The 55,585-nt window shown below is 63.5% G+C and carries 54 protein-coding genes and 3 pseudogenes (1 of these 57 cut by a window edge); 16 read left to right on the top strand and 41 right to left on the bottom strand.

The annotated features are described in order from the left end of the window. Positions 1-413, top strand: partial view of an oxidoreductase gene (locus AC1DR6_RS20900; RefSeq protein WP_476831192.1) — the 3' portion only. It extends 454 nt beyond the left edge of the window; 413 of the gene's 867 nt are visible here — the last part of the coding sequence; the start codon falls outside the window, past its left edge; it ends in the stop codon at positions 411-413. Positions 414-585: 172 nt separating this feature from the next. Here the strand turns inward: AC1DR6_RS20900 and AC1DR6_RS20895 are convergent, their stop codons facing one another. The 7 genes from AC1DR6_RS20895 to AC1DR6_RS20865 all read right to left on the bottom strand — a co-directional run bounded on the left by AC1DR6_RS20895 (position 586) and on the right by AC1DR6_RS20865 (position 7,784). After that, the gene (locus tag AC1DR6_RS20895; protein WP_476831191.1) at positions 586-1,455 is read right to left on the bottom strand and encodes a polysaccharide deacetylase family protein; all 870 of its coding nucleotides are present in this window, start codon (positions 1,453-1,455) and stop codon (positions 586-588) included. A 10-nt stretch (positions 1,456-1,465) separates the two neighbouring features. Beyond that, on the bottom strand, positions 1,466-2,995 hold the full coding sequence (locus AC1DR6_RS20890) for an amidohydrolase family protein (protein WP_476831190.1): 1,530 nt from the start codon (positions 2,993-2,995) through the stop codon (positions 1,466-1,468). Continuing rightward, positions 2,992-3,750, bottom strand: a complete 759-nt coding sequence (locus AC1DR6_RS20885) for a maleate cis-trans isomerase family protein (RefSeq protein WP_476831189.1) — start codon at positions 3,748-3,750, stop codon at positions 2,992-2,994. Before AC1DR6_RS20885 ends, AC1DR6_RS20890 begins: the two co-directional genes overlap by 4 nt. Continuing rightward, positions 3,750-4,862 carry an ABC transporter ATP-binding protein gene (locus tag AC1DR6_RS20880; RefSeq protein WP_476831188.1) on the bottom strand — a complete coding sequence of 371 codons (1,113 nt, stop codon included), beginning with the start codon at positions 4,860-4,862 and terminating at the stop codon, positions 3,750-3,752. The genes AC1DR6_RS20885 and AC1DR6_RS20880 overlap by 1 nt, the downstream gene beginning before the upstream one ends. Positions 4,863-4,867: 5 nt before the next feature. Beyond that, positions 4,868-5,950, bottom strand: coding sequence for an extracellular solute-binding protein (locus tag AC1DR6_RS20875; RefSeq protein ID WP_476831187.1), 1,083 nt, complete (start codon positions 5,948-5,950; stop codon positions 4,868-4,870). Between the two features lie 92 nt (positions 5,951-6,042). After that, entirely contained in the window at positions 6,043-6,846 is an 804-nt protein-coding gene (locus AC1DR6_RS20870; RefSeq protein WP_476831186.1) for an ABC transporter permease, read from the bottom strand. Then, complete coding sequence (locus AC1DR6_RS20865; RefSeq protein ID WP_476831185.1) at positions 6,846-7,784, bottom strand: ABC transporter permease; 939 nt, start codon at positions 7,782-7,784, stop codon at positions 6,846-6,848. Before AC1DR6_RS20865 ends, AC1DR6_RS20870 begins: the two co-directional genes overlap by 1 nt. 212 nt (positions 7,785-7,996) lie before the next feature. Here AC1DR6_RS20865 and AC1DR6_RS20860 point away from each other — a divergent pair, with 212 nt between their 5' ends. After that, the gene (locus AC1DR6_RS20860) at positions 7,997-8,710 is read left to right on the top strand and encodes a GntR family transcriptional regulator (RefSeq protein ID WP_476831184.1); all 714 of its coding nucleotides are present in this window, start codon (positions 7,997-7,999) and stop codon (positions 8,708-8,710) included. Between the two features lie 128 nt (positions 8,711-8,838). Here AC1DR6_RS20860 and AC1DR6_RS20855 read toward each other — a convergent pair whose 3' ends face one another. Further along, positions 8,839-9,480 carry a LysR substrate-binding domain-containing protein gene (locus AC1DR6_RS20855; RefSeq protein ID WP_476831183.1) on the bottom strand — a complete coding sequence of 214 codons (642 nt, stop codon included), beginning with the start codon at positions 9,478-9,480 and terminating at the stop codon, positions 8,839-8,841. Between the two features lie 136 nt (positions 9,481-9,616). On the opposite strand from AC1DR6_RS20855, the gene AC1DR6_RS20850 reads away from it, so the two are divergent. Then, positions 9,617-9,844: a DUF6894 family protein gene (locus tag AC1DR6_RS20850; protein WP_476831182.1), complete on the top strand. Its 228-nt coding sequence runs from the start codon at positions 9,617-9,619 to the stop codon at positions 9,842-9,844. 349 nt (positions 9,845-10,193) lie between these two features. Here the strand turns inward: AC1DR6_RS20850 and AC1DR6_RS20845 are convergent, their stop codons facing one another. Further along, complete coding sequence (locus tag AC1DR6_RS20845) at positions 10,194-11,723, bottom strand: HWE histidine kinase domain-containing protein (protein ID WP_476831181.1); 1,530 nt, start codon at positions 11,721-11,723, stop codon at positions 10,194-10,196. A 504-nt stretch (positions 11,724-12,227) separates the two neighbouring features. On the opposite strand from AC1DR6_RS20845, the gene ligD reads away from it, so the two are divergent. After that, positions 12,228-13,271 carry a non-homologous end-joining DNA ligase gene (gene ligD / locus AC1DR6_RS20840; RefSeq protein WP_476831235.1) on the top strand — a complete coding sequence of 348 codons (1,044 nt, stop codon included), beginning with the start codon at positions 12,228-12,230 and terminating at the stop codon, positions 13,269-13,271. A 243-nt stretch (positions 13,272-13,514) separates the two neighbouring features. On the opposite strand, the gene AC1DR6_RS20835 is transcribed toward ligD, so the two are convergent. The 11 genes from AC1DR6_RS20835 to AC1DR6_RS20785 all read right to left on the bottom strand — a co-directional run bounded on the left by AC1DR6_RS20835 (position 13,515) and on the right by AC1DR6_RS20785 (position 26,323). After that, positions 13,515-14,120 (bottom strand): glutathione S-transferase family protein, encoded by a 606-nt coding sequence (locus tag AC1DR6_RS20835; protein ID WP_476831234.1) that lies wholly within the window; start codon positions 14,118-14,120, stop codon positions 13,515-13,517. 124 nt (positions 14,121-14,244) lie between these two features. Continuing rightward, positions 14,245-14,877, bottom strand: a complete 633-nt coding sequence (locus AC1DR6_RS20830; RefSeq protein ID WP_476831233.1) for a dihydrofolate reductase family protein — start codon at positions 14,875-14,877, stop codon at positions 14,245-14,247. 67 nt (positions 14,878-14,944) lie between these two features. Beyond that, positions 14,945-15,448 (bottom strand): SRPBCC family protein, encoded by a 504-nt coding sequence (locus tag AC1DR6_RS20825; RefSeq protein ID WP_476831180.1) that lies wholly within the window; start codon positions 15,446-15,448, stop codon positions 14,945-14,947. Further along, positions 15,441-15,785 (bottom strand): ArsR/SmtB family transcription factor, encoded by a 345-nt coding sequence (locus AC1DR6_RS20820; protein ID WP_476831179.1) that lies wholly within the window; start codon positions 15,783-15,785, stop codon positions 15,441-15,443. The genes AC1DR6_RS20825 and AC1DR6_RS20820 overlap by 8 nt, the downstream gene beginning before the upstream one ends. Before the next feature lie 69 nt (positions 15,786-15,854). After that, the gene (locus AC1DR6_RS20815; protein ID WP_476831178.1) at positions 15,855-16,577 is read right to left on the bottom strand and encodes a fumarylacetoacetate hydrolase family protein; all 723 of its coding nucleotides are present in this window, start codon (positions 16,575-16,577) and stop codon (positions 15,855-15,857) included. After that, complete coding sequence (locus AC1DR6_RS20810) at positions 16,492-16,989, bottom strand: hypothetical protein (protein WP_476831177.1); 498 nt, start codon at positions 16,987-16,989, stop codon at positions 16,492-16,494. The genes AC1DR6_RS20815 and AC1DR6_RS20810 overlap by 86 nt, the downstream gene beginning before the upstream one ends. Positions 16,990-17,040: 51 nt before the next feature. After that, positions 17,041-17,556, bottom strand: coding sequence for a hypothetical protein (locus AC1DR6_RS20805; protein WP_476831176.1), 516 nt, complete (start codon positions 17,554-17,556; stop codon positions 17,041-17,043). A gap of 29 nt (positions 17,557-17,585) precedes the next feature. Then, positions 17,586-19,931, bottom strand: coding sequence for a hypothetical protein (locus AC1DR6_RS20800; protein WP_476831175.1), 2,346 nt, complete (start codon positions 19,929-19,931; stop codon positions 17,586-17,588). Between the two features lie 388 nt (positions 19,932-20,319). Next, positions 20,320-21,633: an NHLP bacteriocin system secretion protein gene (locus tag AC1DR6_RS20795; protein WP_476831174.1), complete on the bottom strand. Its 1,314-nt coding sequence runs from the start codon at positions 21,631-21,633 to the stop codon at positions 20,320-20,322. 11 nt (positions 21,634-21,644) lie between these two features. Then, complete coding sequence (locus AC1DR6_RS20790) at positions 21,645-24,194, bottom strand: ATP-binding cassette domain-containing protein (protein WP_476831173.1); 2,550 nt, start codon at positions 24,192-24,194, stop codon at positions 21,645-21,647. Further along, a complete protein-coding gene (locus tag AC1DR6_RS20785; RefSeq protein ID WP_476831172.1) occupies positions 24,191-26,323 on the bottom strand; it encodes a cysteine peptidase family C39 domain-containing protein in 2,133 nt (710 codons plus the stop codon). The genes AC1DR6_RS20790 and AC1DR6_RS20785 overlap by 4 nt, the downstream gene beginning before the upstream one ends. 445 nt (positions 26,324-26,768) lie before the next feature. Here AC1DR6_RS20785 and AC1DR6_RS20780 point away from each other — a divergent pair, with 445 nt between their 5' ends. After that, positions 26,769-27,389, top strand: a complete 621-nt coding sequence (locus AC1DR6_RS20780) for a hypothetical protein (RefSeq protein WP_476831171.1) — start codon at positions 26,769-26,771, stop codon at positions 27,387-27,389. Between the two features lie 17 nt (positions 27,390-27,406). On the opposite strand, the gene AC1DR6_RS20775 is transcribed toward AC1DR6_RS20780, so the two are convergent. The 8 genes and pseudogenes from AC1DR6_RS20775 to AC1DR6_RS20740 all read right to left on the bottom strand — a co-directional run bounded on the left by AC1DR6_RS20775 (position 27,407) and on the right by AC1DR6_RS20740 (position 32,836). Continuing rightward, positions 27,407-27,859 (bottom strand): Ros/MucR family transcriptional regulator, encoded by a 453-nt coding sequence (locus AC1DR6_RS20775; protein WP_476831170.1) that lies wholly within the window; start codon positions 27,857-27,859, stop codon positions 27,407-27,409. A 284-nt stretch (positions 27,860-28,143) separates the two neighbouring features. Beyond that, on the bottom strand, positions 28,144-28,770 hold the full coding sequence (locus AC1DR6_RS20770) for an aldehyde dehydrogenase family protein (RefSeq protein ID WP_476831169.1): 627 nt from the start codon (positions 28,768-28,770) through the stop codon (positions 28,144-28,146). 49 nt (positions 28,771-28,819) lie between these two features. Beyond that, a pseudogene (locus AC1DR6_RS20765) lies at positions 28,820-29,458 on the bottom strand (lyase family protein); the annotation flags it as partial. A 315-nt stretch (positions 29,459-29,773) separates the two neighbouring features. Beyond that, entirely contained in the window at positions 29,774-30,724 is a 951-nt protein-coding gene (locus AC1DR6_RS20760) for an SDR family oxidoreductase (RefSeq protein ID WP_476831168.1), read from the bottom strand. After that, the gene (locus AC1DR6_RS20755) at positions 30,721-31,284 is read right to left on the bottom strand and encodes a TetR/AcrR family transcriptional regulator (protein ID WP_476831167.1); all 564 of its coding nucleotides are present in this window, start codon (positions 31,282-31,284) and stop codon (positions 30,721-30,723) included. The genes AC1DR6_RS20760 and AC1DR6_RS20755 overlap by 4 nt, the downstream gene beginning before the upstream one ends. Before the next feature lie 67 nt (positions 31,285-31,351). Further along, the gene (locus AC1DR6_RS20750; RefSeq protein ID WP_476831166.1) at positions 31,352-31,759 is read right to left on the bottom strand and encodes a CopD family protein; all 408 of its coding nucleotides are present in this window, start codon (positions 31,757-31,759) and stop codon (positions 31,352-31,354) included. Beyond that, a complete protein-coding gene (locus AC1DR6_RS20745; RefSeq protein ID WP_476831165.1) occupies positions 31,759-32,106 on the bottom strand; it encodes a DUF3817 domain-containing protein in 348 nt (115 codons plus the stop codon). The genes AC1DR6_RS20750 and AC1DR6_RS20745 overlap by 1 nt, the downstream gene beginning before the upstream one ends. Before the next feature lie 115 nt (positions 32,107-32,221). Further along, entirely contained in the window at positions 32,222-32,836 is a 615-nt protein-coding gene (locus AC1DR6_RS20740; protein WP_476831164.1) for a TetR/AcrR family transcriptional regulator, read from the bottom strand. 187 nt (positions 32,837-33,023) lie between these two features. Here AC1DR6_RS20740 and AC1DR6_RS20735 point away from each other — a divergent pair, with 187 nt between their 5' ends. Next, complete coding sequence (locus tag AC1DR6_RS20735) at positions 33,024-33,158, top strand: hypothetical protein (protein WP_476831163.1); 135 nt, start codon at positions 33,024-33,026, stop codon at positions 33,156-33,158. Positions 33,159-33,233: 75 nt separating this feature from the next. On the opposite strand, the gene AC1DR6_RS20730 is transcribed toward AC1DR6_RS20735, so the two are convergent. From AC1DR6_RS20730 to AC1DR6_RS20705, 6 genes and pseudogenes are all read right to left on the bottom strand, one after another. Then, a complete protein-coding gene (locus AC1DR6_RS20730; protein WP_476831232.1) occupies positions 33,234-33,692 on the bottom strand; it encodes a TOBE domain-containing protein in 459 nt (152 codons plus the stop codon). Between the two features lie 195 nt (positions 33,693-33,887). Then, positions 33,888-34,303: pseudogene (locus AC1DR6_RS20725) on the bottom strand (ABC transporter ATP-binding protein); the annotation flags it as partial. Between the two features lie 22 nt (positions 34,304-34,325). Continuing rightward, complete coding sequence (locus tag AC1DR6_RS20720; RefSeq protein WP_476831162.1) at positions 34,326-35,120, bottom strand: ABC transporter permease; 795 nt, start codon at positions 35,118-35,120, stop codon at positions 34,326-34,328. Next, the gene (locus AC1DR6_RS20715) at positions 35,120-35,974 is read right to left on the bottom strand and encodes an ABC transporter permease (protein WP_476831161.1); all 855 of its coding nucleotides are present in this window, start codon (positions 35,972-35,974) and stop codon (positions 35,120-35,122) included. Before AC1DR6_RS20715 ends, AC1DR6_RS20720 begins: the two co-directional genes overlap by 1 nt. A 105-nt stretch (positions 35,975-36,079) precedes the next feature. Beyond that, positions 36,080-37,129: an ABC transporter substrate-binding protein gene (locus tag AC1DR6_RS20710; protein ID WP_476831160.1), complete on the bottom strand. Its 1,050-nt coding sequence runs from the start codon at positions 37,127-37,129 to the stop codon at positions 36,080-36,082. A gap of 244 nt (positions 37,130-37,373) precedes the next feature. Continuing rightward, the gene (locus AC1DR6_RS20705) at positions 37,374-37,877 is read right to left on the bottom strand and encodes an Lrp/AsnC family transcriptional regulator (protein WP_476831159.1); all 504 of its coding nucleotides are present in this window, start codon (positions 37,875-37,877) and stop codon (positions 37,374-37,376) included. A gap of 187 nt (positions 37,878-38,064) precedes the next feature. Between AC1DR6_RS20705 and AC1DR6_RS20700 the strand changes: the two genes are divergently transcribed. Genes AC1DR6_RS20700 through AC1DR6_RS20690 form a run of 3 tightly spaced genes read left to right on the top strand, consistent with a single transcriptional unit; the run spans position 38,065 to position 41,476 of the window. Further along, on the top strand, positions 38,065-39,207 hold the full coding sequence (locus AC1DR6_RS20700) for a M14 family metallopeptidase (protein ID WP_476831158.1): 1,143 nt from the start codon (positions 38,065-38,067) through the stop codon (positions 39,205-39,207). A 5-nt stretch (positions 39,208-39,212) separates the two neighbouring features. After that, positions 39,213-40,421 carry an aminotransferase-like domain-containing protein gene (locus AC1DR6_RS20695; protein ID WP_476831157.1) on the top strand — a complete coding sequence of 403 codons (1,209 nt, stop codon included), beginning with the start codon at positions 39,213-39,215 and terminating at the stop codon, positions 40,419-40,421. 5 nt (positions 40,422-40,426) lie between these two features. After that, complete coding sequence (locus AC1DR6_RS20690) at positions 40,427-41,476, top strand: threonine aldolase family protein (RefSeq protein WP_476831156.1); 1,050 nt, start codon at positions 40,427-40,429, stop codon at positions 41,474-41,476. Positions 41,477-41,499: 23 nt separating this feature from the next. Here the strand turns inward: AC1DR6_RS20690 and AC1DR6_RS20685 are convergent, their stop codons facing one another. The 5 genes from AC1DR6_RS20685 to AC1DR6_RS20665 are packed head-to-tail and all read right to left on the bottom strand — an operon-like array spanning position 41,500 to position 46,404. Continuing rightward, positions 41,500-42,555 carry a threonine aldolase family protein gene (locus AC1DR6_RS20685; protein ID WP_476831155.1) on the bottom strand — a complete coding sequence of 352 codons (1,056 nt, stop codon included), beginning with the start codon at positions 42,553-42,555 and terminating at the stop codon, positions 41,500-41,502. Continuing rightward, positions 42,552-43,343, bottom strand: coding sequence for a 4-hydroxy-tetrahydrodipicolinate reductase (gene dapB / locus AC1DR6_RS20680; RefSeq protein WP_476831154.1), 792 nt, complete (start codon positions 43,341-43,343; stop codon positions 42,552-42,554). Before dapB ends, AC1DR6_RS20685 begins: the two co-directional genes overlap by 4 nt. A 7-nt stretch (positions 43,344-43,350) precedes the next feature. Next, positions 43,351-44,670, bottom strand: a complete 1,320-nt coding sequence (locus AC1DR6_RS20675; protein WP_476831153.1) for an NAD(P)/FAD-dependent oxidoreductase — start codon at positions 44,668-44,670, stop codon at positions 43,351-43,353. Beyond that, entirely contained in the window at positions 44,667-45,590 is a 924-nt protein-coding gene (locus AC1DR6_RS20670) for a 2-hydroxyacid dehydrogenase (protein ID WP_476831152.1), read from the bottom strand. The genes AC1DR6_RS20675 and AC1DR6_RS20670 overlap by 4 nt, the downstream gene beginning before the upstream one ends. 43 nt (positions 45,591-45,633) lie before the next feature. Next, positions 45,634-46,404 (bottom strand): SDR family NAD(P)-dependent oxidoreductase, encoded by a 771-nt coding sequence (locus AC1DR6_RS20665; RefSeq protein WP_476831151.1) that lies wholly within the window; start codon positions 46,402-46,404, stop codon positions 45,634-45,636. A gap of 612 nt (positions 46,405-47,016) precedes the next feature. Here AC1DR6_RS20665 and AC1DR6_RS20660 point away from each other — a divergent pair. Continuing rightward, positions 47,017-48,558: an ABC transporter substrate-binding protein gene (locus AC1DR6_RS20660; RefSeq protein ID WP_476831150.1), complete on the top strand. Its 1,542-nt coding sequence runs from the start codon at positions 47,017-47,019 to the stop codon at positions 48,556-48,558. On the opposite strand, the gene AC1DR6_RS20655 is transcribed toward AC1DR6_RS20660, so the two are convergent. After that, positions 48,548-49,462 carry a LysR substrate-binding domain-containing protein gene (locus AC1DR6_RS20655; protein WP_476831149.1) on the bottom strand — a complete coding sequence of 305 codons (915 nt, stop codon included), beginning with the start codon at positions 49,460-49,462 and terminating at the stop codon, positions 48,548-48,550. The two genes, AC1DR6_RS20660 and AC1DR6_RS20655, sit on opposite strands and share 11 nt — an antisense overlap. A gap of 100 nt (positions 49,463-49,562) precedes the next feature. Between AC1DR6_RS20655 and AC1DR6_RS20650 the strand changes: the two genes are divergently transcribed. From AC1DR6_RS20650 to AC1DR6_RS20640, 3 genes are read left to right on the top strand one after another with little or no spacing between them, the layout of a single operon-like run. Continuing rightward, positions 49,563-50,501 carry an ABC transporter permease gene (locus AC1DR6_RS20650; RefSeq protein ID WP_476831148.1) on the top strand — a complete coding sequence of 313 codons (939 nt, stop codon included), beginning with the start codon at positions 49,563-49,565 and terminating at the stop codon, positions 50,499-50,501. 2 nt (positions 50,502-50,503) lie between these two features. Next, the gene (locus tag AC1DR6_RS20645; protein WP_476831147.1) at positions 50,504-51,364 is read left to right on the top strand and encodes an ABC transporter permease; all 861 of its coding nucleotides are present in this window, start codon (positions 50,504-50,506) and stop codon (positions 51,362-51,364) included. Positions 51,365-51,402: 38 nt separating this feature from the next. Continuing rightward, positions 51,403-52,464 carry a hypothetical protein gene (locus AC1DR6_RS20640; protein ID WP_476831146.1) on the top strand — a complete coding sequence of 354 codons (1,062 nt, stop codon included), beginning with the start codon at positions 51,403-51,405 and terminating at the stop codon, positions 52,462-52,464. A gap of 177 nt (positions 52,465-52,641) precedes the next feature. Here the strand turns inward: AC1DR6_RS20640 and AC1DR6_RS20635 are convergent. Beyond that, positions 52,642-53,855, bottom strand: a pseudogene (locus AC1DR6_RS20635) (MFS transporter). A gap of 103 nt (positions 53,856-53,958) precedes the next feature. Here AC1DR6_RS20635 and AC1DR6_RS20630 point away from each other — a divergent pair. From AC1DR6_RS20630 to AC1DR6_RS20620, 3 genes are all read left to right on the top strand, one after another. Then, entirely contained in the window at positions 53,959-54,774 is an 816-nt protein-coding gene (locus AC1DR6_RS20630) for an AraC family transcriptional regulator (protein ID WP_476831145.1), read from the top strand. Between the two features lie 162 nt (positions 54,775-54,936). Further along, a complete protein-coding gene (locus tag AC1DR6_RS20625) occupies positions 54,937-55,383 on the top strand; it encodes a LysR family transcriptional regulator (RefSeq protein WP_476831144.1) in 447 nt (148 codons plus the stop codon). A 26-nt stretch (positions 55,384-55,409) separates the two neighbouring features. After that, on the top strand, positions 55,410-55,585 hold a 176-nt coding region (locus tag AC1DR6_RS20620; RefSeq protein ID WP_476831231.1), incomplete at its 3' end, for a transposase.

The raw sequence follows: 55,585 nt of genomic DNA, 5'->3' as shown, positions 1-55,585 counted from the left end.
AGGATCAAGGACTGCTTCGACATGTCGGCATCAGCAATGCGACGCGGACGCAGATCGCCGAGGCACGTGGTGTGGTCGAGATCGCCTGCGTCCAGAACCAGTACAATCTCGCCCATCGGCATGACGACCACCTGATCGACGATCTAGCGCGTGATGGCATCGCCTATGTACCGTTCTTTCCGCTTGGCGGCTTCTCGCCGCTGCAGTCGACCACGTTGTCGGACGTTGCCGCCGGATTGGGCATGTCTCCCCTGCAGACCGCGTTGGCCTGGCTCATGCGCCGTTCGCCCAACATCCTGTTGATCCCCGGCACATCGTCGCGCGCTCACCTGCGCGAGAACCTCGCTGCAGCCGACGTCGATCTCGACGACGCGGCACTGGCACGTCTGGATTCGATCGGACCTGCTGCCTGAAGCAAACTGGCGCCGCCCGCCGCGGGGCCAGTTCCGCAGAGCCGATATTCGATTTTTGGCCCCGGCGCGCTTCGAAAGCTAAGTCTGCTTCCCGGCGAAGAGCCAAAGTCAGGTTGTGGCGCTCAGCTCCGGTCATTCTCGTGGGAAGATGGTACCTACGGCCGACCGGAGATCAGCCCTTAGTCCCGATCCATGACGCGATGTCTCCGGGGCGGGCCAGCCAGATCTCGTCGCGGCGGGCCGTGATATGCTCCAATGCGCGGGTCAGGGCGCGCAGGCGGAAAGGCTGGCCAGATATGAACGAGTGGACCACCACGCTCATGACCAGAGGCTGGTCGCGTGCGGCTTCCAGCATCTCGTCGAACTCGTCTATGATCATCTCGGCGAATTCCCGTGCCGTGGCCTGCCGGCCGATGATGGTTGAGCTGTCGTTGAGCTCCAGCGCATAGGGCATCGCCATCAGCCTGCCGCTCTCAGTGTTGAGCCAGACCGGCTGATCGTCGAGCCTGAAATCGGCGACATAGCTGAACCCTTGAGCTGCCAACAGATCGAGCGTGACGGGGCTGTGCGCCAGCCATGGGCTCGACCAGCCTGCGGGCGGCTGGCCTTCCTCGCTCGCGATGCGCTCATGGACGGCGCGGATGTAGGCCGCCTCCTCCTGCGGGTTCATCGTCGCGAGGCTGTCCGAGTTACTGATGCCATGGGCGACGAATTCGGCCCCGACTTCTCGCGCTGCCACGATGACAGCCGGTGCGTGATCATAGATGGCGGTGTTCAAGAGGACCGCCGGCCTGATGCCGAAGCTGTTGAGGCGATCGAACAGGCGAAACGCGCCGACGCGGTTGCCATAATCGCGCCAGGAGGTGTTGACGAGATCGGGCTTTGAGGCGCCGGGCAGCAAATCCTCGGTCAGCCCCTCGCCGAAGGCATATTCCTCGACGCCGACAGCGACATAGACGGCAAGACCGGCGCCATTGGGCCAGCGATAGGTCGGCCGCTCTTTAATCGCGGAATAACCGTAGCGTCCATGGCTGGGCAGCATCTCAGATGTCCTAATGGCGGCGTTCGGCATCGCCGAGCCAGCGGTTCATGCCGATGTCGCGGGCGCATGCCTTGGCATACATGGCGCGGTAATGCGGCAGCCAGCGCTCGGCTGCCTGCGCGGCCAGTTCAAGCGCGGGCTTGCGCCGCGAGAACAGCGCGCGGGCTTCAGCGCGCAGGGCCACCTCGTCCATGGTCGCAAGCCGGCCTTCCTCATAGACGATCGCGCCCTCGACCATGGTCAGACGAACCGAGCTGCCGTTCTCGCAATAGACGAGCTGCCGGCGCAGATCGTTCAGCGGCGTGAAAGGCAGCGTGTCGAGATCGAGCATGACGAGATCGGCCAGCCGGCCGGGCGCAAGGGCGCCGAGCTCGTCCTGCAGCCCCATCGCACGCGCCCCGCCGGCAAACAGGCAATCAAGGACTTCGCCCGCATTCGGCCAGCTCTCATAGGCGGGACCGGAGATGTTGTGAATCAGCCCCGCCATCTTGGCGACGGCCCACATATTGACGGCGTCGTCGGCGATGGCCTCGTCGGTGCCCAGACAGATCGGGATGCCGCGATCGCGGATCCGACGGAACGGCATCACGCCGCTGCCGAGCCTGAGATTACTGATCGGGTTATGCGCGATGACCGCTCCGGCCTCGGCGATCAGGTCGAGATCGGCGTCGTCGACCCAGATCGCGTGGATGATGTTGAGCCGCTCTGAGAGAATGCCGAGATCGGCGGCATGGCCGACCAGCGAACGGCCATGCAGACGCGGCTGTTCCTGGCTCAGCACGCGCTGGAGCTTGGTCTCCAGCATATGGGCATAGAACGGCAGGTCGTGCTTTCGGCTCAGATCGGCGAGCGCCTGCGCATAGTCGGGCGAGACCCGTTGCGGCGCCGAGCAGGACACCGCCGCACGCAGGCGCCCGCCCTCTGCGCCATGCCAGCGCGAGATCAGATGGCCGTACATCGCCAGCAGATGGGCGGTGGCGAAGGCGCGCGGCTTTTCCAGCTCGGCGCACAAATCGCCCGGCAGCAGCTCGGCCAGAAAAGGCAGCTTTTCGATCTCGGGCAGGTTGGGCTCGTCGAGCGCGACGGTGGCGCGGATGCCGCTATCGGCATAGGCCTGCATCACGGCGTCGATGATCTCCGTCGTCGGTTCCGGCACGAAGAAGGCGTCGTCCTGCACGGCGGTGACGCCCGTCTTCAGCATCTCGGCGCAGGCGAGCTGGGTACGAACATAAGCCTCGCGTGGCGTCGGCCGCAGCGCTTCAAGTGCGGGGCTCTCATACAGCATGAAGATTTCGAGCGGCAGGCTGTCGAGGCGGCCCTTCATGTGGTTCACGGGCGAGTGGAAATGCGCGTTGATCAGGCCAGGCAGGAGCAGCTTGCCGCGACCGTCGATCACCCGCGTCGCGGCCGTCGCGAGAGTGGCCGCCTCGGGCCCGATCGCGGTGACACGGTTGGCTTCGACGAGCAGATCGGTGGCAGGCGTCATGCCGCTCGCAGCATCGAGGTCGAGCACATGCACATCGCGAAACAATGTAATCATCGCGGCGCGCTCCGGATATCGAACAGCCGGCCCCAGCGGCGGCCACGGCCGTTCAGCACACCGGTCAGTAAAAGCGCGTGCCAGACAGCCAGCGTCGTCGAGTCCAGAATCGGGATGCCCAACTCGCGCTCGAGCCCGTCGACAACGTAGGCGGCCGGCATATTGGTGCACCAGGTCAGGATCGCATCGGGCCTCGCCGGGGCGACCTGACGGATTAGGCCGGCGATGGCGTTGTCTTGCATGGCGGCGAAATCGAGATTGTCGGCGATACCGGCATGGGCTTCGGCCACGACATCGAGCCCCTCCGCGCGGAAGCGGCCGAGCAGCTTGTCCTGATAGGTCGAACCATAGGGCGACACGACGGCGATGCGCTGCACCTGAAAATCGGTCAGGGCGGCTTGCAGTGCGATGGTCGACGTCGTCGCGGGGATGCCGGTCTCGTCAGTGATCCTGCGACAGAGCGCATCGTCCACCGGGAAGCCGAGATTTGCGCCTTTGCTGCCGTTCCAGACGATGATGTCCGGCTTGGCGTGGGCCAGCAGCCGTGCTGCACCCATCATGCCGTCCCAGTCATAGTCATCGGGATAGAGGTCCTTAATGCCGAAAACGGGCGTGCGCGAGAAATGCCCCGACACATCCGGAAATTCCGCAAGGATCGCGGTCGTCACGCGCTCGACCACAAGATTGGCCGAGGGCGTGATCATGCCGATCGCCAGGCGATGATCGGGCCGGAGCGACGGCGTCAGCTCCTCCATCACGCCGCCTCGTCGACAAGCAGGCGGTTGCGATCTGCAGCCCAACTCGCCAGCACCTTGCTGCCGGCCGCGATCGGCGCGGCTGCGTCGTCGGCGACATCGTTCTGGCGCACCGCGATCAGCGGCTCGCCACTGGCGCGGCGCAGATAGAAATGCGTGTTGACGCCGTGATAGACGACCTGCTCGACGGTCATCCGGCTCTGGTTCGGACCGGCATCTTCGCCTGGCGCCAGCGCGATACGAACCGACTCCGGCCGCACCGCGATCAGGGCCTTGCCGGAATCCGGCGGCGTTCCGTCGAGCGCGAGCGTCGTACCGTCCTGCGCCGTGACGTGGTAGCTGCCGGACTCACGCCGCGTCACCTGTCCGGCGAAGAAGTTCGAGGTGCCGATGAAGCTCGCGACGAAACGCGTCGCCGGTCGCTCATAGATATCCTTCGGCGAGCCGATCTGCTCGATGCGGCCATTGTTCATCACCGCGATCTGGTCCGACAGCGTCAGTGCCTCGTCCTGGTCATGTGTCACCATCAGCGTGGTGATGCCGAGCCGCTGCTGAAGCTGGCGCATCTCAATCTGCATGCTCTCGCGCAGCTTCTTGTCGAGCGCGCCGAAAGGCTCGTCGAGCAGCAGCACGGAGGGCTCGACGATCAGGGCGCGCGCCAGCCCGACGCGCTGCTGCTGGCCTCCGGAAAGCTGGTGCGGCAGCCGCTCGGCGAAGGCCGAGAGCTGGACCAGTGCCAGCGCATCAGCCACCCGCTTCGCGATGTCGGCAGCCGGCACCTTCCGCATCTCCAGACCAAAGGCGAGGTTTCGTGCGACCGTCAGATGCGGAAACAGCGCGTAGTTTTGGAACAGCATGCCGATATTGCGGCGATGGACGGGCGTCGCCGTCACCGAGCGCCCGCCGATCCGGATGTCGCCGGCGCTGGGGTCGATCAAGCCTGCGATCATCCGCATGATCGTGGTCTTGCCGCAGCCCGATGGGCCGAGCAGGGACAGGACATGCCCCGGCTCGATGGTGAAGCTCACGCCGCGAATGGCGAGCATGGAGCCGTAAGCTTTCTGGACATCCTCGACCGCGATCTCGGCCGCCTGCGCGCGTGGTTGTGCCATGATCGTCAGGCCGTGAAGATCTGGCTGATCTTCTCGATCCAGTCCGAGCGGACCGAGTTGACATAGGCCCAATCCGGGCTGAACAGCCCGAGCTCGTCCATCTTGGTGTCGGGATAGGCGAGCAGGCCGGCGATCTGCGGCTTGAAGGTCAGGCCGCCGATGGCAGGCGCCGCCAGCGCAGCCTCCGCGAGGCCCTGCTGCACGGAGGGCTCCAGCATGCGGTTCATGAAGGCGGCGCCGAGATCGGCGGCGGGCGCGTTCTTGACCAGCACCTGGCAGTTGACCCCGGCGAAGGCGCCCTCCTTGGGGAAGCACATCTCGATCGGAGCGCCCTTCATCTTGTAGGGATAGACGTATTTCGAATATTCCGGCCCGCCGATCGAGCCCTGCCCTTGCGCGACCAGCAGCGCGGCATCGTCGGTGCTGTAGAGGTTGAGCACGTTGGGCTTGAGTTCGGTCAGCTTGGGCCAGGCGGCGTCGGCAAGATACTGCGCCTCCTTGAAGGGCTTGCCGGTGGCGATCGCCGCAGCCGCGATGATCATGAAGACGCTCGGCGTGGTCTTGGTCCCGACCATCGAGAATTTGCGGGCGAAGCGCGGGTTCCAGAGATCGGCATAGCTCTCCAGCGGCTTGGTCGCCTGCGGATTGTAGAACAGGCCGGCCGAGGAGACCGCCAGCGCGACGCCATAACCGTCATTGTAGATGAAGCGCGGATAGACCTTGCCGAGGTTCGGCATCTTGTCCTTGGGCAGGGCCGCGATCAGGTCCTCGCGCTTGGCGATCTCGACGCCGAGATCGTCGATGAACATCACCGTGAACTTCGGCGCGGCCTTGGCGGCCCGCAGCAGACCGATCTGACCAAGCGTCGAGCCCTGCTGGGCATCGACCTTGCAGTCGAATTCCTTTTCGAAGGCCGGCAGCACCTGGCGGCGGATGAACTCGCCCTGCGTCCCGCCCCAGATGCCGATCTGCATGGTCTGGCCGGCGGACCAGCCATTGCGGACGAAGAAGCTCGGGGCGGCGAGGCCGGCGGCCGCAGCGGCCCCCGTCTTAAGGATGCTGCGGCGGCTGATCGTGGTCTTGGTCATGGCACGGCTCCTGAAATCAGCGGCGTGCGCCGCAAGCGATGAGGGGAAGGCGCAGGCGTGGTCGGGAAGCGACGTCGTCAGAAGCGACGTCTTCAAAAACTCATGGCGCGGCGCAGTCCGGCGATCTTTTCCAGCAGCAGCACCATAAAGAGGGAGAAGAAGATCATCAGCGAGGCGATGGCCGCGATGCCGGGATCGAACATCCGGCTGATCAGCGAGATCATCATCATAGGCAGCGGCACATGGCTGGCGTCGAACAGCCACATCGAGACGGCGTAGTTGTCGAAGGAGGTGACGAAGGCGAAGAGCGCGCCGGCGATCAGCCCCGGCATGATCTGAGGCCGCGTCACGCGCCAGAACGCGGTGAAGCGGTCGGCTCCCAGTGTCCGGGCGGCTTCCTCTAGGCCGGGATCGACGGTGACGAGGCTCGCCGAGACGGTCCGCACGACATAAGGCGTCGTCACCAGCACATGCCCGATGACGAGGTTGAGATAGGCATCCTGCGAGCCCAGCGAGGAGAACAGCCGCAGCAGCGCGATGCCGGTCACCAGCGTCGGGAAGATCAGCGGCGAGAGCACGAGGCCCTGGACGATCGCCTTACAGGGGAAGGTCAGCCGCACGAGGCCGATCGCGGTCGGCGTACCCAGTAGCATGGCACCGACCGCAGCCGAGGCGCTCAGCATCACGCTGAACCGGAAGGACGAGGTGAAATCTGGCTCGTCCAGCACCTTGGCGTACCAGGCGAACGTGAAGCCCTGGGGCGGGAAGGTGACGAACGGCGTGTCTGACACCGACAGCACGATCGGCAGGATCAGCGGCAGCATCAGGAAGACCATGATCACCGCGGTCAGCGCATAGATCAGCGGCGCAGAGCGCCCCAGGCCCATCTCCGACATCACGCAGTCTCCGTCGCATGGGTGCGGGTCCTGCGCTCGATCAACGCCATGTAGCCGAGGTTGATCGTCATCACGATCACCACCATCACGGTCGCGATCGCCGCGCCGAAGGGCCAGTCGAACACGGTCAGGATCTGCTCCTCGACCAGCGTGCCCAGCATTTTGGTGAAGCTGCCACCCAGCAGCGAGGGCAGGATGAAGGAGCTGGCGGTCAGCGAGAACACCAGCGTGCAGCCGGCGCCGAGGCCTGGCAGGCTGAGCGGCAGCGTCACCCGGCGGAACACGGCGAGGCTGTCGCCGCCGAGCGTGCGGGCGGCATCCTCGACGGCAGGGTCGATGCGCCCGATCGCGGCGGTCAGCGGCAGCACCATCATCGGCAGGAAGACCTGCACCGAGCCGATCACCACGGCCCAGTCGCTGTAGAGCAGTTCGACCGGGCCCAGCCCGAGGAACGACAGGAACCAGTTGAGGACGCCGTTGGGGCCGTTGGCCAGGATGATGCGCCAGCCATAGGCGCGCACCACCACATTGACGAGCAAGGGCGCGATCACCAGCACGGTGATCATCCGGCCGAGCCAGACCGGGCCACGTGCGATCACCAGCGCCAGCGGATAGGCCAGCAGCACCGCGCCGATGGTGGTGAACAGGCTGATCCGCAGCGTCGTCAGCATCACGCCGCGATAGAGGTCGACACTGGCGAGGCGGATATAGTTCGCGAGCGTCGGCAGGGTCGTCAGGTTGCCATCGGGTAACTGCTCCAGGAAGCTGTAGCGCACCATCAGCCCGACGGGCGCGACGAAGACCAGCAGGAAGAAGAGCACGACAGGGCCCAGCAGCATCAGCGCCGGCAGCAGGGTTGCGCCGCGCTTGCCCGCAGCTCCGGCGGGTGCCTGCATCAGCACTGGCGTCATCGGCTCTGAGGGCGTGCTGAGCGTCACCGGCCACCTCGACTGCAGAGACAGGGACGGCCGCGCCGTCACTTGATGTCGATAATTAGAATATAGATTGTCGACAAAACAATCCTGTATACGCACCAATTAATTGCATCGTGCGATACAAAAATGGGCAGATAGCTCGACAGTTGCGCTTCTCAGCATTAGACAAGCGTGATTCATATGCAGCACGCGATTGCTCGGACGCCCGGACACCGATGGCCGAACGCGAAGACGACAGGGACGAGGCCGGGGACGACCTCGTCTACGACAATATCCATGCCGCGATCGGCGCGCAGGAGCTGCCGCCGGGCACGCGCCTGCGCGAGGACGAGATGCGGCAGATCTTCGGCGTCAGCCGGGCGCGCATCCGCAAGGTGTTCTCGCGGCTCGCCCATGCCGGCCTGGTCACGATCGAGCCGAACAAGGGCGCCTCGGTCTTCCAGCCGACGCCGCGCGAGGCCCGCGAGATCTTCGCGGCACGGCGCGGCATCGAAGCCACCATCGTGCGGCTGCTCGCCGGCAAGCTCTCGAAGCAGGACATCGCCGCGCTCAAGCGCCATATCGACCTGGAAGTCCAGGCCGAGGCGGGCCGGAATTGGAACGAGATGGTCCGGCTATCGGGCGAGTTTCACCTGCTGATGGCCGAGATTGCCGGAAACACGATCCTGCTGCGCTTCCTGCGCGAACTCATCACCCGCGAAGCCTTGGTGATTCTGGTCTACGAGCGGCCGGGCCAGCCCAGTTGCTCGCACCACGAGCACAGCCTCATCCTGGAGGCTCTGTCAGCAAAAGATGCCGAAAAGGCTGCCGCGCTGATGGACGAGCATCTCGGCAATGTCGAGGATCGCCTCGATCTTGATCGCGATACGCGCAAGGCGGTCGATCTCGGAAAGCTGTTTGCTCCGCACAGGCGCGATCTTCGTGAATGAGATGCTCCGATGACCACTTTTCTAAGCCACTGGTCGAATTCGGAGTCGTACGTTCGAGGCGGAGGGAATGAGCGTCCGCTTTTGGGAAATCCGTGAAGTTCCGCCTCTGGCGCGCGTTTCGCCTGCCGTCAGGCCGCCTGTTCGGCCTGTCCGCGCAGCCATGTGACGAACTGGTGATAGGAGCGGTCTGTACGCCGTCCTGGTACCGCAACGAGATACCAGCCCGTGCCGCGGTTGAGCATGGGCACGTCGAGAGGGATGACGAGCCTGCTCAGAGCGAGGTCGGCGCCGATGAGCGACCTGTCGGCCAGAGAGATGCCCAGTCCCTGAATGGCGGCCTGGACCGGCAGGAAGCCGGTGGGGAAGGCGACGCGGTTGGGGATCGTGACGTGTTTCAGGCCGAAGCTGGCGAACCAGTCGCGCCAGTCCTCGGGGTTGGCTTCGGACAGGATCAACGCCTCCGCGAAAAGGTCGCTGGGCTGCCGTGGCGGCGGGCGGCCTTCGAGGTAGCCAGGAGAGCAGACCGGCAGCATCCGGTTCGGCAGCAGGAAGGTGGTCTCGCAGTCAGGCCAATCGCCGCGGCCGGAGACGATCATGGCGTCGTGCCGGCCCTCGGCGGACAGGACCGGCGTCTCCGTATGCGTGTAGATCTTCAGGGCGATGTGCGGGAAGGCCCGGCGGAAATCGGCCCAGCGCGGCAGCAGCCACCCTACCGCGAAGGCCGCCTGCACGGAGAGGGTCACCGATGCGGCTTCGCGCGGCTGGAGCACGCGGGCGGCGCTGCTTTCGATGATGTTGAAGGCGTCCGTCAGAACGGGCAGCCATTCGCGTCCGAAAGGCGTCAGGACCAGCGATTGCGGCCGCCTTTCGAAGAGCTGTCTTTCGAGCAGGCTTTCCAGCGAGCCGATGGATTTCCCGGATGCGGATACGGCTTGTCATGACGCTCAGGTCGCAATGACCGAGGTCGCGCGCGACAAGATACCAGGGGAGAAGGCGGCCCATGTCGCCGTCGCAATCGACGACGAGGACGGGGCCACCGTTTACCGTGCCGACCTCCATTTCAGTAGCCGGCACGACGATCCCGACGCCACCCCCGATGTTGCCTCCCAACTGCCTAGCGGCCCACGTGAGTGATGGCAAAGCCCGTTTGCCTGATTGTCGGGGACGAACCCTTCCTACTGATGCACGCGGTCGACGTGGTGACGGATGCCGGGCTCGAGGCGCTTGGGGCTGCAAACGCTGCCCAAGCCTCGTTTTTTTAGAAGTCCGCGATGATATCGGCGTCGTGATCACCGACGTCCACATGCCGGGCTCCATGGACGGGGTGAGGATGGCGCGCGGTGCGTGACCGCTGGCCGCCCATCCTAATCCTCGTGGTCTCAGGCCATTACAAGATAAAGCCTGGAGACCTTCCCGATGATGTCGCCTTCATCAGCAAACCGTATGCCGATCACCAGATCCACCAGGCACTTGCGCTGCTGCGTTAGTCGACGTGGGTGCCGATGTTGCGCCGGAACATCTCCTCATCGTCCGGCTTGCCGCTGATCTTGTCCTGGTCAGGTAGCGGCGCGACAATCTCAAGGAAAACACCGGCAGGGCGATACTCGATCTTTCCCTTGCCCTCCAGCTCGGCCGTCAGAACCCTCTCGATCAAGCGCGTGCCGAAGCCCGTGCGGTCTGGCTGCCCCGTGACGGCTGGCCCTCCGACCTCCTGCCACTTGAACTCGATCATGTCGCAGGAGCCGTGCTTGGCCACCTGCCAGTCGATGTTGACGTAGCCGTTCGGCACCGAGAGCGCCCCGTATTTCACGGCGTTGGTCGAAAGCTCGTGGATCGCAAGCACCATCGCGAGCGCCGCGCGTGGGCCGAGGTTCACGTATGGGCCACCCACGCGAAACCGTTTGCTGCCGGTGCCATTGAAGGGCTCGATCGCGCTGGCGACGCTCTCGGCGATTGTAGCGCTCTGCCAGCCCTCGCGGGTCAGCAGGTCGTGCGCCGAGGCCAAGGACTGCATACGGGCCGTCAGGACCTCCTGCGCCTCCTGCAGCGACGAGGCGTTCCGAAGTGTCTGCATAGCGATCGACTGCACCGTCGCCATCGAATTCTTGACGCGGTGCTTCAGCTCGGCGGTGAGGAGGATGCGCTGTTCTTCGTTGCGGCGGCTCTCGGTCATGTCGAGCGTCACACCCGTCATGCTGATCGGCTTGCCCTCGGCGTCGTAATGCGGACGCCCTCGCGCCAAGATCCAGCGAGACTCCCCGCCTGGGGTCACGATCCGATATTCGTGCTCGTAGTCGTGGTGACCCTCGACAGCCTCGCGCACAGACATCTGCATCTTGGCGCGCTCGTCGGGTACGATCGCTTCGAGAAGGTCAGCATAGGTAAGGGTATCGTCCGGGCGCCGTCCGAAGTTCCGCTTGCAAATGTCGGAACAGGTCAGGCGCATGTCGACCAGATCAAGCGTCCAAGACCCCACCCGGGCGGTGTTCATCGTGAACCGCAGCCGCTCCTCGGAGAGCCGGAGGTCGCTCGTCCGGCGCTCGACCTCTTTCTCGAGCTTGTCGCGGTCGTGCTTGAGCCGGACCATTTGATCCTTCTCCAAGGTCACGTCGTACTGCGAAGCGAAGAAGTAGATCAGGCGGCCATCGGCATTGAACACGGGCGCGATCAGTACGCGGTTGAAGAACCGGGTGCCGTCCTTCCGGTGGTTGATGATGTCCAGCTCGATCTGGGACTGACGCCCGATCGCATCACGCAGCTTCGCGACGTCGGCGGGATCGGTCTCCGGGCCCTGAAGGAATCGGCAGTTAAAGCCGATGCATTCCTCGCGGGAGTAGCCGGTCAGCCGCAGGAACGCGTCGTTGACGAAGACGATGGGGTTGTCGGGCAGATTGGGATCTGTGATCAGCATCGGCATACGGGTCGCGCGGACCGCGGATGCGAAAGGATCATTGGATTTTGCGATCTTCTCGATCTCGGCGTGGATACGCCTATGCTCAGTGTCGGCAGTCATAAGGCGGCGTCACTCCTAGACGATGCCCTCATAGCCACTCACTGGCGCCAAACCTATGTCTTATGACGTAGGGGCTCACCGCTGTAGTGGATCATAAACGTTAGGCCAACCTCGTAGTAAAAACAGCGTTAGCCCTAGCGGCTGCCCTCGCTTCGGCGGGGCCGGGCTCTGTGCGTTTTAGTGCTGCCAATTGCGAGCCTCGGCGGCCAAGGCGAGCAGACCCTTCCCGATCTCTTCGGCTATCGCCGGGTCGCAGCCCCAGGCAACTGGCTCACGGTCCGAATAGCGAAAGACTACCACGATCTTGCCGTTGCCTTCATGGCGGCCAGCTTCCCAAGCCTTGACCTCAATGACTTCCAGCTTCTTCTTAGGCAAATCAGTCTCCTCCGTTCGCGCAAACATGGCAGAGGTCGATCTCGGCAGGCTACCGCGCCTCTTGAACCGCGACGGAACGATTCAATCTGCTACCCGTTTGCGACTCGTTTTGTTGCGTGGGTTGCGTTCATGTGTGCGCGTCAAGTTTTTAAAGCCGGGCTGGGCGGTGATATCGTTCAGGGGCTGCTCTCCCGGCGGAAGCAAAAGCTTGTTGCGGATCTCTTCACCGATCCGATGCCCGAGCGGGTCGAACCGTGCCTTGCGCTGCTGCGCAGTGAGCCCCCTACCGGCGATGGCTGGGCGTACGAGGTCAAATGGGACGGCTATCGCTTGGCTGTGCATATCCTCGGCAAGCAAGTCCGCATTCTCACGCGCGGCGGACACGATTGGACGAGCCGGTTTCCGACCATTGCCCACGACGTGCTCGAACTCGGGCTCGACAGCGCCATCCTAGACGGCGAAGCGGTGGTGCTCGACGAACGCGGCGCCTCTGACTTCGGGGCGCTTCAGAAAGCGCTGGGCGGGCGCGGCGGAAAGCGCTTCGCCTCGGAGGCCCGGCTCTATGCTTTCGATCTTCTCTACTTCAATGGCCACGACCTGCGGTCGATGCCGCTGACCGATCGACGCGTGATGCTGGCTGATGCTCTCGCCTCGCAACCGCACGGCTCGATCAGCTTCAGCGAGGAGATCGACACCGAGCGGGCGCCCTTCCTCAAGCTGGCGTGCGGATTGGGTCTGGAGGGCATCATCGCAAAGCGTAGATCCGCGCCGTACCAGTCCGGCCGAGGCGGCGACTTGCTCAAGGTCAAATGCGTCCAGTCCGAGAGCTTCGCTATCATTGGCTATGAGCCCTCGGCCGCCGCGCTCGGCGGTGTTGGCCGGCTGCTGCTGGCCGCGCGGAAAGGCGACGGGCTCGCCTATGTCGGTAGTGTCGGGACCGGCTTCTCCCAGGCCAGCGCGGCCGCGCTTCGCAAGCAGATGGATGCCCTCCTTATCGAAAAGCCAGCAGTCGCGACACCAGAGCGAAAGCGCGGGCTTCGCTGGCTCACCCCGGCGCTTATAGCCGCGGTCGCGTTCCGCGCTTGGACCGATGATGGCAACCTACGGCATGCGTCCTACAAAGGCCTGCGGGACGATGCTGACGAGGTGTCAGTTTACAAGCTGCCGAGCTAGGCAGCTCGACGAGCCCGATGTGCATGGATGGCAGGTGCATCCCAACTGGCTGCACGACCCTAAAGAAGCGGGTGCGGTTCTGTTTGATCGATACGCCGATATATTCTGCCCCGGTCTCACTCGGTCCGACATTGCCAACGCAAGCTGCAGTCGCCACATGCAGGCCACAGCATGAACCGAAGACGGACACCCCGCTCGCCAGAGCCGCCGCATTTGCCCTGCCGCCGGCTCTTGATCCAATTTCTACGAGTCGTGAAACGCCCTGACTGCTTTTCGATAGGCGGGACGGTCCTGCATCCGCGCCAAGTGATGAGCCAAGCCGGTCGGGATGTCTTTGCCCAAAGCGCCTTGCCACATGCCCAAGGACGTGGAGATGGCTATGTCGGCTAGAGTCAGCTCATTGCCTACGAGGTAATTCCGATCGCCTAGAATGCTGTTGGCATAGCCGAGGCCATCGGTCACGCGAGATGCTGAAAACGCGTCTGTCCAATTCGACCTCTGGTGGTCGGGCGCGACAAACTTCGTCCCCATCATTGGGTTCATCAGCCCACCCAGTGACGCTTCGCTGGCGACCGTGAGCTGCAACACTTTTGCCATAGTCGCGGGGTCAGTCGGCAATAATGGCGTCGGCCCATAGCGCTCCACCAGATAGAGCATTTGGGCCACGGACTCACCGATTGCTACACCACCTTCGTCCTCCAGAAACGGCAGGGATCCTGGCGGATACTTGGCGCGGAACTCGGACGGTGCAGGAAAGTCGAAGCCTACGGGCTGGTAGGCCAGGCCCATCTCCTCGCATTGCCATGCCACGCGCACCCCGCGGATACCTTGTCGGAAATTGTAGATCATGATCACGACGCTCTCCGTTGGTTTGATGGTTGCGCATGCAGCTGTGAATGCGGACCGCCACATCGCACTGGAGTGCACGGCGACGAACAATCCGGAGATTTCATCGCAACTATGGGGCTACGGCTCAGCGTCTAAGCACCAAGTGGGTTGCAAGCTCGGTCGGAATGACTTCCGTGATGCGGTAGCCAAGACCCGGTAGGTCGATGCCTGCGAATAGGGGCTCGCCGCTTCCGAGGAAGGTTGGCGATAGCGCTAGATGCATTTCGTCAATCGCCCCCGCAAGGAGATATTGGCGAACCGTCGAAACGCCTCCACCGATCTTGACGTCCAGATCGCCGGCAGCGGCTGTTGCCTGCGCTAGCGCAGACTCGATCCCATCGGTGACGAAGTAGAAGGTTGTCCCACCTTCCATTGGGATGGGGTCACGAGCATGGTGGGTGAGGACGAAGGTCGGTGCGTGATAAGGGGGATTCTCGCCCCACCAGCCCTTCCATTCGGGGCCGCCCCAATCATCTCCGGCGGGGCCAAACATATTACGGCCTAAGATGAAGGCGCCGAAGCCTTCCATACCCGCGTCGGCGAAGCGGTCGTCGGTTCCGCCCGCCTGCCCCGTCATCGAACGGAATGCCCTTGTGGGGAAGAACCACTGCATCAACTCCGCCCCCCGTTTGCCGAGCGGGTGCTCTAGGCTCTGGTCAGGGCCGGCACCGAAGCCATCGGCCGAGACGGCAAAGCCTCTTACGCAAACCTTCCCCATTAAACTCTCCAGTACTAAAAAATCAGATGATCTCTCGGACAAAGGATGTTCGAGCTGAATGGCGATCTCATCCGAGGAAATTTTGAAGTCTGTCAAATGTGCTGTTCCAACCCGAGGCGTGGCTTCCGAAGCTTTTGCTCGACAGAAATCCACGTTGACTGAAATGCATCCTGGTATTTCCGCTCGCCAATTCTTCCAGGCGGACGACGACATGCGTCTCTACACCAGGGCCATCTTCGTGACCCGGCGTCTCCCACGCGAATGTAAACTCGAGCCTTTCAGGCGGTTCTACGACAAGATATTGCCCTGACTGCCACAGATCGACGTCTTCGACATTGTCCGACCGGAGACAAGCACGCCAGGAACCACCGACGCGAACATCGGCACTGACCTCGCTCGCCCGATAGAACTCAGGGCCATGCCATTGGATTATAGCGCCCTGTCGCGTCCAAGCGCGCCAGACACGCTCGCGCGGCGCTTGAAAGTCGCGAACGATCACCAAACGCCCCAATTCGTTGGCGTTTTCGATGCCGAGACGCCCCTCGTTGGATCGGGATTTGCCTTCAAGCATCGTTGGAGCCCTCGGCATCCGGCGTTTCGAGATATTGGGCCAAGCGGTCGAAGCTTCCTTCCCAATGGATCCGGCATTTTTCGATCCAGTCCTCGACTTCCGAGAACGCGGCCACCTGAAGCTTCGCAGGCCTTGCTGCCGTCTTGCTGACCTTGCTTCGGCTGACCAAACCAGCGCGCTCCAATATAGCCAGATGCTTCGCAACTGCAGGAACCGTCATCTCGAACGGCTTCGCAAGTTCCGAAAGAGTGTGATCGCCTAATGAAAGGCGAGCCAGCATCGCGCGCCGCGTCGGGTCGGCAAGCGCGGCGAATTTCGCGCTTAAGGTGTCATACATGATAAACCCATCGGTATATATACCGATGGGTTTATCATGGGGTCTGATGTCTTGCAAGCCGAGGGCAACCTACAACCGAGCGCTCGGCGCCGACGCGCGAGCTGTCATGCCGCTTGCCGTCGCTGCATCATCTTCGAGTTTCCTCGGAAGCTGATCACGCTGGCCCTGGTGTCGGCTGAGCAAGGGTCGGCATGCAACGTCTCGACCGCCGTGGATTTCCCCGAGGCCAGCAATGACACGCTGACGCTGATCCGGGCGGCGAAGTGGGGTGTGGTCTGAGCCTGCGGCCAGACGTCGTCCGAGAGCGTCAGAAAAGTCGCGGCTGCGACGCCAGCTTCGGCGCGAGTTCTTGCGCTTCCCCGCGTCACGCCAACTCGCTCTCGGCGCTGAAGCGTAAGTCGACGTCGCGATCTCCCAGTCCAGCTTCGTCGAATTCAGCGGCACGACCGTGTCTTCGTCCGGCCCGCAGATCGCCGAATTAGCCTTGAGGAAGACGATCGGCTCGGGCGGCGTCGGCAGGTTCGATTCAGCCGCGTGCTCGGAATAGTTCGGGCCGATGCAGATGAATTTCGACGTGCCCGCGACCGGGACTCCGTACCGCGGCGAGCCCGCGACCAGCGGCAGGCCGGCGGGGTCGATCGCGGCGAGCTTTGCTAGGCCGCCGCCGACAAGGCAGCGCCCCCGAGGTCGGGCAGGATGCGAGCGCCTAACGCGTGGCTGCGCCGGTCGATGCCTCCTGCCTCCTGATCTCGGCGAGGCCCGCCTCGATCTGCTCGGCGCTATCGGCTCCACGCGCGGCGGCCTCCTCGACCTTCACGTAAGCGGACTTCGCCCAGTCGTCTGGATAATCCGCCACCTGCTCACCGCGGCGTGCCTTCACCTGACGCTCGAGGTCAAGAACGGTGAGGAAAGCCACCAGGCGGGTCTTGCCGCGGCTCAGTGCGTCGTTGAAGTAGCCGATGGTCAGCTTGCGGGTACCGACTTTAAAGAGCTGTTCGAAAAGCTCCGGAGAGGGCCGCTGCTGGCCGCCGCTGGCGGCGTATTCCGCCGCTCCGAGCTTGCCGACCCATTCCGCCTGGGAGTCCGACCAACCTTCCTGGCGTGCTTTTGCGGCGAGAAGACTTTCGAGAGACTGGGCCACGGCCTGAACGCGCAAGATAAGCGATGGAGGTTCGAGGGCCGGCGGTGCATCGTAGATGGGCATCATCATTCTCGTAGAGCCTGGGAGGCTGGGCACCTCCCAGGCGAAGTGGTTTCAGTTGACCGCGGGCGAAGAGAGCCCCCGGATCGTCGCATAGCCGGCCTCGATCTGCTCTTCGCTCGAAGCGCCACCCGAGGCCGCCTGTTCAACGGAGCGGCAGGCCGCCATCAGGATCTCGTCGGGGTAGCTCGGCGCTTCCTCTCCGCGCCGCTCGGCGATCTGTTTTTCCAAATCGATGACCGTCAGGAAAGCCGTGTAGCGATTCTTGCCTTCAGCCAGCGCATTGTCGAAGTAGCCGACCGTCAGCTGCCGCTTTGCCAGCTGATAGGCCTGTTCGAGAGCCTCTGCCCCAGGCAGACCATCGGCGACGGCCTGGAACAGCGGCTCCTTGGCCAACTTGTTCAGCCAGTCGGCCTGCGACTTCGACCAGCCTTCGATCTCGGCGCGCGCCAGGATCTGCTCGCGCGAGGTGTCGTCGAGCTCTTTGGCGGCAGGCTCGATCGCCGACCGGAGCTTCGTCTTCAGCTGCTCCATTTCGGCCGTATTAGGGGTATCGGAACGGTTTGCCATGTGCTTGCCTTTTCACCAGTCCAGAAGGTTCAACCGAAGATGCTGCGAGCGAGAAACCCGCCTGGGGTATAGCTCATGATGCCCTTCGCCTTCGTAAACCAGTTGTCGCTCTTGATGTCAGCGGATGCGTTCTTGGCCGCGTCGGCGAAGTTCGCCTTGCAGTTGAACTTGATGTCGGTTCCGACGCCGAGATAGGCACCCATATCGACCTTCAATTCGAGTGCTCCGTCCTTGTAGCCGACATCGACCTCGGCCTTGACGCCAAGCTTGCCGATATGGACGCCCACGCCGGCCTCGGCATAACCGCCGCTCTCGCCCTTCAGCTTACCCGACGTTTCCGCCCCGACGCCGGCTGACAGCACCGCGCCCATTTTCATCCCACCGCCAACGGCGCCCTTGCTCGGATCGAAGTTGACCACTGCAGAGGCCGTCGCTTCGGCTTTGGCCGTCGCATAAACCTTGGCATCGATCTGGGCGTCGACATTGCCGATCACCTTGGTGGCCGCGGTAGCACCGGCGCTCGCAGTCGCCTCTGCCTTGGCGCTAGCCTGGAGCTTGATACCGTCAAAGCCCAGCGTCGCGCCGGCCTTGGCGCCGGCCGATGCGTCCCCTTGCACGTAGAACTTCAGTTCGGAATCGCCGGCCGACTTGAAGGTGTGGCTGGCTTCGGCATGGGCTGCGACCTTGACGCCGGCTTCCGCGGCAACGCCGGTCCAGCTGACATGGGCGGAGGCATGAGCTTCGGCCGACGCGCCGGCATAGGTCTTCGTCACCTGGCCCGAGCCGTCGTCGTTCTTGGTCTCGGTGATTTTTCCGGCTTCGGCCGTAATCTGGATCTGCGCCTCGGCTCCGGCGCCGGCCAAGCCCGAATAGTAGGCCGTCTGCCCCTCCGCGACGACCTGTCCGACGCGCGTTTCCTTGGTGGAGGCGTCGATATCCACGGTCTTGGGACCGGAGCCGGCCAGAACCGATTTGAGCGGAGGGCCTTCGACATAGGAGTTGTTGGCCTTCGCTGCATTCTTCGCGACGTCGATGCCGACATCGCGAAGCAGCTTTCCGCCAAGATCCTTCCACTGATCCTTGAACAGGTTGTTGACCTGCTCGCGATCGTTCTGGGCGGACTTCTCTGCGGCGCCTTTGGCGCCCTTCCTGGCCTCGTCCTCCTTGGCCTTGGCATGGGCCTCGGCATCGGCGGCCGTCTTGGCCTGAGCGTTCTTGGCGGTCTCGGCCTCCGAAAGGTCTTTCTTCGCCTTGGTTTCGTCGGAGGTCGCGGACTTTACCGACCTCGACGCCGCATCGTGCTCGGCCTTGGCTGCCGTCGAATTCTGGAACACTTTGTATTCTGCGTCCGCCTTGTCGGAAGCCGCCTTGGCAGCCACGAGGTTCTTCTCGGCGGACTGGACCTTCCCCTGCATCTGCTCCTTCTGGGCTTCCAGATAAGCGATCGCGCCGGGGATATTGGCTCTGTGCTCGGCGCCGTTGGTCTCGGACTTTTGCTCTTTCTTCAACCCTTCAATCTTGCCATCGGCCTTTTCATTGAAGGCCTTGGCAGCCTTATTAGCTTCGCTCAGCTTAAGTTCGGCCGCCTTGATCTTCCCCGGCGCAGCGTCGGCGGCGTTCCTTGCAGCTTTGCCCGCCTCGGTCTCGTTGAGTTCAAAGCCATTCTTCTTAAGCGCCTCGTGTACGACCAGGCGAGCCGCAGAGTCCTTATCCTTGGCGGCCTTCTCGGCGTCTTTGGCCTGGCTTACCTTCTCGGAAGCGCTCGTCAGGGATTCGGAAGCCTGTTTGACCTTGCCTTCCACGTCCTTGAGCTTGCCGTGCTCGCCATCAGCGGCGCCGCGGGCTTTCGTGGCCGCATCGTTTTGATGATCGGCGGCACTGCCTAGCTTCGTCTTGTCCCACTCTGCATCCTTGAAAGCGGTCTGGTCAGCACCCGGCTTCGTCAGCATACCGGACTTTTCGGCGGAGGCCGTGATTCCGCCGGCGTTGGCGCCAGTCACGACGTCGCCAGTGTGGGAACGAAGCTCCTTGTTGAGGTCTGCCTCGATCTTTGCCTCGCTTTTGGCCTCGCCGCCCTTGGTTGTCGCAAAAGCCGGACCATCGGCGATGCTCGCCGCAGCGGTGATGGCAAAATCGGTCAGCTTGAGTTGCTTGATGTCGTCCGGTGTCAGCGTCCGGAAATCCTTGCCTCCCGCGGCAGCAAAATCGGCCTTCGTCATGGGGGCTTCTTCACCGGCGGTCATCGCAGCCGCCTTTTCGGCGTCGATATCGTTCTTCTTGGCGACACCGGCGCCACCGATGACGGCGTTGAGGACTTCTATCGGGAGGGGGTCCTTGTCCAAACGAGAGGACGCCGAGGGTTTGGTTGAAGGCATGGCGGGCCGCTTTCGCTGTTCTCATCCGTGGGAGACACGAGATGCTTAGCGGGTCGGCTATTTATCGTCGTTTAAGCTACGTAGTTAATCGAAATATTTTATGACGATAAGAGTTTATTCAATATAGATTGTATGAATTATTTGTTATTAATTTGCGACAACTGAGTTTCGCTGGTTATACGTTGTTATCGAATTGGTGCGGTCGCCGTCGAGAAGCCGGTCTCGCAGCGTTGAAGACCGTGCCGATCACGCGCGAATGGTGCGGTGGATCGCTTGGTCACGGCAGCTTGCGAGGCGCCTCATCCTCGGGCTGATCGAGATGGAGTCCGATGGCCTCATCGAGATGTCTCTACACCTGCGATCGCCTGCGAGCCCCTCCGTTCGAGCCTCAGACAGCGCGCTCTTGCTTATGAGGCCCCCTGAGCATCTCTTTGAGCGCAGGCATAAGCAACTGCAGGACCGGGACCCGCTCGGTCTCAATCTCAGCCTGAAGCAGGGTGCCCGAGGTGATGCGCGTGTCGGGGCCATCCGAGGTCGTCCAGACGAACCCTGTCTTCGTCATAGCCGTGCGGCTCAGCTCAACGGTAACGAGAAAAGGAGGGCCGTCGGCCGTCAGCTTCTGAACGAGACTGTCATTACGCAGCATGTGTCGGAGCTGTTCGGGGCTGGCGGCCACATCCGAAACCTTGATGACGGTCGCTTCGATCGCGCCATAAACGTCCCGGCGTACGGAGGTCGGATCGACGAGAACGCGCATGCCCGGCCGAACCTTCTTGCCGTCCTGTGCCGGGACGAGGACTGCTGCGACCAGGCGCGCGAGCCCAGGTCGCAGGCGTCCGTAGCTCTCGTCGACCGGCAACAAGCTGATGATCGGTGTATCGTAGCGGACGAGGTCGCCCGGCATCATCTTCAGCTCCGAGACGAGGCCGAATTGCGAGCTGTACACGACCGTCTCGTTGCGAAGGCGCTCCTCGACCCGCTCGATCTGCCGCTGGGCTTGGGCACGGCGTGATTCCATCGCCTGGACCTCGCGCTCGTATTGCGATTGCTTTTCGCTGCGATCGGCGATGAGGGCCAGCAGTTCGCTGCGCTTGCTGACGAGCCTCTCACGGGCTTCGGCAAGTTCCGCCCGCACCTGCAGATAGCGCTCGATCGTTGTCGCGCCTTGCTGGCGCATCGTCTCCAGCTTCTCGGCCAGCGGCTCGAGAAGCGCTGCGCGTTGTTCGAGCAGCCGGATTGCCTCCCGTGCACCGCTCTCCTGCTGCTGCCGGACATTCTCCGTCAGACCCGATACGCGGTCCTGCAGCTCCCGAATGCGGGCGATATCTTGCACGGCGGCATCCCGCTCGGACTCCGCAAGCTTGCGCTCGTTTTCAAGGCCCGGTTGCGTGACCTTCGCGATCTCCTGGCCCGGCGCCACCTTGTCGCCGACATCGACCATAATGTCGACGACGCGTCCGTCGTGCGCGGCACTCACGGCGATCTCCAGAACGCCCTTGGAGCTGAGAATGACGCCGCTGCCCTTCACATGAACGGGCACCTGCACGAAGGCTGCCGCGCCAATACCGGCAAAGGTCAGCAGCGCCGCCGTGGCGATGCCGAGGGCATAGCCTGGCGAAACCAGGCGCAGCCCCGCGGCAAGCTGCGTCGGGTTCCTGTAGGCGAGCTCCGCCTCCGGCCGAAAGAGCGAAGTTGTCGTCATGGCGATTGGCCTCAAGCCACCGAGGAAAGGAAGGTCTGGCGCAGCATCACCTCGGCCGCTCGGCCGTCATCGGTGATGCGTCCCTGGTGCATCACGACCACGCGTTCGCTTTTCAGCAGGACGGATGGGCGATGCGACACGAGAATGCGGGTGATGCCGAGCCCGGCGAGGACATCCAGGATCCGATCCTGCGTTGCAGCATCGAGCGTGCTCAAGGTTTCGTCGAGGACAATAATGCGCGGCCGCTGGGCGAGTGCGCGTGCGATCATGATCCGCTGGATCTGGCCCTTGGCCAGAGTGACGCCGCTTTCGCCAACCGGCGTGTTCAGGCCCATCGGCATCGCGCGCAGTTCGGCGGCCAGCCCAGCGAGCTCGGCGAAATGCAAAGTCTGGTCGATATCGATATCGGTGACGCCGCGGATATTGTCCTGAATCGTGCCGGGAAAGAGCTGCGCGCCCTGCATGACAAGCGCGATATGCTTGGCGACCTGCCGGCGATCAAGCGTCGCTAGATCGTGTCCGTCCAGCAGGACATGCCCGCTATGCGGCTTATCCAGCCCGACCAGCATTCGAAGCAGCGTCGATTTGCCCGATCCGGACGGGCCCGTGATGCCCACGAATTCGCCGTCTGCGATTGCCAGGCCGATGTCGTTGAGGATCGTGCGCCCGTTATAGCCGAAATGGATGCCGGACATTTGGATGTCACCGCTCAGCCGCGGCACAGGCTTGTTTAGATTGGCTGGCTCTACATTCTGGTCAAGGAAGGGCTTTGCGAGCTTTGTCATCGGCAGCAGCTTCGCCGCGCCCAGGACGGCATGCGACAGTGTCTTGCCAGCGTGGAGCATGCGCGAAAGCGCCAGCACGAAGACGATCGCCTGGCCCGCTTCGAGACGTCCGGAGGCACTCGCGAAAGCGATGGCGGTAAAGCAGGCGGCAAGCGTCAAGATCTCCCAGCCGCCCTCGTAGATAGCAAGGCGGTTGCCGATGCGGGTCGAGCGCATGATCCGACTCTGGAAGGCGAGAAAATTCTGCCCCCATTGCGTGAAGGCCGCGCGCTCCAGCCGCAGGTTGCGGATCACTGGGACGAGGCGAATCAGGTCGTAGGAAAACGCCAGGACGACCACGTCCATCCGCTCGCCTTCATAGATCGCCTTGAACTGCATCCAGCCGATGAGCGCCGTGCCGACGACCAGCGCGAGAACCAGACCGATGCCGACCAGCCCGGCCATCGGCGAGATGCCGGCAACGAGGATGGCCGCGGTGAGCCCGTTCGCCAACGCCAGAAAGGCGGCCGCCCCAAAGGAGAGGACCGATCGGCGCAGCTTGTCGACCGTTTCCATCTGCGTCGCGAGGATCAGGCTGGTGGAAGCCCTGAGCGTGTCGGGCGGCAGGCGCAGCAGGCGGTCGACCATGGCGGCGTGCAGCATCAGGCTGGCGCGGCCTTGAAACCTCAACTCCAGCAACTGCTGGATGATAGTGAAAACGAGTATCGCCGCCAGCACGGTCAGGAGCACGGCCATGATCTCGCCGAGAAAGACGAGGTCGCCGCTATGCACGCCGATATTCGCGATCTGGGCCGAGAGCAGCGGCTGGAGCATGCCCAGGCCACTGCCGAGGAGGCCGCAGACCGCCATGACCGCCATGTCCCCGCGCAAATCGGCGAGGCCGAACCGGATCAGCGAGGACATCGAGGGCTTGTCCTCGGTCAGCGTTCTGTGCGCCGTGAAGAGCTGCTGCTGCAGCGCGTCCCAGTCCTCGCTCCGCAGCTGGCGGCGGTTCGGCCTGCTTGCGAATTCCTCAATATCCATGCGGCCGAAGCTGCTGCGGGTCAGCAGGACAGGCGCGCCATCACTCTTGAAGCCGAGGATGACATCTTCACCGTTGGGAACACCGTGCCGCTTGTCGATCTGGCGAAGCCGTAACCGGTTCGCCGAACACAAGCGGTCGACGTAGTCTGCGGCGGTGTCCTCGCCGAGCTCGGGGACGACCGGATTGGCGATGCCGGCCCTGATGCCGAACGCTTGGGCTGCCTTGACCAGCCCCGTGGGCGCGACGCCGTCCGGGTTACGGCGGAAACGCCCCTCAAGGAGGCGGCCGAAATCGGCGAGAGTCTCGGAGAAGCGCGCACGATGGGCGTTGTCCTGGGCCTGCCCGCTCTTGTCATACCGTTCGTTGGCTTCGACGATTTCGACCGTAATCCGATCGAGCAAGGTCTCGGAAAGGCGGATGAACGCATCGGGCGACAGCTCTTCGGCCTCCGGGATTGGCATGCGCGATCGTCCCGCGAGCGCCGTCAGCCAGGCCCGCGCGCCCTCCGGGGAGGCGGATGCGATCAGCCTGGCTGAATCTCTCGTCTTCACCAGTAGCGGGGTCGTGGTCTGCGATGCCGGCGGCAGGCAGGTTCCGACGGGGATTGCGGTCAGGAAGCGTGGCGGCGTCGCCTCGTCCAGCCACAGGTAGATGTCGGCTTCGGCGTCGGCGAGCGTCGTGTAGCAATCCGGCAGGGCCCTCAGCTCGCCGGCGGCGAGAGCCCATTCCGAAACATCGCGATTCATGGTCATGACGCCTTCGCCAACTTCATGCGGTCGCCGAGCCGTGCGGTGCGAACCTGAGCCAGGTCCTCCCTGGCCAGCGGGATCAGGCTGTGGTCGTGGATCGCCCAGATGCGATCGACGTGGTTGAGGACGCTGGCCCGGTTCGTGATCAGGACGAGCGTGACGCCGCGCCGCCTGAGATTGTCGAGAAGCCGGGCTTCAGTCGCCTCGTCGATCCCGCTCGTGGCGTCGTCGAGAACCATGATCCGGGGATTCTGGATGAGCGCACGCGCGATGGCCAGACGCTGCCGCTCTCCGCCAGAGAAATCCTGGCCTCCTTCAGCGATGCGGCCTTCCAGGCCGCCGGGACGGGCCCCGACGACATCCGCGATCTCGGCATCCCGAAGCGCCGCCGCGATGGCGCCAGGCTGAACCTGGTGATCCCAAACCGTCAGGGCCGCCTTCAGCGTGCCGCCGGGAAAAAAAGGATCCTGATCGATCAGCGCGATGCCGCAGACCGCTTCCGGCGGCCTATCTCCTGCGGTGGTTCCGGCAGAGACGGCGCCGCTCGACGGTGTTGTCAGTCCCGCCAGCAGCCGCGCCATCGTGCTCTTGCCGGAGCCGGATGGGCCGGAGATCGCGACGCACTCATGAGCAGCGATCGAGAGACTGACGGTGTCGAACAGGCGGCAGGAGGCAGAGTGCTCGAAGGAGAGCTCGCGGCAGGCGAGCCGTCCGTCACTAAGCGGTCGCACCGCTTCGTTCGGCTCGTCCGGCGCCTGCCTGTCGAGCAGGTCTCCAAGCCGGTCCAGCGCGCTGTTGGCTTGTCCGAGCGCATTTCCGGCGCCAGCCAGCACGCCGAGCGCTCCGGCGAAAAGCTCGGCCAGCATGAGCATCGCCATGAGGACGCCCAGCGTCATGTCCGTCATGATAACCTGGAGGGCGCCGACGCCGAGAACAGCCAGCGAAACGAATTGCGTGTTCGCATGCGTGAACGCGCCGACGATGCGGAGCAGCCCACCGGCTTGCTGCTCGGCGTTGAGGTGGCGGATATGTGCATTCATGATGCGGCCGAACAAAATCGCCTCCGATCCCGTTGCGCGCGCCTGCTCGAGCAGCGCGACGCTCTTGATCGTGACGGCATGCGCCTCGCTGCCGGTCATCTGCGTCAGGTTTGCGCCCTCCCGGATGCGGCGCTGGCTCGCCGCGAAAAGGACGAGATTGAGCGCCGAACAGGCGAGCACGACGCTGGCCAGAAGAGGGCTGTAGACGATCATGACGGCCGAATAGGTGACCAATGCCACGAGGTTGACCGCGGCGTTGGCCATCGGTCCCGAGATGATGCCTGAGAGCTGGGCCGGCAGGCCTGCGCGAGCGGCGACTTCGGCGGCGCTTCGGACGGCAAAGAATTCTGTCGGCGTGTGCAGCAGCCGCCAGACAAACTGCGCCGACAGCACGCCGGTCAGCTTGGTTTGAAGGCGAAGCAGACCCTGCATGTAGAGTGCGCCGAGCAAGGTGCGCATCATGCCGATGATCAGCATGCCGCCGAGCAGCGGGACAAGCCAGTCGCCATAGCCCTGGACGAGGTAGTCGTCGACGAAAATGCGAGTGAGCCCTGGGATCTGCACCCCGAGCATGACCGTGACGACGCTCGTAACCAGGATGGCGGCCAAGCCCGCGAACGATCCCCTCAACATGCCGGGCAGGCGCTTGGCGAAGCCGAGCGGCGGTCGCGTTCGCGCGAAGCCGCTGCCTGGGGCGAAGGAGAGCGTGATGCCCGTGAAGCCCCTGTCGAATTCTGTCGATGTCAGGCGGCGTCTGCCGATCGCGGGATCGACGATGACGAAACCGTCGCGGTCGATCTTTTCCAGGACGACGAAATGGTCGAAATTCCAAAACAGAACCTGCGGGAGAGGCAGGTCACCAAGGCTCTCAGGCTCGCGTCTAAATGCATCGCCGACTAATCCAAAGACTTTCCCCGCCTCCAGCAGAGCCGCCGCCGATGTGCCATCTCGCGAAGTACCGCACGAGTCTCTCACCGTATCGAGCTTCTCATGGCGCCCAAAGGAGGCCATGACCATGGCGAGGCACGCCACACCGCATTCGGTGATCTCCATCTGTAGAACGACGGGAACGCGTCTTGATCGAAGGAACATCGCGAAGTCCTCGCCACGTACAGGACAGAGCTGGCGACGAAGGGGCCGTCATACCCTGACGGTCCATATAACGGTTGGATCGTGAATCGAGCGCTAACGGCTCGGAGCCGAGTTGGCGCTAGGTAACCCTATACGAGGCGGCAATCTGCGCTAGTGAACCGGAAGCGAACTGCTCACGTCGTTAAAGTCATCAGACCGAAGCTGCTCGCGCAATCTCGACCAACTGCCCGGCCTATCGCCAGGCATCTGATTCCACCCGCAGCACAGCATGACTACCAAGAGCATGAAGGTTCCGGCCAGCGTGAAAGAGCAGTTCAAACGCATTCCTCATCTTCTCGATCGGGGCCGAGGGTATCTCGTCGTTGGCTAATCCAATGAAACTGTCTTTGGAACGGCGGCGGTCTAGCGACGTTGCCGTCATGAATCCGCCCTGCGAAGCCCAGCTATGCCCAAGAAGGATATTGCGACAGCAATCGTTTACCTCCGACACGAATGGCCGCTGCCATCATCGGTGACGCTGGGTTCTGCCGTCAGAGCGAAGGGCATCGAGCGAGAGCTTCGCAGAAAGCTCGTTTGGGCGCATCGCAAGCAAATCACTGTCGAGGCTGGCCGTATCGTTCTCTCGATGCCGGAGGCCGATGCAGATGCATTTGACGCAAATTGCACGCGCGTGGAGCAGCTACTGGCCAGCCTATCAGAGCTGCCCCTTCTGCCGAGCGAGATCGAAGATATTCTCTCGATCTCTGCGCGAGAGCGTCACAAATGGCTTGCTGACGGGCGATTGCAGAGCGCGGGCACTCGAACCGTCAAGCTGCGTGGCCGCGCCAAAAAGGTCACCTTCCACGTCTTTGATCCCCGGCACGTCGAGGACCTATTGGATTCCGACTTCCCAGAGTTGTGGCGGGAAGAGGATGCGCAGACTGCAGCGGAAAATCGTAAGCGGGCAGCCGGAAAGGCTGCAATCCAGCGCGCCGCTGCACGGAAGGCTGCATCGGATGATGCAGCGGCGAAAAGCGATGCCCTGGAGGGCTGGGAAGCGTTCGAGGCCGAAGGCTTCCTGCGCTGAAGCATCGCCTTAACCCGTCAGCTTGACTTCGTAGCCCGAGGAGCCCGCTTAGCCTGTGTGACCGTTGCAGGCTTCCTACGCTGATTGCCTAGGCCCATCTTCTTGGCGAGTTGCGAGCGGGCTTCGGCGTATGCCGGTGCGACCATCGGGTAATCGGCAGGCAGGCCCCACTTCGAGCGGTAGGCCTCCGGGCTCATGTCGTAGGCCGTGCGCAGATGTCGCTTCAGCGATTTAAACTTCTTGCCGTCCTCCAGGCAGATCAGGAAATCAGGCGTAATCGACTTCCTGACCGAGACCGCCGGCGCCTTGTCCTCGACAATCGGCTCGGGCTGCTTGCCGAGACTGGTCAGCGCGGCGTGAGTGCTCGCGATCAAACCCGCCAGCTCGGCAGTCGGAACCCGGTTGTGAGCAACATAGGCTGAGACAATCCCGGCCACGAGATCGACGACTGCTTCGTTTTCGTCTGACATGTGATCTGGCCCTGTCGGATCGGCGTTTAAGAATATTGAAAAAATATCAAGCAGGAGGCGAGTGCGTGTGTTGAGTGGCACTGCGCTGAAACGTCTGTTTGAATGCCGATAGCAGAACTTAGGAAATGCACACAAGACAAACCATTGCGCCTCACGTGGCCCGTTAAGCCTCCTGCATCGTTTGGCGACGACGTCCCAGCCTACCGTGACGCGCCGATCCGGCATTGTTCTATGCCGCTTACTCTGGCCGTTTTACCGAATGAGGGCGCCGACTTAACCTTTGTTTAGGGCGCCAAGCTCAGCCGAGGGAAAATGCATCCCAGCATGGAGGGAAGCACGATGCGAACGAGTTCGCTCGCTGAACCCGCTGATCTTGATCGAGCCCAGGCGGCACTGGATACGGCTTGGGCCAACTTCCAGGTCGCGAGCATCAACGGCGAGTTCCAAGGGGTGATCGCCGCGACTACTCCAACGGGCTCGTGTGTCGTGTAAGTGAACATGTCGGGGTTATCGATGGGCAGAACCGTCCCCTCGATCTTGTCGGCCAGGCCGCCGAAATAGTGGAACCACTGCGGGATGCAGCCGAGCTGTCCGCGCATCTCTGCATAGAGCTTGCCGTTATCCTGGATCTCAATCGCTGCCAGGTGATCGGCGTCGCGCGCAATCAGGTCGCCGAAGCGGCCCCGGATGGCGCCGCGCTGCGTCGGATGCATGCGTCCCCACTCACCGCTGTCCAGCGCTCTGCGAGCCGCACTCACGGCAGTGTCGACGTCGCGCTCATCGCAGCGAGGGATGCGAACCCGCGGCTTGGCCAGGAACGGGTCTACCAAATCGAGATAGGCGCCGGACCCGGGCGGGAGCCAGCGACCGATGAAGCACAGGTAATCCTTGACGGCGTCGATTCTGGCCATTGTCAGCAGCTTTCAGGCGGAAAGGATTCCCAGGGATGGGCGGCACGGCTCAGTCGTTGGCCGGTTCCATCCGGGCCGAGCGCGCAAGCACCCGGTCTACCATTTGCGGGGCGAGGCCGCGATAGTTGGCAGGCTATGTCAGGCGCTCAATGGTAGCGCGGTCGATCCTTCCCGCGAGATGGGGATCGGCGGCTAGTGCATCCGCCAGGGAACCGCCTTGTTCGTTCGCTACCCGGCACGCGTCGTAGACGATGTCGTGAGCTTCCTATCGGCCGACATAGGGTGGAAGCTCCATCATCACGGCCTCGGCAACGATGAGGCCGCCGGTCATGTCGAGGTTTCGGGACATCCGATCCTCGTCGACGACAAGGCCACCGAGTGCAAATTTGGCTTGGTGAAAGTCGCCGGCGGCCAGCACGAAGCTCTCCGGGATGGCGAGCTATTCGGCATGCCACGGGCCGGTCGCCCGCTCGAAATTCTGGATCATGGCGTCCAGTATAAGGCCCGCCTGCTGGCGGACGCCTTTTGCCGCGGAAAGCATCAGCTCCGACGAGATCGGATTGCGCTTCTGCGGCATGGTCGACGACGCGCCTCATCCCTTCACGAACGGCTCGTAGACCTCTCCGAATTCGGTCGAGGCCATGATCATCATGTCGGTCGCGATCTTGCCGAACGAAGCAGTCACGAGCCCTCGCTGAGGTCCGTCAGGAGGTCGAGGGTATCGTTATGGATCGAATGATGGCCGACAGGCTTGGCTTAAACCAGGGTTCAGCCGGCGTCGCATAATGCGCAAATATTTCGATGGTGCCGGAGCTTGTTTTGAAGCGTCGTTCTCGGTGCATCCTGCGGATCGTTTCACCCTCTCCATGAGGCTTCGGCGGTCGCCGACTTGAGACGTCGTGGCGGCACATGCTGGTCACCTCCGATAAAGTTCGTCAGATGTCCCGCGACCTCGAATTGCGGGGTTACGCCGGCAGGCGCACTGTACACCGCGACCGACGGATCAAATCGCTGAGGGCTTGCTTTGACTGGGCCCCATATGGCTATGGCGCGGGGGCACGGCGTCAGGCATCGCCAGGCCTGATCGGCTGCCGCCCGTCGCATAGGGCCGCAAGGCGGCTGCGAAGATGCGGTCGAGCAGGCGATCGGGCAGGAGCAATAACAGAGGCAGCAACCCGGCCTGTCGGCCGATTGCGTATCGCGTGCGGGGCTTTGCGGTGGTGATCGCCGTCGCGAGCGTTCGCGCGGCAGTCTCGGCGGAAAGGCCCCGATCGGTTTCGAATTCGGTCTGAGCGGTGACGGCTTGCACCAGCTCGCCGTATCGCTGGCGTTGTTCGGCGGTCATCGTCGATGCCACGTCATGGGCCGTCGCGATCGCCCGACCGGCGATCTTCGTTTTTACCGCCCCCGGCTCGATGACGACAACGTGGACACCCAAAGGTGCGACTTCCCGGCGAAGTGCATCGCTGAGCGCTTCGAGGGCGAATTTCGTGCCGGCATAAGGACCATATGTGGCCATAGCGAACCGGCCGCCCACCGAGCTGACGTTGATGACACGACCTTTGCTGCGGATCAGCGCCGGCAAGAGCGCCTGGGTGACGGCGACATGTCCGAAGAAGTTGACCTCGAACAGGCGTCGCCAGGCGTCGAGTGCGAAGACCTCAACCGGCGCGTTGACCCCGATGCCGGCGTTGTTCACCAGCGCCCTTATGCTCCGGCCCCGAGGGTCGTTATGAACTCGATCCGCAAGCGCGCGAACGTGATCCGGATCGGTTATGTCGAGGATCAGCGGCTCGATCCCCGCGCTTCGGATGGCGTCGGCGTCATCTTCGCGGCGAACGCCTGCGAGGACGTGATATCCAAGCCGGGCCATTTCGCGAGCCGTGGCCGCTCCGATCCCACTGGAGGCCCCGGTGATGACGACCAGCTCCTGTGTATTCGTCGATTCTGTCATGACGGCGCTCCTTCGAACGATCCGGAGGCGAAGCGGGAAGCGAGCAGGCGCGTCCGTTGCTCGAGAACCTCGGGTTTGGGTTGGTCTGAAAGAAGCCCATCCAGCGCCAACAGGAAGACTTCGGCGCTTGCGTCGTCGCCCAGGATCGCGACGAGACATGTATGGATGACGGTGCGGTAGAGCGCCTCGCTGTCGGGGTCGATCCGCCCACACGTATCCAGGAAATCGTGGCCCATCGCCGTGCCGGCCATCTCAGACCAAGGTTCGATGACCAGCATCCGGCACACGTCGATCAAGCGGTCATAGGCGCTGCCGGTGCCGACTGCCGCGTGCTGCGCGGAATCGCGCCGCGACAGCAGCCAGTCCATGAAAACGGCCTGGAAGATCTCCTCCTTGTCGCGAAACGCGCGATACAGGAGCGTTCGCGAGAGGTGAGCTCGCTTTGCGATGTCGTTGAATGTCGTCTTGGCGAAGCCGAAATTCAAAAAGCACCAGCGTGCTGACGCGACGATCTTCGCGCGCCGAGCAGCAATTTCCTCATCATGAATCGGGGGCACCATATTGCCATAGTGACAAAAGTTACGAATTTTGTCAACATGTCTCAGCGACGTACGATTGTTGCAGTGGCTAGAACGGTTTGGCGGTCGCGAGCAACGCGATGGCGGCAACCGAGATGGCGATAAGGCCCGGGATGAAGAACGGGCTGCCGCTGGCATCTATCTGATCGCCTCGCCGCAATCGCCTTAGACGCCCCGATTGGATGCCGTGGAGTCCGCTGAGAGCCACCACGAAGGCGAGCTTTGCCCATAGCCAATGATCGGAGAACCACGCGCCGCCAGCCGCCACCAGGGCGCCGGTAAGCCACACAGCGAGCATCGCCGGCAAGGTGATGCGCTGATCCCAGCGGGACACGAGGTCGACCGTCCCCGATGCCCCGCGTGCGCCGGCAGTGACGCCAATCGCCTGCACGAAGAGCCCCCCGATGAAGATCAGGGCGGCGCAGACATGCAGCGCCTTGAGCCAGAGATAATCCATCAATTCCGTCTGGTGCGGGCAGCGGCGGCTGCCTCTTTGCGCCGCAGGAGGCCAGCATTTGCGAAGCCGCCAAAGGGGATGAAGGCGCCGGCGATCAACCGCGTCAGCTCGCGCCGCGTCCAATCTCCGCCGCCGCTCGCCGTGGCGATCACGCACCACGCATAAGCGACGAACGCCGCCCCATGCACCGGACCCATGAGCCGCGTCGCGATCTCGCAGCCCATGGCGTGCTTGAGCGGCACCGCGACAAGCAAAAGCGTCAGGAGCGTCGTCGCCTCTATGAAGGCGACAAAGCGCAGCCTGCGGAGCAGCGTAAGGTCTTCATCAGCCTCGATGGACGTCTCCATGGGTCAGTTCCGTCCGTTAGAGGTCGGCAGCATCGACGCGGCGCGTTTGGCATGTCGATCGCGCAAGGATGCGGGCCCGCGCGCCCGCAAAGAGGGTCGAAAGCATCTGCTGTCGCTACGCCGACGGATGCGCGGACGCGCACGGGGGCCGATGCCTTTGGACGAGGCCACTGAATGCGGCCTTGGCCCGGACACCCGCGCCCGCATCCCGAAGGAAGCGGCTCGATACGTGATGGCTGAGATAGATCCCGTAGAGTTCCCAGACGAACTGGTTGATGTCCGTGTCGGCGGCGAGGTGCCCCAGGAATCTCGCCTCCCGAACGAACATGCTGAGTTGTTCGCGCCAGTGCGCTTCGATCGTGGCGGCATGATCGCGAACATCGCTGTCGATGTCGTCCAGCTCGAACATGGCACCTGCCACCGGGCAACCGCCGCTGAGGCCGGCTCGACTTGCCCATCCGAACCACAGGTCCACCACCGCCTCGAGACGGGGCAGGCCTTCCGCTGCCAGCATGGCCGGCTCCACGATGACGCGATCGCCGAGCTGAGCCATCACGTCGAGAAGATCGATCTGGAGCTGCTCTTTCGATCGGAAATGCGCGAACAGCCCGCTTTTGGACAGGCCCGATGCGCTGGCAAGCTGGCCGATCGTCACGCCCGCGAGTCCGTGGACACTCGTCTGGTCCAGCCCGATGCGCAACAATCGCTCCTTGGTTTCGCTGCCCTTCATGCAAAAATATTACGACCGATCGTGCTATTTGCAAGCAATATCGGGACTCCTTGCCGCACACGAGCCCAAACCGAGCAAGATACTCAGCGAGTAGCGCGATCTGATCAGAGGACACGATCGCGCCGACATACCCGTCCGGACGGATCAGCACCCAATCGCCAGGAGCCGCCCCATAGGCGTCCCGCAGATGGCCGGCCTCGTCGATCAGCTCGCGGTCTCGACCAACATGGTGGATGCGCAACCTGCACCGGTCCGGCACGAGATCGGCTGCAGCCTCGATGCCGAGCAGCGTCCAGTGCGGCCCGGCGAACAGCTCGAATAGCCGCCTCGAACAGCCGCCTGCACCTCGAAGCAGCGCATCGCTGAAGAACGCCGGTTTGGACTAGGCGTTCGACGATCAGTTTTCGAGGAAGCGCCCCGCCCCGGGGGGCCAGGAGACCTGGACCCGCAGGCCGGGTTCCAGGCGGGTGGTCGAGGGGTCGGTGAGTTCCTGGACGGCGAGGGTCGCGCCGTTGTCCAGGGTGACGAAATGCTTCGAGGTCGCGCCGGTGACGAGGGTATTGTCGAGATGGCCTTGGAGGACGTTGTGCCCCTGCCCCACTTGCCCGTTCTGGACGAGACGCAACGCTTCGGGCCTGAGCAGCAGCTTGCCCGTCGTTCCGGCCGGAGCGGGGCTGTGGAGCCTGACGCGGCAGCTCTCGCTCGCGGACAGCCGCAGGACGGCAGGGTCGCCGATCTCGGCGACGGTGGCGTCGAGGAGCGTCGAGGCGCCGATGAAGTCGGCGGCGAACTGCGTGCGCGGCTCGAAGTAGAGCTGGTCGGGCGTGCCGATCTGCTCGACCCGGCCGGCGTTCATCAGCATGATCCGGTCGGACATGTTGAGCGCCTCCTCCTGATCGTGCGTCACATAGAGCATGGTGATGCCAAGCTCGGTGTGGATGCGCCGGATCTCAAGCTGCATCTGCTCGCGCAACTTTTTGTCGAGGGCACCGAGCGGCTCGTCCATCAGGATGAGATCCGGCTTGTAGACGATGCAGCGGGCGATCGAGATGCGCTGCTGTTGACCGCCCGAGAGCTCTTTCGGCTTGCGATGCCCGACATGCGGCAGACGCACGAGCTCCAGCACCTCGGCGACCCGCCGGCGAATCTCGCGCGCGGTACCTTCCTGATCTCCAGCGGGAACGCGATGTTCTCAGACACCGTCATATGCGGCATCAGCGCGTAGTTCTGGAAGACCATGCCGAGGCCGCGCTTCTCAGCCGGCACGTCGGTAACGTCGCGGCCGTTGATGACGATGCGGCCGCGCGTCGGTGCGGCCATTCCCGCGATCAGGTTGAGCAGTGTGGTCTTGCCTGAGCCCGAGGGGCCGAGCAGGGTCAGGAACTCGCCCGTCGGGACGGACAGCTCGGTGTCGTGCAGGGCGACGACGGAACCGTAATCCTTGCGCAGGCCGCCGATCTCGATCATCGCGGCTTTGGCTCCGCTTTTGTCAACCACTGCGCGCTTCCTTCTGAACGGTGGCGACGATGACGCAGACGACGATCGAGAGCGCCGTCAGCATCGTCGAGATCGCGGCCAGGACCGGAGAGACCTCGAACTGGATCGAGGAGAACATCTTGATCGGCAGCGTGGTGTCGCCGGCCCTGGCGACGAACCAGGAGATCACCACCTCGTCGAACGAGATCAGGAAGGCGAAGAGGCCGCTCGCTATGATCGAGGGGGTAAGCAGCGGCAGCGTCACGCGCCACAGCACGGTCAGGCGCGAGGCACCCATGACGGTCGCCGCGCGTTCGAGCGCCGGGTCGATATGGCGCAAGCCGGCGCTCGCCGTGACAACGACGAACGGCAAGGTCGCGATGGCATGGGCGAAGACGAGGCGCAGTTCGCCGTTCGTCAGCCTGATCTCGGTGAAATAGATGTAGAGCGCTAGCGCGACCGCGACATGTGGGACCATCACCGGGCTGAGCAGGAAAAGCGCGAGGAGTTTCCGGCCGGGGAAGTGGCCGCGCGTCAGGGCATAGGCGGCGGGGATGCCCAGGAACAGTGAGAGCAGCGTCGACCAGATCGCGACGCGGAAGCTCAGCCATGTCGACGCGACCCAACCCTCTTCGGCAAAGAAGCGCCTGAACAGGCTCAGTGAGAACCCCGTCGGCGGAAAAACGATCTGATTGGAGGAGCCGAAGGAGATCACGGCGGTGATGAGGCTGGGCAGGAGCAGGAAGGCCAGGATGACCGCGACCACGGCACCCAAGGCGATGCGCCAGCCGCTGATGCGCGTTTCCATCAGTGGCCCTCCTCGGAGAGGATCGAGGAACCGCCCCTGACCTTCGACAGCAGCATGGCGGCCAGCGCCGCGGCGGCGACCAGTAGCACCGCGACCGCCGAGGCCATCGGCCAGTTCAGGGCCTCGCGGGTGTAGAAATCGACGAGATTGGCGAACATCATGTCCTGCCGCCCGCCGAGAAGAGCCGGAATGATGTAGAAGCCGAGGCTCAGGATGAAGACCAGAAGGGCCCCGGCCATGACGCCGGGCAGGCTCAGCGGCAGCGTGACACGCAGAAAGATCCTGAGCTTTCCCGCCCCCATGATTGCGGCCGCCTTGGCGAGCTGCGGCGGCTGGCTGCGCAGGCTGGTCAGGATCGGGAAGACGAAGAACGGAATGAGGAAATGGCTCATGCCGACCAACACACCGAAGCGGTTGAACAGCATCTTCACCGGCGCGATGCCGAAGGCGCCGAGCATCTGGTTGATGATCCCCGCCTGGCCGAGCAGCACCATGAAGGAGAAGCTCTTGACCAGCGAGCTCGTCCAGAACGGCACCAGCACGAGGATCATGTATAGCGCGCGCCGCCGTGGCGACTGCTTCGCCAAGAAATAGGCGATCGGGTAAGCCAGCAGCAGCGAGAAGACGGTCGCGCTGACGCTGACCTCGAGCGTCGTATAGGCGACGCGCAGGAACAGCGGCGTCGTGAAGATCTTGGCATAGGCCTGGAATGTCAGCCCGCCGCCGTTCTCCTGCTGCAGGCTCTGCTGCAGGACGCTGAACAGCGGGAGGGCGAAGATCAGCGCCATAAACAGCGCCGCCGGCATCGCATAGGCCGCTTCGCGGAAATGCGCCCTGATTGTGCGCAACTGCATTTGAGGACCTCGACCGATCACCTGCCGCGCCGGCGGCGCAAGCGCTCCGCAAAGGAGTTCGCCACGCGCCGTGCGGTCATCTCAAGGACTTCGACCCTCAGTGGGTCAGGTCAGCAGCCATTCCTTGAAGCGGGTGTTGAGCTCCTCGATCCGGCTGTCCCACCAGACCGCATTGACGAAGAGATTATCGGGGTCCGCGATGTTCGGGAGCCATTTCCGCGTCGCCGGATCGACTTTCGCCAAGGCATCGGCATAGGTTGGTGCGTCGCCCGACAGGTTGGACAGCTCGACCTGCCGGTCCTTGTCCATGGTGAAGGCGAGGAAGCGCATCGCCGCGTCGCGGTTCCTGGTGCCCTTCAGCGCACCGATCCAACCGATGCCGAGGATGTTCTGCTTGAAGGAATAGTCGATCGGCACGTTGGCCGCCTGCAGATCCTTCACGCGCGTCGTGTAGGTGTAAGTGAAATCCGTCTCGTTGCCCTGGATGAGCGAGACGGTCTGCGCCGTCTGGGCGATCCAGTGGGAGACCGCAGGCTTGATGCGCTCCAGCGCCTTGAAGGCCCGCTCGACGTCGCAGGGATAGACTTGGGAAGCCGGCACCCCGTCACCCATCAGGGCGATCTCCAGCGTGTCCGTCACCCGGTTGCGCAGGCCGCGCCGGCCGGGAAATCCCTTCGCGTCCCAGAATTCGGTCCAGGTCTTCGGCGCCTTGCCGCCCAGCCGGTTGGTCGGAAAGGCGATGCCGGCGGCATAGACGGTGCCTCCCACAGCATAGTCGTGCTTGGACTGCGGAATGGCACCGGCACGGTCGACGATGCTCTCGTCGATCTTCTCCAGCAGGCCCAGTCGCGCAGCTGCCGGCACCCAGGCATCGTTGAGGTCGGTGATGTCCCATTCGACATCCTTGTGCTCGACCTGCGCCTTCATCCTCGCGAGATCAGGACCCGAGGCGGTCACGATCTCGATGCCGGTCGCCTTGGTGAAGGGGTCGTAGAGCGCCCTGCGCTTGGCATCGCCCATGGCGCCGCCGGAATTCACTATGACGATGCGTTTGCCCTGCGCCCAGCCCGGGCGGATATAGGCCGGACTGGCGATGGCGGTCGCAGTAACGCCGCCGATCACGGAACGGCGGGAAGGCGGCTGCAGGTCCGGCATTTGACGATCCCCTGTTTTTGTTGATGCCGCAGGATCTCGCGCCGCAGCATCGAAATCCATGGGCCGAATGATGGTTCCTGAAGGGATATCCGACATTTCGCCGGGACTAATCGTCGGATCGACGGCCGGCTGGCGAGGCCAACGCGGGTTCCGCATACCTCATCGACGACCGATAACGTAAATCCACCAGTTCGGCCTGCCGCATCTGCAAGGGCGAATAGGTATCGGCGTCAGGAGATGTCCCTCAGCCGAACTCGCCGCGTCCGAGCGCCGTGGCCTGCTTCGTCGCCTGCGATGACGGTTCGGAATGGCTGTGGTCGAAGGCTGTCGAGAGCACCATGATTGAGCGGAGTCGCTCGATGCCGGCGATCTCGCCAATGCTGTCGAGGACAGGCTGGACGTCCTCCATATGGGCCACACGGATGCGGCAGATCAGCTCGAAATCGCCGCTCGCGCCCTGGCAGAGGACTATCTCTGGAAATTCCCGCAACTGATCGATGACCGCCCTGGCCTTGCGATGGGCCGTGGCGATAAGCACGACGGCCTCGACATATTGGTTGAACGGATCGCGCCGCAGGACCACCGAATATCCAGCGATGGTGCCATTACGCTCCATGCGAGAGATGCGCTCCTGCACGGTCGTACGTGCGATACCGAGCTTGCGCGCCAGCGTGGCGACGGTAGCGCGTGCATTGGTCTGGAGCAGCGCCAGCAGGCGCCGGTCGGTCGCATCGTTATCCCGTGCCATGAGTTTCTCGCGAACCCGATGGCTCAAGGTAACGTGCAACTGGGCGATGCAAAAGCCGCCCTGTAAAATGTGCCGAAAAACTCCGTCATATCGACGGAATGTCTGCTTGAATTGGCGAATTGGAGCCTGTCGCATGAAACGGACGCATGGTGGATTTCCCGCATCGCACAGGGGTGGTTCGACTGCCGTGACAGACGTCGTCGCCGATCGCATTTTCGGGCTGACCGAAGACCTTCCGACCACTGGCCGGCATGCAGGCTTCGTGAAGATCCCGCACTCGTCCGATCGCTCGGCCTATGGCTTCGTGCCGGTGCCGCTGGCGGTGGTCGGCGGCCGGCCGGGGCCGACGCTGCTGCTGTTGGCCGGTGTCTTCGGCGACGAGATCGACACGCAGATCGCCGTGGCACGGCTGCTGAGGTCGCTGGATCCCGACGCCATGAACGGGCGCGTCATCGCCATGACCATGGCGAACCTGCCGGCGGCGATGGCCGGCACGCGGCATTCGCCGATCGACGGCCGCAACCTGAACAAGTCGTTCCCCGGCGATGTCTTCGGCACGCCGACCAGCATGATCGCCGATTATATCGAGCGTCACCTGATGCCGCTGTCGGATCTCGTGCTCGACCTGCACAGCGACGGTCAGTCGCTCCGCTACCTGCCCAGCGCCACCCTGGTCGATCATCCCGATCCGGAGGTGCGCGCGCGGCGGCTCGCCATGGCGCAGGCCTTCGGCGCCGAGAACCTGTTGCGTTTCCGCAGCTTCGAGGACCGCAGTACCTCCGGCGCCGCGCGCCGGGCGGGTGCGACGCGGATCGGCACGGAGATCGGCGGCCCGACCCCTGTCGAGAGCATCATAGCGGGCATCATGCGCCTGCTCGTCTGGGCGGGCATGGTCGCAGGGCCGGCTCCGGCGGCCGGCGCGAGGCGCATGATCCTGAACCAGCGCGAGGAGGATTTCGTCTATGCCCTGACCGATGGCGTCTTCGAGCCCGTAGTGCAACTCGGCGAGGTGGTGGCGGCAGGCGATCTCGCCGGGCATATCCACGACCTTACGCGTCCTTTCGCGACGCCGGTGCCCGTCACCTTCGCTGCAGCGGGCATCGTGGTCTGCACGCGCGGCCGAGGGCATGCGGCACGCGGCGACTGCCTGATGCATCTGGCCCTCGAAGCCGATGCCGAAGCTCTGGCCGATCGCGACGAGACTGCCGGTTTGCGCTGGCTAAGCACCCAGATCGCCGCTCCCGCAAAGCGCCCGCGAGCTGCCCGAAAGCAGAAACCCTCCGCCAATGCGGATCGAAAACCCGACAAGCCGATAAGTCACGAGGAATGAAGGTCATGACGCAGATGCCAGCCTATCGCTGGGCCGAAAGAGCCCAGAACACCGTCGCTTCGGCATCGCCCGCGACGGCGCATGGGAACCTGATTCAGCTCGGCGGCGGCTACGGCTTTCCGGACGAGTTGCCCGATATCGTGACCGAGGCGATCGAGGCCGGCAATGCGCGCGAGGAGACGCTCCAGTACGGCCCGCTTTACGGCCTGGACGACCTGCGAGATGCGATCGTCGCCTATCTCTGCGACGACGGCATCACCGCCACGCGTGAGAACATCCTGATCGTCAACGGCGCCAAGCACGGGCTCGATCTCGCCTGCCGGGTCTTTCTCGAGCAGGGCGATGCGGTGATCGTCGCCGCCCCCAGCTATCTCACGGCGATCTCGATCCTGAAGGCGGCCGAAGCCAGCTTCATCTCGATTCCACAGGACGAGGAGGGCATGCAGACCGAGATCCTGGAGCAGACCCTGCTGGCGCGCCGCGAGAGCGGCCTGCCAATGCCGAAATTCCTGTTCGACATCCCCGATTTTCACAATCCCAGCGGCATCACCATGTCCGCGGCGCGCCGCGAGAAGCTGGTGGAGCTCGCCGAGGCGTTCGACTTCCTCATCATCGAGGACGACCCCTATCGCCGCATCCGCTTCGAGGGGGAATCGATCCCCCCGATCAAGACCTTCGACAAGACCGGCCGCGTCATCGGATTGGGCACCGTCTCGAAGATCCTGGCGCCGGGGTTGCGCATCGGCTGGGTTAATGCCGATCCGGCCATCGTCCGCCGCATGGCCGCGCATAAATCCGACCACGGCACGAGCCCGCTGCTGCAGCGGATCGTCGCGCAGCTCTTCCAGAATGGAAAGGTCGCTCACCACATCGAGTCGCTGTCGCATGTCCTGCGCGAGCATCGCGACGCGATGGTCGAGGCGATCGAGCGCAACCTCCCGGGCGCCAAGATCCGCAAGCCGAATGGCGGCTATTTCCTCTGGGTCGAGCTGCCGGAGGGGATCGACGCCGACGAACTCGTCCGCCGCGCGGGCAAGGAAGGCGTCGCGATCTTCACGGGCAAGCTCTGCTTCGCCGAAGAGCCTCCGGGCCAGTTCCTGCGGCTGGCCTACAGCTTCAGCACGCCGAGCAAGATCACCGAGGGCGTGAAGCGGATCGGACGGATCTACGCCGCCATGCGAGCCGAGGCCGCGGAGGCGCGTCTCGCGGGGTGATGCCGATGGAGGTCCGGATCGATCTCGGCAGCGATACGGCGACCCGGCCGAGCCAGGCGATGCTCGCCTTCATGCTGGGTTGTCCCGTCGGGGACGATCAGAAGCAGGAAGACCCCACGGTCAACCGGCTTCAGGAGCAGGTCGCCGCTTTGCTCGGCCTGGAGGCGGCCTTGTTCCTGCCCTCGGCGACAATGGCCAACGAAATCGCGCTGAAGGTCCATACCCGGCCGGGCGACGAGGTCATCGTCGAGGCGGGCTCCCATCTCGTCACCGCGGAGGCGGGCGGGCCGGCTTTCCTCTCCGGCGTGATGACGAGCCGGCTGGATGGAAAGCGTGGCATATTCGACGCCGGCCAGGTCGAGCGCGCCATCCGGCCGGACGGGCCGCATTATCCGCCGACGAGCCTCGTCTGTGTCGAGCAGACGACCAATCTCGGCGGCGGCGCCGTCTGGCCGCAGGGCCGGCTGCGCGAGGTCGTCGCGATCGCCCGGCAATATGGGCTGGCGACGCATATGGATGGCGCCCGCTTGATGAACGCCGTGGTTGCCTCCGGCGTCCCGGCGCATCTCCACGCGAGCAGCTTCGACTCCGTCACCCTTTGCTTGAGCAAGGGCCTGGCCTGCCCGGTCGGTGCGCTGCTCGCGGGCAGCGAAAGCTTCGTCCAGGAAGCGCGCCGCTACAAGCACCTCTTCGGCGGGGCCATGCGCCAGGCCGGCGTGATCGCGGGCGCCGGCCTTTACGCGCTCGACAACAATATCGAGCGGCTGGCCGAGGATCACGAGAACGCCCGGCTGCTGGCGATACTGCTGGCCGAGATACCCGGTATCGCCGTCGACCCGGCTGGGATCGAGACCAATATCGTCCTCTTCGACGTGGCCGGGACCGGCCTGTCCGGCCAGGAACTGGCGGATGCGCTGCGTCAGCGCGGCACGCGGGTCGGCGCGCGCTGGCGCGAAACGGTGATCCGGGCGGTGACGCATTGCGATGTCGGCCGTGCCGATATCGAAACGGCCGCCCACCGGATCGGCGAGATCGTCGCCGGGCGAGCGCGATAGGTCAGCGGAGCTGTCGTATTCCGCTATGCCGGTGAGCGGGCGAAGGCCGACGCCAGTGCCGCCCTGACCCGCTCCACCTTGCCCGCGTCATCTCGGAAGGACATCACGAGCCGGTGCCGGGTCGGGTAGCGGTGATCCCAGGCACGGAAGTGGAAGCCCGACTTCACCAGCAGGTTCGTCACGTCGGGGTCGATATCCGCGAAGATCTGATTGGTCTCGACCGGATGTGTCAGACGAATGCCGGGCACCTTCGTGAGGATGCCGGCGACGGCCTTCGCCATCTCGTTGGCGTGCCGCGCATTCCGGAGCCAGAGGTCGCCGTCGAGAAAGGCGAGCAACTGGGCCGAGACATAGCGCATCTTCGATGTCAGCAGTCCGGCGCGCTTCTGTCGGTAGGCGAGATCACGCGCGAGGGCCTTGTCGAAGACGATCACGGCTTCGGCGTTCATCGTGCCGTTCTTGGTGGTGCCCAGGCTCAGCACGTCGATGCCGGCGCGCCAGCTCATCGCAGCCGGGCTCGCTTCCAGCGCGACGAGCGCATTGGTGAAGCGCGCGCCGTCCATATGCACGCGCAGGCCTTTCGCATGAGCGGTCTCCGCCAGGGCTGCGAGTTCGGCAAGCGTATAGAGCGTGCCGAACTCCGTCGCCTGCGTCAGCGAGAGGCAGGCGCAGGCATAATGGTGGCGGCTTGGGCGCGTCCGCTCCTCCAGCAAGGCGCGGAGATCGTCCACCGCGATCTTGCCGTCGCGGCCAGCCATTCCTACGAGGCGGGAGCCGCCGGCATAGAATTCCGGCGCGCCGCCCTCCGTTGTCAGGATATGGGCGGCCTCATGGCAGATTGTCTCGCCATAAGGCGGCGTGATCGCCGCGAGGCCGAGCGCGTTGGCTGCGGTGCCGGTCGCGACGGGAAAGACGAATGCCTCGTGCTCGAAGATTTTGGAAAAGGCCTCGTCGAGCCGCGCGCTGTAGACATCGTCGCCATAGGCGATGGCGATGCCTTCGTCGGCACGCTGCATTGCCGCCATGATCTCCGGACTGACGCCGGCCTGATTGTCGGAGCCGAAGAGGATCTCGGTCATTGTTCGTCCTGATCCCGCGCGGGCCGGAAGCCCAGCATCTCGTCGATGCCGTAAAGGCCCGGCGGTCTCCCCGCCAGCCAGGAAGCGGCTCTGACGGCTCCCGCGGCGAATATCTTGCGGTCGAAGGCACGATGCGAGAGCGTGATCTGCTCGCCGGCAGCCGTGAAGCTCAGGGCATGCTCGCCGACGATCTGGCCGCCGCGCAGGGAGGCGAAGCCGATCGCGCCGGTCGCGCGCGCGCCGCAATGGCCGTCGCGGCCGCTCTTCATGACGGCGGCAAGCGCCGTGCCGCGCCCTTCGGCGACGGCCTCGCCGAGCAGGAGCGCGCTGCCAGAGGGCGCATCGACCTTCTGGCGATGATGCATCTCGACGATCTCGGCATCGTAGCTTTCGGCCGGCAGAAGCGCGGCGAGCTGGCGGGCGAGATTCGCGAGGAGATTGATCCCGAGCCCAAAATGCGCGGCTTGCAGGACCGCAACATGGCGCGAAGCGGCGACGACGGCTTCCTGCTGGTCGGCCGAGAGGCCCGTCGTGCCGAGAACCCAGGCCGCCTGGCCTGCCGACAAGGCTTCCGCATGGCCTGCGGCGGCATCGGCATGGGTGAAGTCGATCACGACATCGGCCCGCGCCGTCAGGTCGGGAAGGGCCAAGATCGGGAGATCGCCCGTATAAGCGCTGGACGAGGCGGGGTTCAGCGTCCCACCAATGACGTCATGGCCCGCGCCGCGCGCTTCGGCGACAAGCTCGCCGCCCATCCGGCCGGCAATGCCGAGAATTCCGATCCGCATCAGTCCCTCATCGCTGTTCGAGGCTTGCCGCCGTCCGCGGCCAGAAGCCGTTGAACCGATGCGGCGAGTAAGGAGCGAGTGGACAGACTGGCGGCGCGCCGAGCAGCAGGTCACGGACGATCCGCGCCGTCATCGGCGCGCTCGCCATGCCGACATGGCCGTGGCCATAGGCATGGACGATATCCGCGCTGGCGCTGGACAGGCCGATGACCGGCAGTCCATCCGGTGTCGATGGGCGATGCCCCATCCAGCGTTTGACACGGCTCTCTGGAACCGAGTCTGCGAGTTCAGGGCAGCAGCGCTTCAGATGGGCCTCGACGATACCGGCCCGGCGCCAGTCCGGCGGGTTGTCGACGCTGCACAGCTCGACCTGTCCGGCACCGCGCAGGCCGGCTTCCATCGGCGTCGTGCCTATCCGGCTGTCGCTGGTCTGGACCGGCATGGCCGGAACCGCCTCGGGCTCGGAGAGCACGACATGGTATCCTCGCTCGCTCTCCAGCGAGACCTTGTCGCCGGCGGCGCGGGCTAGACGCTTCGAATGGATGCCGGCACAAATCACCGCTCTGTCGGCCGGCACAGTCCCGCCGTCGGTGACGACGGCAGTAAGGCGACCCTGCCTGAGGTCGAACCTGCTCGCCCACGCCTGCTTTCGGGTGACGCCGAGCCCTTCCGCATAGTCGGCCAGTGCCCGGACATAGCCGCCCGGATCCCGGCAATGTCCGGTCGCGCCGACCAGTGCACCGAAGGCGTAGCGCGGCGAGAGCGCCGGGACGGCGTGCCGCAAGGCCTCGCCCTCCAGCTCCGTCCAGGCCACGCCATTGTTGCGGCGCAGGTGCCACGCCAGCCCCTCCGCCTCGAAATCGGCGCGTGTCGGGTAGGCGTAGAGCGCGCCATCGCGGCGGACGAAGTCCGGCACGCCGGCAGCCGCTGCGAGCTCGGCCTGTAGCTCAGGCCCGGGTTCGATGAGCGGACGCAAGGCGCGCGCCGTCGCCTCGACACGCCGGACAGTCGCGCCGGCATACAGAAAGCGCAGCAGCCAGGGCAGCAAGCGCGGCAGCGCCGTCCAGCGGATGGTCAGGGGACCTAGCGGATCGCGCAGCATCGCCGGCACCTTGCGCCACAGCCCCGGCATCGACATCGGCACGACGGATGCGGGGCTGAACCAGCCAGCATTGCCATAGCTCGCCGCCTGCTCGCCGCCCGGCTCGCCCGGCTCGATCAGGCACACCGCGAAGCCCGCCTGCCGGAGCGTTATCGCCGTGGTGACACCGACGATGCCGGCGCCGATGATCGCGACGATGGTCTCGCCGCGCTCCGGCCCGCTCATGCCGAGCGTCGCAGAGGCGACTGAATGCCTTCGACGATGCCCATCACCAGCCTCACCTGGTTGATGGTCGACGCTTCCGTCCAGAAGCCGCAATGCGCCGTCAGCGTGACATTGGGCGCCGTGCGCAGGGGATGCTGTTCGGGCAGGGGCTCGGTCTCGAAGACGTCGAGCGCGGCATGGCCAATCTGGCCGCTTTCGAGGGCCTGGACCAGCGCCACTTCATCGATCAGCGCGCCCCGCGCGGTGTTGACCAACAGCGCGCCGCGCTTCATCGCGGCGATCTTTCGCGCATCCAGGAAGCCGCGCGTCTCGTCGTTGAGAGCCAGATGCAGGCTGACCACGTCGGAGGTCGCCAACAGATCTTCGAGGCCTACGCCGGCCGCATGCGGATCGGCGACGGGCGAGCGGTTCCAGGCGACGACCTCGAGCCCGATCCCGGCGCAGATGCGGGCCATCTCGCGGCCGATGCCGCCGAGCCCGATCAGCCCGATCCGGCGTCCGCGCAGTTCGATGCCCTGCATCTTCTTCCAGCCACCATTGCGGATGACGTGGTGCTGCGGCGCGATCTGGCGGGCTGCCGCGAGCACGAGCCCGGCCGCCAGTTCGGCGACGGTGGTGTCGCCGTAGTTCCGGATCGTATGGACCTCGATGCCCATTTTCGCAGCTAGGGCGAGGTCCAGGATGCTGGCCGCACCGGTGCCGAAATAGACGAAGTGGCGCAGGCTGGTGCAGCGCGCCAGGATCTCCGGCGGGATACGGGTGTGGTCGTCGATGCAGATGTCGTAGCCTTCCAGAATGGAAGGCAGGTACTCGAGCGAGAAGGGCTCGGTGACGACGTCGACCTCGATATCGAAGTCGGCAAGCGCCGCGCGCCACAGGGGAAGCTGGTTAGGTCCGCAATCGATATATTTGGCGCGCATTGAGTGTCCTCCGAGGGTTCGGATTTCGAGCGGATCGAGCAGATCAGCCAAGCGTCAGGCCGCCATCGACAGGAAGCAGCGCGCCGGTGATCTGCCGGGCTTGGGCCGAAAGCAGGAATTCGATCGCGGCGGCGACGTCGTCGGCTTCGTTGAGACGGCCCGTCGGTGTCCGGGCCGCTGCCTCGATCCAGCCCTGGGCGGAGAGGGTGCCCATTTTGCCTGCGTCCTTGCGGGTGAAGCCCGGGACGACAGCATTCACGGTGATGTTCTGTCCTGCGAAGGACAGCGCAAGGCAGCGAACCAGCGTTTCCATCGCGGCCTTGGCGATGGCCGATGCTGGCGCCAGGGTCTTTGGCTCGATCTTGTGGGCGATAAACGAACTGACTGCGACGATCCGGCCGGCGCCGCTCGTGGCGAGCGCGGGAAGCGCCGCCGTCGCAATCTCTAGCAACGCACCCGGCATCAGCGAAATGCTGCGGTCGAGGCCGGCGCGGCTGAGTTCGCCGATCGGGGTCTTGTCGACATGGCCGGCGCAGTGGACGATTTTATCCAGCCTCCCGAATACCTCCAGCGCCTGCGCAACCATGGGCGCGCCGTGCCCGGGCTCCGAAAGGTCGCCTCGCGTCACGAGGCATCGAGCTCCAGCCCCCGTACAGTCGGCAACGACGCTTTCGAGGCGCGCGCCACTCTCGGGCGTGCTTCCCCCTCCATGCAATGTCATCGAAAGACCGGGCGCCGCGACACGTCGTGCCAAGGCCGCGCCGATGCCGGAGGCGGCGCCTGTGATTAGGATGACTTCGTGAGAAACGCCCATGTCGAAATGAACCGCGATCCGTCGTCCAGCTGATGCTTCAACAGACGGAAAGTGACCTTTGGGCGAGCCGGCCCAAACCTGCAAAATGAGTGGAATTTCGGCGTTGTCCGACAAATTGCAGAGTAGGACGTTGCAGTTCGACCGTTTCTCGATGGGCACTACCGCCTCCCGGAGAGGCAATTATAGTTGCTGATAAGCAGGGTGCGCTGAGAGGGCAGATACGGCGCGGACGATGCGCCATCGCCGAAATCCATCCGACGACAATCGGACGTTCCAGCGCTGAACCCGTTACGAGCGTTAGCGATTTCCAGTTGAGCAGGCCCCTTTCCTTTGGGGTGTCGTCATGCCGGAAGCGCCGCTCCCTCGGCGAAAGGGCGGGACATCTCGATGGTGCAGGCTGGTAAACCGGTGAACGTCCTAGGCGCTAGACCAACGTCCGCTGCTGGCGCAAATCGCATGCAAGCAGAGCCAGGAATCAAAGGTGGGGGGTCTGCTAGACGCCAAGGATTTGTCCGCGGCTTTACCTATGCCTTTTGCTTATAGGTGAGCCCATAAATGTCAATTGACGGCATTGATGCTGAACGGCCTGATAGTCCATCAGGGAGAACTCAGATGAAGAAAACCACGTTGGCATTCTTAGCCAGCCTCGCGGCCGCGTCAGCTACGCTGTCGCCGCTTAAGGCCGAGACGCTGCAGGTGGCCGTAGGCACGTCGGACATCACAAACATCGATCCGCATCGCGCGAACGGTTTCGACTCGATGCTGATCGCAAACGTGTTTGACGGGCTGGTCCGTTTTCCGCCAGGCAGTGTCGATCCTGCCAAGATCGAGCCCGATCTCGCTACGCGATGGGAGACTTCGTTCGACGGCAAGTCTTGGACCTTTCACCTGCGCAAAGGCGTCAAATTTCACGGCGACTTCGGCGAGCTTACCGCCGATGACGTCGTTTTTTCGCTGAAGCGGGCGGCTGCCCCAAGCACCTCGTCATTCGCCGCGAACTTCGGGGGTATTGCGGACGTGGTGAAGCTCGACGACCTGACGGTCAGGATCGACCTGAAATATCCTGATGCCAACCTGCTCGGGCTGCTCTCCAATTTTCATGGCGGTATGATCGTCAGCAAGAAAGCGGTCGAGCAGTTGGGGCGCGAGTTTGCGGCCAAGCCTATCGGGACCGGCCCCTATGAGATCGCCGAACATGTCTTGCAGCAGCACGTCAAACTCGTCGCCAATAAGAGTTATTTTCGCGGAGCCCCCAAGATCGACGAGGTCCTTTGGCGCTTCGTCCTTTCCGACAGCAGCCGCGATTTGGCATTTCAATCCGGGCAGCTCGACCTGATCTATGGTCGGCGGGACCAGCGTTGGGTAACACAGGTGAAGACGCGGCCGGATGCGGTCGTGGACATCTTCGGCCAAGGCGAGTTCCGCACTCTGCACATCAACAAGAGCATCAAGCCGCTCGATGATCTGCGTGTGCGTCAGGCGATTGCGCTTGCAATCGATCTCGATCAGATCGTTCGCTTCGTGGGTCCCGACGTCGCCCAGAAAGGCTGCTCTGTGGTGCCGCCTGGCTATCGCGGCGAGGACTGCTCCTGGACCGTCAAGCCCGACATCGCCAAGGCGAAGGCCCTGCTCGCCGAGGCCGGGCATCCGGACGGCATCACGCTAAGCGTCGTTGTCTCGAACATTTCTTCGCAATTGCCGATCATGGAGGTGATCCAGAACCAGCTCGGCAAAGCTGGCATCAAGCTCGATATGAAAGTCGTCGATCACCCGACCTACCAGCAACAGATCCGGCAGAATGCCAGCGCCCTGGTATTCTACGGCGCAGCGAGGTTTCCGGTCGCCGATACCTATCTCACCGAGTTCTACCATTCCGCAGCAACGGTGGGAAAACCCACCGCGATCACCAATTTCTCGCATTGCGACGTGGCGGATGCCGAGATCGAGCAGGCCCGAAAGGAAGCCGATCCGGCCAAGCAGATGGTGGATTGGAAGCTCGCGCAGGACAAGATCCACAAGGATGTCTGCGCGGTGCCGCTGTTCGAGCTCCAGCAGGTCTGGGCGCGCAGCAAGAAGGTCGACTACGGCTACGAGCTGAAGGGCGCGATCAACATCGCGCCGCAGATCACGGAGAAGACGAGCGTCACGCGATGAGCGCCTCGCGCATCAGCTGATCGCCGCATTCCCGGGCGTGCTGAATGAAGAGATCCACAAGGCCCGCATTGCGGGCCTTGGTTGCTTTGGCCAGGAGGAAATGGTTGTCGATCGCCGGCTCGAAGCGCCGGATCGCTACGCGCCCTTTGACGGGGCCCGCCATCAGTGGATGGACAAGCGAAAGCCCCAGGCCATACGCGACGAATTCGCAGAGCGTCGGAGCTGTGGTCGCCTTGAGAACGAGCCGCGGCTCGCAGCCATGGCTCGCCATCACCTCGTCGACCCTGCGCCGGATCTCGACCCCTTCGTCGAAGCCGACGAAGGGTTGATCATGAAGGTCTTCGGGGCGGATCACCGCCTTGCGAGACAGCGGATGTCCGATCGGCATGATGCAGACCAATGGGTGGGTCAGGAACGGCTCGGTCTCGAGATCGGGATGTTCTACACGGGCATTCAGAATCCCGACGTCAACTTGCCGTGTCACCAGCCAGTCCGCCAGGCCCGGTGAACCACGCACGATCAGCGACACGAAGACATGCGCCTCGCTTTCCAGAAAGCGCATCGTGACGTGTTGGATGAAATGGCCAGATAGAGCGGGCAGGACGCCGACAAGGAGCCGGCCTTTTTGCTCGCGACGAACCGTCTCGATAGCGCGCTCGATTTGGTGGAGCCCGGAAAAAACCCGGTCTACCTCTTCATAGAGATGGGCGCCCTGAGCGGTCGGCGTCAATTTGCCCTTCAGCCGGTCAAAGAGCCTCAGTCCCGTATCCAGTTCGAGATTGGATACCAGCTTGCTCACCGCCGGCTGTGTGACATTCAGAGCCGCTGCCGCCGCACTCACCGTGCCGTTTTCCATAACGGCTCGGAAGGCTTCGACCTGGCGGAGATTGATTGAACGAGGCATGAGGGTTTGGAATACCCTTGGCTGAATTTATCAATCGACGTTTTAGCATGGCCCGTGAATAGTTGCCATCGACAGGCCGCTACCAGCGCCCGGAATATTCATGAAATACGCACTGAAACGCATATCGCTCGGCTTGCCGACGCTCTTGGCGATGTTCACGGCCATTTTCGTGATCATCCGGATTGTTCCCGGCGATGCTGCGGCCGTGATCCTCGGTGATCAAGCCAGCGCGAGTGCTTTGGAAGCTCTTCGTCAGCAACTTGGCCTTAATGAGCCGTTTTCGCACCAGTATCTCGGCTTTCTGGCTGGCTTATTAAAAGGTGATCTCGGAACATCGCTCGTCACTCAGCGGCCGGTGCTCGACGAAGCCCTGCGGGTTCTTCCCAATACGATCGAGCTTGCGTTCGCTTCGATCCTCGTCGGGCTCGTGCTGGGCCTGCCGCTCGGCGTCTACGCAGCAACCAACCGTAATGCCTGGCCCGACTATGTCGGGCGATTGTTCTCGCTCGTTGGACTGTCGCTGCCGGCCTTCGTATCGGGCATCCTGCTGCTCCTCGCCTTCGCGATCCAGCTGCGATGGTTTCCCGTCATCGGCACTACGCAGAACGCCGGCCCCTGGGACCGTCTTATCGCAGTGGCCCTGCCGGCGCTCAATCTCGGCGTCATCATGAGCGCTTATGTAGCGCGCGTGACGCGGGCATCCATGCTCTCGACTTTGGGCGAGGATTACGTTCGCACGGCTAAGGCAAAGGGCGTTGCGCCGACGACGCTGGCCTTGCGGCATGTCCTGTCGAACTCGTTGCTGCCGATCATCACCGTTGTGGGCCTGTATTTCGGCACCCTAATCGGAAACGCGGTTCTGACCGAGATCGTCTTTAACCGGCCTGGGCTCGGGCGCCTGATCCTCGGTGCTCTCAACACCCGCGACTACACGATGCTGCAGGGGCTGATGATCATCTTCGCCTCCTTCGTAGTGCTGGCGAACATTCTGACCGATCTCGCCTATGCGGCGGTCGATCCGCGCATCCGGACGGCCTGACGATGAGCTGGATTCTTCTGCGCCTTTCCGCGTCCGGTCGCTTCGTGTCACGTGGCGGCGCCTTCGCCTGGGCCGGGCTGGCCCTGCTATCATTGATCGCGCTCGTCGCGAGCTTCGCGCCTGTCATCGCCCCGCATGACCCGCTCACGCAGGACATCGTCAACCAGTTCTTGCCGCCCTCATCAGAATTCTGGTTGGGCACAGACTCCTACGGTCGCGATGTGCTGTCCCGGATCATTTACGGGGCCAGGATTTCGCTGATCGTGGGTCTGCTTTCGATCCTGATCGCGATGACCGTCGGCACCATTCTCGGAGTGCTGTCCGGCTATATTGGCGGGCGCTTCGACGCGTTCGTCATGGCGGTCGTCGATCTCATGCTGTCCTTTCCGAGCCTGCTGCTCGGCATGCTCGTCGCCGCGGTCCTGGGCGCCAGTCTCGAGAACCTGATCATCGCGATCGCCGTCACCGAGATTGCGCCCTTTGTCAGGCTCGCACGAGCTCCGACGCTGGTGCTCAAGGAGCAGGATTTCGTCCAGGCGGCCCGCTCCGTTGGCTGTGGCCATGGACGGATCATGCGCGTCCACATCCTTCCGAATCTGATTTCCGACATCCTGGTGATGGGTTCGCTCTGGATGGCGACGGCCATCCGCACGGAAGCCTCGCTGAGCTTCATCGGCCTCGGCGTCAAACCGCCCACGGCGACCTGGGGCGGCATGATCCGGGAAGGCTTCGAGAACATCATCGACGCTTGGTGGCTGGCCGTTTTTCCGAGCGTCTTCGTCTTCCTGACTGTGCTTGCGCTGAACCTCCTCGGAGACGGACTGCGCGACGCGAACGACCCCAAGCTGCGGCAACGTGACTGACAGCCGTCAGCGGCAATTGACGACCTATGGAGTCTTTTATGAGCGAAGCGAATTTCATCTATCTCAGCCAGGAGGACGCGGTGCGCTGCGGCGCGGCCGACGTTTCCGCGACGGTCGCCGATACCGAGCGCACCACGCTGCTGGCCTATCAGGGCAAGGCGATCGAGGCGCCCACCGCGACCCTGTTCTGGGGCGTCCCGCCCGAGAAGCTCAAGAACTTCGTGGGCTACCCCAGCAAGAAGCGCGCAAACATCCATGCCGGCTATCTCGACGACAATGGCGTCATGAAGGTTGCGCTGAAGAACATCCCGAGCAACCCGGACAATCCGATCAACGGTAAGGGGCCGCGCGCCTCTGGCCTGCTGACGATCCTCGATCCCGAGACGGGCTATCCACTCGCCTTGATGGACGCGATGGTGATCAGCTGCATGCGCACGGGCGCGCTTGGCGCCATCGGCGTCAAACACCTACGGCGGCCGGGCTCGCGTAGCCTCGGCCTGATCGGTGTCGGCCCCATCAACCAAGCCGCGATCGCCTGCACGGCCGAGGTGATGCCGGAGCTCGAGGTCGCCTATGTCTATGATCTGAATACAGAGCGCGCCAAAGCCTTCGCCGCCGAGTTCTCCGGCAAGCTGAACATCGATGTCCGTGCGGTCGACTCCGCGCGTGCTGCGATCTCCGATGCCGATGTTGTTATACCAGCGACCAACGTTCAGACGATCGACGATGCCTACATCACGCCGGATTGGATGAAGAAGGGCAGCCTGTTGGTCGATCTCTCGATCTGGGACGCAACCTTCGAGACGCTCGCTCGCGCTGACGGCTATGTCATGAACTCCGCGATCAGCATGGAGCGCAAGACGATGACGCCAAGCGTCATGGTCGACCGAGGCCTAGCCAGGGAGGAGCAAATCATCGACCTCGGCAAGGTCATCGCCGGCGAAACCGGCGGACGCCGCGACGACGACGATGTGATCGTCTACTTTGCCCGCGGTATGGCGATCTATGACGTGATGTGCGGCTATCGCGTTTACGAGAACGCTCTCCAGAACGGCGTCGGCGAGAAGCTGAGCCTGTGGCAGAGTGCATTCTGGAACTGAGAGCGAGATTAGGTGCCGCCACTCCGGCGATGAATCAAGCTTCTGTCTGCTGGCACGTAGCTTAGCACCACGGCGAAAAGATTGATCTGAGTTCACTGGATCGGCGAAGCGACGTAGGCGCAATGTCCGCTTCCTGGCATTAGATTAGTGTCGGGAAGTGGCGCATGCGGTTCCTTGTCAGGCAGACTTGCGCGCCTGCTCGCGGATGTTCGGAAGAAGCACCGTAAGAATGCCGATCGCTGGCAGGAATGAGCACAGCACGAATACGAAGTGGATGCCTATCCAGTCCGCGAGCGCCCCGAGCGTCGCAGCGGCGATGCCGCCGATGCCGAAGATGAAGCCGAAGAACAGGCCCGAAACCATACCGACCCGCCCGGGCATCAGCTCCTGCCCATAGACCACGATGGCCGGGAAGGCCGACGAGATGACGAAGCCGATAACCACGGTCAACATAACCGTAGGGGTCAACCCGACGTGCGGCAGCAGCAGTGTCAGCGGCAGCACGCCCAGGATCGACACCAGATGACCGGTTTGCGGCCCAAGCGGTCGCCGATGGGGCCGCCCGCGATCGTCCCGGCTGCCACGGCGGCGAAGAAGACGAACTGGAGGATCTGGGCGTTCTTCACCGACACGCCAAACTGATCGATCAAATAGAACGTGTAGAAGCTCGTGAAGGCCGCGAGGTAGACGTACTTTGAAAACAGCAACGCGATCAGGACGCCCATCGCGATGCCAACCTGGCGCTTCGAGAGGAAGGCGTGCCGCTCTGGCATCGTGCCTGTCTTGCGCTTCGCGTGACCGTTCGCGTTGTACCAATGGCCGAGCGCCGTCAGCAGGAAGACTCCAACAAGCGCGACGAGCGCGAACCAGGCCAATCCCCGCTGACCCTGCGGCAAGATCACGAAAGCGGCCGCAAGCGGTCCGAGAGCCGAGCCGAAGTTGCCGCCAACCTGGAAAAGGGACTGGGCGAAACCGTGTGAACCGCCGGACGTTAATCGAGCAATGCGGGACGATTCCGGATGGAAGATTGACGAGCCCAAACCGAGCAGTGTGGCGCCGACGAGCAGCCATCCATAGCTCGGCGCATATGCCAGGAAGAGCACCCCGGCCATCGACGATGCCATGCCGAAAGGCAGCGAATATGGCATGGGCCGCCGGTCCGTGTAGTGCCCGATGACGGGCTAAAAAAGCGAGGCCGTGATCTGGTAGACGAAGCTGAGGATGCCGATTTGGGCGAAGGTCAGCGAGAAGCCCGACTGCAGGACCGGGTACATCGCCGGAAGCAACGCCTGGAGCAAGTCGTTGAGCAGATGTCCAAGGCTAGCGCCGAAGAGGATAGGGAATGAACCTGCTGCTTTCGGCAGATTGCCGATCGTCGTCGGATTGGACACGGGCTTCACTCGAGCAAGTTGATGACTTGAAGCTCCGCTGATACATCCGAATCCTAGGGCCTGCCACCAATGGCGGGCCACTCAGCTACGGGAGTGGGCCATCGTGCGCGACGTGCCGATCGCGATGGTCGATCATACGCCTCGGCCTATCGTTGCGTTGGGACGGCTTTACCGGGACGGCTTCCTGATCGAACCTCACAAACACCGCCGAGGGCAGCTGCTGTCGGCCGCCTCAGGGCTGGTCGTTCTGACGACCACGACGGGCACATGGGTTATGCCGCCGCAGCGGGCCATGTGGATTCCTCCTGGAACCGTCCACACCGTCCGCATGGTCGGCGAGGTCGAGATGCAGAGCCTCTATCTCGAACCCGACGCCGTGCCCGGCATGCCGGTTCGCCTCCAGGTTCTTGGTATCTCGCCATTCGTGCGCAGCCTATTGGCCGAGGCAGTCGATCTCCCCCTCGAATACGATCGTACCGGCCGCGGCGGCGCTCTGATGCACCTGATCGAGCATGAAGTCGGCGAACTTCCCTCGCTCCCGCTTTCCCTACAATATCCCGCCGCCGGCGAATTGGCTGATCGATGTCGCGCCTTTGTTCTCAAGCCGAACATCCACAATACGATCGATCCTTGGGCTAAGGCGTTGGGCGTGAGCCGACGGACATTCACTCGCGTTTTCCGACGGGAAACCGGTCTGAGCTTCCGCAGCTGGTGCCAGCAGGCGTGCCTTTTAACGGCCATCCCGCGCTTAGCTGCTGGTGAGACTGTCACCGCGGTGGCCATCGATCTCGGATACGAGAACCCGGCCGCGTTTACCTCGACTTTCAAGAGTGCTTTCGGCAGCCCACCGCTGGAATACCTCGGGTTGAGGAGCAATCGAGAAACTGACCGCAGGGCGTCCAAGCGCGACGACGACTAACAAATGAAGCAAGGTCCGCTTTCGGGCAATGCCCGAGAGACCGCTTATGACGCATCTCGCCCGCACCGACGAAAACCGTTTCAAAAGCATTCTGGTGAGAGGTTAGTTCGAGCGAAAAATGCAGTAGCATCCACTTGCGATTGCACGGCGATTGGACCGAAGTTGAACAACCGTCAAATCGAGGTTTTCGCGGCAGTCATGAAGGCGGGCACGGTTTCGCGCGCCGCTGAAATTCTCGGGGTGACCCAGCCTGGCGTCAGTCGCCTTATCGCCGAGCTCGAACGATCCCTCGGTTTTGCCTTGTTCGATCGGGTTCGCAATCGCATCGTTCCGACGCTTGAAGGGCGGACGTTCTTCGCCGAGGTCGAGGCCGACTTTCGGGGAATGGACCGCCTGCGTGCCAGTGCAGCGCGGATTCGCGACTATGGCGCCGGCCAGCTTCGCGTGGCCACGCTGTCGGCGCTGAGCTCCTCGATCGTTCCCAATGCCGTGCTGCGGTTCGCAATTGCAGCCCGACGCGACCGTCACGCTGATGGTGTTGCCATCGCGCGAGTCCGACCACTTAGGGCTCGGACCCATAAAGAGGTTGGCACCGCTGGCTCTGTATGATTCACGGCTTCCCGGAGGAGGCCCGGATGAATCGGGATCGTTTCTGGCTCACGGATGCGCAATTCGCGCGGATCGCACCGCATTTGCCGACGGACACGCGTGGCAAACCGCGTGTTGATGACCGCCGGGTGATCAGCGGGATCGTCCATGTCCTCAAGTCAGGCGGGCGCTGGATCGATGCGCCGCCCGATTACGGGCGGGC

This window comes from Allobosea sp. P5_A5 (assembly GCF_056400625.1).
This window is presented reverse-complemented; position numbering and strand designations above follow the sequence as displayed.

Bases quoted from the DNA above. Each gene is read 5' to 3' on its own strand.
- AC1DR6_RS20675 (WP_476831153.1), bottom strand. From the start codon at position 44,670: ATGAGCGGGCCGGAGCGCGGCGAGACCATCGTCGCGATCATCGGCGCC.
- AC1DR6_RS20830 (WP_476831233.1), bottom strand. From the start codon at position 14,877: ATGGGGAAGGTTTGCGTAAGAGGCTTTGCCGTCTCGGCCGATGGCTTC.
- AC1DR6_RS20745 (WP_476831165.1), bottom strand. From the start codon at position 32,106: ATGGAGACGTCCATCGAGGCTGATGAAGACCTTACGCTGCTCCGCAGG.
- AC1DR6_RS20740 (WP_476831164.1), bottom strand. From the start codon at position 32,836: ATGAAGGGCAGCGAAACCAAGGAGCGATTGTTGCGCATCGGGCTGGAC.
- AC1DR6_RS20850 (WP_476831182.1), top strand. From the start codon at position 9,617: ATGGATTTCCCGGATGCGGATACGGCTTGTCATGACGCTCAGGTCGCA.
- AC1DR6_RS20820 (WP_476831179.1), bottom strand. From the start codon at position 15,785: ATGTATGACACCTTAAGCGCGAAATTCGCCGCGCTTGCCGACCCGACG.
- AC1DR6_RS20695 (WP_476831157.1), top strand. From the start codon at position 39,213: ATGACGCAGATGCCAGCCTATCGCTGGGCCGAAAGAGCCCAGAACACC.
- AC1DR6_RS20845 (WP_476831181.1), bottom strand. From the start codon at position 11,723: ATGACTGCCGACACTGAGCATAGGCGTATCCACGCCGAGATCGAGAAG.
- ligD (WP_476831235.1), top strand. From the start codon at position 12,228: ATGTGTGCGCGTCAAGTTTTTAAAGCCGGGCTGGGCGGTGATATCGTT.
- AC1DR6_RS20790 (WP_476831173.1), bottom strand. From the start codon at position 24,194: ATGACCATGAATCGCGATGTTTCGGAATGGGCTCTCGCCGCCGGCGAG.
- AC1DR6_RS20880 (WP_476831188.1), bottom strand. From the start codon at position 4,862: ATGGCACAACCACGCGCGCAGGCGGCCGAGATCGCGGTCGAGGATGTC.
- AC1DR6_RS20655 (WP_476831149.1), bottom strand. From the start codon at position 49,462: ATGCCTCGTTCAATCAATCTCCGCCAGGTCGAAGCCTTCCGAGCCGTT.
- AC1DR6_RS20760 (WP_476831168.1), bottom strand. From the start codon at position 30,724: ATGACAGAATCGACGAATACACAGGAGCTGGTCGTCATCACCGGGGCC.
- AC1DR6_RS20775 (WP_476831170.1), bottom strand. From the start codon at position 27,859: ATGTCAGACGAAAACGAAGCAGTCGTCGATCTCGTGGCCGGGATTGTC.
- AC1DR6_RS20800 (WP_476831175.1), bottom strand. From the start codon at position 19,931: ATGCCTTCAACCAAACCCTCGGCGTCCTCTCGTTTGGACAAGGACCCC.
- AC1DR6_RS20795 (WP_476831174.1), bottom strand. From the start codon at position 21,633: ATGACGACAACTTCGCTCTTTCGGCCGGAGGCGGAGCTCGCCTACAGG.
- dapB (WP_476831154.1), bottom strand. From the start codon at position 43,343: ATGCGGATCGGAATTCTCGGCATTGCCGGCCGGATGGGCGGCGAGCTT.
- AC1DR6_RS20660 (WP_476831150.1), top strand. From the start codon at position 47,017: ATGAAGAAAACCACGTTGGCATTCTTAGCCAGCCTCGCGGCCGCGTCA.
- AC1DR6_RS20650 (WP_476831148.1), top strand. From the start codon at position 49,563: ATGAAATACGCACTGAAACGCATATCGCTCGGCTTGCCGACGCTCTTG.
- AC1DR6_RS20645 (WP_476831147.1), top strand. From the start codon at position 50,504: ATGAGCTGGATTCTTCTGCGCCTTTCCGCGTCCGGTCGCTTCGTGTCA.
- AC1DR6_RS20640 (WP_476831146.1), top strand. From the start codon at position 51,403: ATGAGCGAAGCGAATTTCATCTATCTCAGCCAGGAGGACGCGGTGCGC.
- AC1DR6_RS20705 (WP_476831159.1), bottom strand. From the start codon at position 37,877: ATGGCACGGGATAACGATGCGACCGACCGGCGCCTGCTGGCGCTGCTC.
- AC1DR6_RS20735 (WP_476831163.1), top strand. From the start codon at position 33,024: ATGGCCGGCCTCGTCGATCAGCTCGCGGTCTCGACCAACATGGTGGAT.
- AC1DR6_RS20670 (WP_476831152.1), bottom strand. From the start codon at position 45,590: ATGCGCGCCAAATATATCGATTGCGGACCTAACCAGCTTCCCCTGTGG.
- AC1DR6_RS20780 (WP_476831171.1), top strand. From the start codon at position 26,769: ATGCCCAAGAAGGATATTGCGACAGCAATCGTTTACCTCCGACACGAA.
- AC1DR6_RS20710 (WP_476831160.1), bottom strand. From the start codon at position 37,129: ATGCCGGACCTGCAGCCGCCTTCCCGCCGTTCCGTGATCGGCGGCGTT.
- AC1DR6_RS20895 (WP_476831191.1), bottom strand. From the start codon at position 1,455: ATGCTGCCCAGCCATGGACGCTACGGTTATTCCGCGATTAAAGAGCGG.
- AC1DR6_RS20755 (WP_476831167.1), bottom strand. From the start codon at position 31,284: ATGGTGCCCCCGATTCATGATGAGGAAATTGCTGCTCGGCGCGCGAAG.
- AC1DR6_RS20770 (WP_476831169.1), bottom strand. From the start codon at position 28,770: ATGGCCAGAATCGACGCCGTCAAGGATTACCTGTGCTTCATCGGTCGC.
- AC1DR6_RS20835 (WP_476831234.1), bottom strand. From the start codon at position 14,120: ATGATCTACAATTTCCGACAAGGTATCCGCGGGGTGCGCGTGGCATGG.
- AC1DR6_RS20875 (WP_476831187.1), bottom strand. From the start codon at position 5,950: ATGACCAAGACCACGATCAGCCGCCGCAGCATCCTTAAGACGGGGGCC.
- AC1DR6_RS20805 (WP_476831176.1), bottom strand. From the start codon at position 17,556: ATGGCAAACCGTTCCGATACCCCTAATACGGCCGAAATGGAGCAGCTG.
- AC1DR6_RS20810 (WP_476831177.1), bottom strand. From the start codon at position 16,989: ATGCCCATCTACGATGCACCGCCGGCCCTCGAACCTCCATCGCTTATC.
- AC1DR6_RS20715 (WP_476831161.1), bottom strand. From the start codon at position 35,974: ATGCAGTTGCGCACAATCAGGGCGCATTTCCGCGAAGCGGCCTATGCG.
- AC1DR6_RS20665 (WP_476831151.1), bottom strand. From the start codon at position 46,404: ATGGGCGTTTCTCACGAAGTCATCCTAATCACAGGCGCCGCCTCCGGC.
- AC1DR6_RS20750 (WP_476831166.1), bottom strand. From the start codon at position 31,759: ATGGATTATCTCTGGCTCAAGGCGCTGCATGTCTGCGCCGCCCTGATC.
- AC1DR6_RS20860 (WP_476831184.1), top strand. From the start codon at position 7,997: ATGGCCGAACGCGAAGACGACAGGGACGAGGCCGGGGACGACCTCGTC.
- AC1DR6_RS20720 (WP_476831162.1), bottom strand. From the start codon at position 35,120: ATGGAAACGCGCATCAGCGGCTGGCGCATCGCCTTGGGTGCCGTGGTC.
- AC1DR6_RS20730 (WP_476831232.1), bottom strand. From the start codon at position 33,692: ATGAACGCCGGCCGGGTCGAGCAGATCGGCACGCCCGACCAGCTCTAC.
- AC1DR6_RS20690 (WP_476831156.1), top strand. From the start codon at position 40,427: ATGGAGGTCCGGATCGATCTCGGCAGCGATACGGCGACCCGGCCGAGC.
- AC1DR6_RS20785 (WP_476831172.1), bottom strand. From the start codon at position 26,323: ATGTTCCTTCGATCAAGACGCGTTCCCGTCGTTCTACAGATGGAGATC.
- AC1DR6_RS20885 (WP_476831189.1), bottom strand. From the start codon at position 3,750: ATGGAGGAGCTGACGCCGTCGCTCCGGCCCGATCATCGCCTGGCGATC.
- AC1DR6_RS20890 (WP_476831190.1), bottom strand. From the start codon at position 2,995: ATGATTACATTGTTTCGCGATGTGCATGTGCTCGACCTCGATGCTGCG.
- AC1DR6_RS20825 (WP_476831180.1), bottom strand. From the start codon at position 15,448: ATGCTTGAAGGCAAATCCCGATCCAACGAGGGGCGTCTCGGCATCGAA.
- AC1DR6_RS20685 (WP_476831155.1), bottom strand. From the start codon at position 42,555: ATGACCGAGATCCTCTTCGGCTCCGACAATCAGGCCGGCGTCAGTCCG.
- AC1DR6_RS20870 (WP_476831186.1), bottom strand. From the start codon at position 6,846: ATGTCGGAGATGGGCCTGGGGCGCTCTGCGCCGCTGATCTATGCGCTG.